General features: G+C 70.8%; 58 protein-coding genes (1 of these 58 running past the window's edge). 34 read left to right on the forward strand and 24 right to left on the reverse strand.

The genetic code is table 11. The annotated features are described in order from the left end of the window. The 3 genes from IEY78_RS26095 to IEY78_RS26105 all read right to left on the reverse strand — a co-directional run. The coding region (locus tag IEY78_RS26095) for a DUF2637 domain-containing protein (RefSeq protein WP_189102285.1) at positions 1 to 166 on the reverse strand (166 nt) is incomplete at its 3' end. A 231-nt stretch (positions 167 to 397) separates the two neighbouring features. Next, complete coding sequence (locus IEY78_RS26100; RefSeq protein WP_189102287.1) at positions 398 to 1,111, reverse strand: DUF3558 family protein; 714 nt, start codon at positions 1,109 to 1,111, stop codon at positions 398 to 400. Between the two features lie 192 nt (positions 1,112 to 1,303). After that, positions 1,304 to 2,224, reverse strand: a complete 921-nt coding sequence (locus IEY78_RS26105; protein WP_189102289.1) for a hypothetical protein — start codon at positions 2,222 to 2,224, stop codon at positions 1,304 to 1,306. A gap of 161 nt (positions 2,225 to 2,385) precedes the next feature. On the opposite strand from IEY78_RS26105, the gene IEY78_RS26110 reads away from it, so the two are divergent. Further along, entirely contained in the window at positions 2,386 to 3,579 is a 1,194-nt protein-coding gene (locus IEY78_RS26110) for an RtcB family protein (RefSeq protein WP_189102291.1), read from the forward strand. Positions 3,580 to 3,747: 168 nt separating this feature from the next. Here the strand turns inward: IEY78_RS26110 and IEY78_RS26115 are convergent, their stop codons facing one another. The 3 genes from IEY78_RS26115 to IEY78_RS26125 all read right to left on the reverse strand — a co-directional run bounded on the left by IEY78_RS26115 (position 3,748) and on the right by IEY78_RS26125 (position 6,795). Beyond that, positions 3,748 to 4,506 (reverse strand): SDR family oxidoreductase, encoded by a 759-nt coding sequence (locus IEY78_RS26115; RefSeq protein ID WP_189102293.1) that lies wholly within the window; start codon positions 4,504 to 4,506, stop codon positions 3,748 to 3,750. Positions 4,507 to 4,585: 79 nt separating this feature from the next. Then, positions 4,586 to 4,921, reverse strand: a complete 336-nt coding sequence (locus IEY78_RS26120) for a YnfA family protein (RefSeq protein WP_189102295.1) — start codon at positions 4,919 to 4,921, stop codon at positions 4,586 to 4,588. 212 nt (positions 4,922 to 5,133) lie between these two features. After that, the gene (locus IEY78_RS26125) at positions 5,134 to 6,795 is read right to left on the reverse strand and encodes an FAD-dependent monooxygenase (RefSeq protein WP_189102416.1); all 1,662 of its coding nucleotides are present in this window, start codon (positions 6,793 to 6,795) and stop codon (positions 5,134 to 5,136) included. 155 nt (positions 6,796 to 6,950) lie between these two features. Here IEY78_RS26125 and IEY78_RS26130 point away from each other — a divergent pair, with 155 nt between their 5' ends. Continuing rightward, positions 6,951 to 7,667: a TetR/AcrR family transcriptional regulator gene (locus IEY78_RS26130; protein ID WP_189102297.1), complete on the forward strand. Its 717-nt coding sequence runs from the start codon at positions 6,951 to 6,953 to the stop codon at positions 7,665 to 7,667. An 18-nt stretch (positions 7,668 to 7,685) separates the two neighbouring features. Here the strand turns inward: IEY78_RS26130 and IEY78_RS26135 are convergent, their stop codons facing one another. After that, on the reverse strand, positions 7,686 to 8,501 hold the full coding sequence (locus tag IEY78_RS26135) for a helix-turn-helix domain-containing protein (protein ID WP_189102299.1): 816 nt from the start codon (positions 8,499 to 8,501) through the stop codon (positions 7,686 to 7,688). A 117-nt stretch (positions 8,502 to 8,618) separates the two neighbouring features. Between IEY78_RS26135 and IEY78_RS26140 the strand changes: the two genes are divergently transcribed. Further along, positions 8,619 to 9,209 (forward strand): TIGR03086 family metal-binding protein, encoded by a 591-nt coding sequence (locus IEY78_RS26140; protein WP_189102301.1) that lies wholly within the window; start codon positions 8,619 to 8,621, stop codon positions 9,207 to 9,209. A gap of 5 nt (positions 9,210 to 9,214) precedes the next feature. Here the strand turns inward: IEY78_RS26140 and IEY78_RS26145 are convergent, their stop codons facing one another. Then, entirely contained in the window at positions 9,215 to 9,634 is a 420-nt protein-coding gene (locus IEY78_RS26145; RefSeq protein ID WP_189102303.1) for a MazG-like family protein, read from the reverse strand. An 88-nt stretch (positions 9,635 to 9,722) separates the two neighbouring features. On the opposite strand from IEY78_RS26145, the gene IEY78_RS26150 reads away from it, so the two are divergent. Further along, positions 9,723 to 10,229 (forward strand): cupin domain-containing protein, encoded by a 507-nt coding sequence (locus IEY78_RS26150; RefSeq protein ID WP_189102305.1) that lies wholly within the window; start codon positions 9,723 to 9,725, stop codon positions 10,227 to 10,229. Next, positions 10,226 to 11,050 carry an SDR family NAD(P)-dependent oxidoreductase gene (locus IEY78_RS26155; RefSeq protein ID WP_229700184.1) on the forward strand — a complete coding sequence of 275 codons (825 nt, stop codon included), beginning with the start codon at positions 10,226 to 10,228 and terminating at the stop codon, positions 11,048 to 11,050. The genes IEY78_RS26150 and IEY78_RS26155 overlap by 4 nt, the downstream gene beginning before the upstream one ends. 92 nt (positions 11,051 to 11,142) lie before the next feature. Here IEY78_RS26155 and IEY78_RS26160 read toward each other — a convergent pair whose 3' ends face one another. Beyond that, complete coding sequence (locus IEY78_RS26160; RefSeq protein WP_129249696.1) at positions 11,143 to 11,694, reverse strand: hypothetical protein; 552 nt, start codon at positions 11,692 to 11,694, stop codon at positions 11,143 to 11,145. Positions 11,695 to 12,017: 323 nt separating this feature from the next. Here IEY78_RS26160 and hemL point away from each other — a divergent pair, with 323 nt between their 5' ends. The 7 genes from hemL (at position 12,018) to ccsB (ending at position 19,749) form a co-directional block, all read left to right on the forward strand. After that, a complete protein-coding gene (hemL, locus tag IEY78_RS26165; protein WP_189102307.1) occupies positions 12,018 to 13,325 on the forward strand; it encodes a glutamate-1-semialdehyde 2,1-aminomutase in 1,308 nt (435 codons plus the stop codon). A gap of 50 nt (positions 13,326 to 13,375) precedes the next feature. Further along, a complete protein-coding gene (locus IEY78_RS26170) occupies positions 13,376 to 14,056 on the forward strand; it encodes a histidine phosphatase family protein (RefSeq protein WP_189102309.1) in 681 nt (226 codons plus the stop codon). A gap of 144 nt (positions 14,057 to 14,200) precedes the next feature. Further along, positions 14,201 to 15,430, forward strand: coding sequence for a polysaccharide deacetylase family protein (locus tag IEY78_RS26175; RefSeq protein WP_189102311.1), 1,230 nt, complete (start codon positions 14,201 to 14,203; stop codon positions 15,428 to 15,430). A 77-nt stretch (positions 15,431 to 15,507) separates the two neighbouring features. Beyond that, complete coding sequence (locus IEY78_RS26180; protein WP_189102313.1) at positions 15,508 to 16,122, forward strand: TlpA family protein disulfide reductase; 615 nt, start codon at positions 15,508 to 15,510, stop codon at positions 16,120 to 16,122. Positions 16,123 to 16,126: 4 nt separating this feature from the next. Next, the gene (locus IEY78_RS26185; protein WP_189102316.1) at positions 16,127 to 16,888 is read left to right on the forward strand and encodes a cytochrome c biogenesis CcdA family protein; all 762 of its coding nucleotides are present in this window, start codon (positions 16,127 to 16,129) and stop codon (positions 16,886 to 16,888) included. Between the two features lie 3 nt (positions 16,889 to 16,891). Then, entirely contained in the window at positions 16,892 to 18,664 is a 1,773-nt protein-coding gene (resB, locus tag IEY78_RS26190; protein ID WP_189102318.1) for a cytochrome c biogenesis protein ResB, read from the forward strand. Further along, positions 18,661 to 19,749: a c-type cytochrome biogenesis protein CcsB gene (gene ccsB, locus IEY78_RS26195; protein WP_189102320.1), complete on the forward strand. Its 1,089-nt coding sequence runs from the start codon at positions 18,661 to 18,663 to the stop codon at positions 19,747 to 19,749. The genes resB and ccsB overlap by 4 nt, the downstream gene beginning before the upstream one ends. A gap of 169 nt (positions 19,750 to 19,918) precedes the next feature. Here the strand turns inward: ccsB and IEY78_RS26200 are convergent, their stop codons facing one another. The 6 genes from IEY78_RS26200 to IEY78_RS26225 form a co-directional block, all read right to left on the reverse strand. Further along, positions 19,919 to 21,346 carry an alkaline phosphatase family protein gene (locus IEY78_RS26200; protein ID WP_189102322.1) on the reverse strand — a complete coding sequence of 476 codons (1,428 nt, stop codon included), beginning with the start codon at positions 21,344 to 21,346 and terminating at the stop codon, positions 19,919 to 19,921. 635 nt (positions 21,347 to 21,981) lie between these two features. Next, a complete protein-coding gene (locus tag IEY78_RS26205; RefSeq protein WP_189102324.1) occupies positions 21,982 to 22,419 on the reverse strand; it encodes a hypothetical protein in 438 nt (145 codons plus the stop codon). Positions 22,420 to 22,430: 11 nt separating this feature from the next. Then, on the reverse strand, positions 22,431 to 23,927 hold the full coding sequence (locus IEY78_RS26210) for a WXG100-like domain-containing protein (RefSeq protein ID WP_189102325.1): 1,497 nt from the start codon (positions 23,925 to 23,927) through the stop codon (positions 22,431 to 22,433). After that, a complete protein-coding gene (locus tag IEY78_RS26215) occupies positions 23,924 to 24,223 on the reverse strand; it encodes a WXG100 family type VII secretion target (protein ID WP_189102327.1) in 300 nt (99 codons plus the stop codon). The genes IEY78_RS26210 and IEY78_RS26215 overlap by 4 nt, the downstream gene beginning before the upstream one ends. A gap of 488 nt (positions 24,224 to 24,711) precedes the next feature. Then, entirely contained in the window at positions 24,712 to 25,218 is a 507-nt protein-coding gene (locus IEY78_RS26220; protein WP_189102329.1) for a nucleoside deaminase, read from the reverse strand. Positions 25,219 to 25,246: 28 nt separating this feature from the next. After that, entirely contained in the window at positions 25,247 to 25,663 is a 417-nt protein-coding gene (locus IEY78_RS26225; RefSeq protein WP_189102331.1) for a PLD nuclease N-terminal domain-containing protein, read from the reverse strand. A gap of 89 nt (positions 25,664 to 25,752) precedes the next feature. Here IEY78_RS26225 and IEY78_RS26230 point away from each other — a divergent pair, with 89 nt between their 5' ends. Both IEY78_RS26230 and mqnP read left to right on the forward strand, forming a co-directional pair. Beyond that, positions 25,753 to 27,213: a menaquinone biosynthesis decarboxylase gene (locus IEY78_RS26230; protein ID WP_189102335.1), complete on the forward strand. Its 1,461-nt coding sequence runs from the start codon at positions 25,753 to 25,755 to the stop codon at positions 27,211 to 27,213. Further along, a complete protein-coding gene (gene mqnP / locus IEY78_RS26235) occupies positions 27,210 to 28,112 on the forward strand; it encodes a menaquinone biosynthesis prenyltransferase MqnP (RefSeq protein WP_189102337.1) in 903 nt (300 codons plus the stop codon). Before IEY78_RS26230 ends, mqnP begins: the two co-directional genes overlap by 4 nt. A gap of 79 nt (positions 28,113 to 28,191) precedes the next feature. Here mqnP and IEY78_RS26240 read toward each other — a convergent pair whose 3' ends face one another. After that, the gene (locus IEY78_RS26240) at positions 28,192 to 28,782 is read right to left on the reverse strand and encodes a DUF4870 domain-containing protein (protein WP_189102339.1); all 591 of its coding nucleotides are present in this window, start codon (positions 28,780 to 28,782) and stop codon (positions 28,192 to 28,194) included. Between the two features lie 78 nt (positions 28,783 to 28,860). Further along, positions 28,861 to 29,454 carry a rhomboid family intramembrane serine protease gene (locus tag IEY78_RS26245; protein ID WP_189102341.1) on the reverse strand — a complete coding sequence of 198 codons (594 nt, stop codon included), beginning with the start codon at positions 29,452 to 29,454 and terminating at the stop codon, positions 28,861 to 28,863. 117 nt (positions 29,455 to 29,571) lie between these two features. On the opposite strand from IEY78_RS26245, the gene IEY78_RS26250 reads away from it, so the two are divergent. Next, the gene (locus IEY78_RS26250; RefSeq protein ID WP_189102343.1) at positions 29,572 to 30,297 is read left to right on the forward strand and encodes a UbiX family flavin prenyltransferase; all 726 of its coding nucleotides are present in this window, start codon (positions 29,572 to 29,574) and stop codon (positions 30,295 to 30,297) included. Here the strand turns inward: IEY78_RS26250 and IEY78_RS34900 are convergent. After that, a complete protein-coding gene (locus IEY78_RS34900) occupies positions 30,294 to 30,428 on the reverse strand; it encodes a hypothetical protein (protein WP_268240334.1) in 135 nt (44 codons plus the stop codon). The genes IEY78_RS26250 and IEY78_RS34900 overlap by 4 nt on opposite strands. Positions 30,429 to 30,543: 115 nt before the next feature. Between IEY78_RS34900 and IEY78_RS26255 the strand changes: the two genes are divergently transcribed. The 5 genes from IEY78_RS26255 (at position 30,544) to IEY78_RS26275 (ending at position 35,073) form a co-directional block, all read left to right on the forward strand. Continuing rightward, entirely contained in the window at positions 30,544 to 31,002 is a 459-nt protein-coding gene (locus IEY78_RS26255; protein WP_189102345.1) for an Lrp/AsnC family transcriptional regulator, read from the forward strand. A 156-nt stretch (positions 31,003 to 31,158) separates the two neighbouring features. Beyond that, complete coding sequence (mqnE, locus tag IEY78_RS26260; protein WP_189102420.1) at positions 31,159 to 32,322, forward strand: aminofutalosine synthase MqnE; 1,164 nt, start codon at positions 31,159 to 31,161, stop codon at positions 32,320 to 32,322. A gap of 45 nt (positions 32,323 to 32,367) precedes the next feature. After that, entirely contained in the window at positions 32,368 to 32,892 is a 525-nt protein-coding gene (locus IEY78_RS26265; RefSeq protein WP_189102347.1) for a GNAT family N-acetyltransferase, read from the forward strand. A 95-nt stretch (positions 32,893 to 32,987) separates the two neighbouring features. After that, positions 32,988 to 33,275, forward strand: a complete 288-nt coding sequence (locus IEY78_RS26270) for a DUF4229 domain-containing protein (RefSeq protein ID WP_189102349.1) — start codon at positions 32,988 to 32,990, stop codon at positions 33,273 to 33,275. Positions 33,276 to 33,708: 433 nt separating this feature from the next. Then, positions 33,709 to 35,073 carry a dicarboxylate/amino acid:cation symporter gene (locus IEY78_RS26275; protein ID WP_229700185.1) on the forward strand — a complete coding sequence of 455 codons (1,365 nt, stop codon included), beginning with the start codon at positions 33,709 to 33,711 and terminating at the stop codon, positions 35,071 to 35,073. A gap of 111 nt (positions 35,074 to 35,184) precedes the next feature. On the opposite strand, the gene IEY78_RS26280 is transcribed toward IEY78_RS26275, so the two are convergent. Then, on the reverse strand, positions 35,185 to 36,063 hold the full coding sequence (locus IEY78_RS26280) for an alpha/beta fold hydrolase (protein WP_189102351.1): 879 nt from the start codon (positions 36,061 to 36,063) through the stop codon (positions 35,185 to 35,187). A 157-nt stretch (positions 36,064 to 36,220) separates the two neighbouring features. Here IEY78_RS26280 and IEY78_RS26285 point away from each other — a divergent pair, with 157 nt between their 5' ends. Then, positions 36,221 to 36,916, forward strand: coding sequence for a TetR/AcrR family transcriptional regulator (locus IEY78_RS26285; RefSeq protein WP_229700186.1), 696 nt, complete (start codon positions 36,221 to 36,223; stop codon positions 36,914 to 36,916). Between the two features lie 698 nt (positions 36,917 to 37,614). Continuing rightward, positions 37,615 to 39,564: an AMP-dependent synthetase/ligase gene (locus IEY78_RS26290; protein ID WP_189102353.1), complete on the forward strand. Its 1,950-nt coding sequence runs from the start codon at positions 37,615 to 37,617 to the stop codon at positions 39,562 to 39,564. A gap of 128 nt (positions 39,565 to 39,692) precedes the next feature. Here the strand turns inward: IEY78_RS26290 and IEY78_RS26295 are convergent, their stop codons facing one another. From IEY78_RS26295 to IEY78_RS26305, 3 genes are all read right to left on the reverse strand, one after another. Further along, the gene (locus IEY78_RS26295; RefSeq protein ID WP_189102355.1) at positions 39,693 to 40,004 is read right to left on the reverse strand and encodes a hypothetical protein; all 312 of its coding nucleotides are present in this window, start codon (positions 40,002 to 40,004) and stop codon (positions 39,693 to 39,695) included. Positions 40,005 to 40,014: 10 nt separating this feature from the next. Next, on the reverse strand, positions 40,015 to 40,152 hold the full coding sequence (locus tag IEY78_RS26300; RefSeq protein ID WP_189102357.1) for a hypothetical protein: 138 nt from the start codon (positions 40,150 to 40,152) through the stop codon (positions 40,015 to 40,017). Between the two features lie 1,226 nt (positions 40,153 to 41,378). Beyond that, positions 41,379 to 41,582, reverse strand: a complete 204-nt coding sequence (locus IEY78_RS26305) for a cold-shock protein (RefSeq protein ID WP_003984261.1) — start codon at positions 41,580 to 41,582, stop codon at positions 41,379 to 41,381. Positions 41,583 to 41,831: 249 nt separating this feature from the next. On the opposite strand from IEY78_RS26305, the gene IEY78_RS26310 reads away from it, so the two are divergent. The 6 genes from IEY78_RS26310 (at position 41,832) to IEY78_RS26335 (ending at position 47,719) form a co-directional block, all read left to right on the forward strand. After that, the gene (locus IEY78_RS26310; protein ID WP_189102359.1) at positions 41,832 to 42,731 is read left to right on the forward strand and encodes a menaquinone biosynthetic enzyme MqnA/MqnD family protein; all 900 of its coding nucleotides are present in this window, start codon (positions 41,832 to 41,834) and stop codon (positions 42,729 to 42,731) included. A gap of 260 nt (positions 42,732 to 42,991) precedes the next feature. Then, the gene (gene mqnC / locus IEY78_RS26315) at positions 42,992 to 44,191 is read left to right on the forward strand and encodes a cyclic dehypoxanthinyl futalosine synthase (protein ID WP_189102361.1); all 1,200 of its coding nucleotides are present in this window, start codon (positions 42,992 to 42,994) and stop codon (positions 44,189 to 44,191) included. A gap of 7 nt (positions 44,192 to 44,198) precedes the next feature. Continuing rightward, on the forward strand, positions 44,199 to 44,750 hold the full coding sequence (locus IEY78_RS26320) for an imidazolonepropionase-like domain-containing protein (RefSeq protein WP_189102363.1): 552 nt from the start codon (positions 44,199 to 44,201) through the stop codon (positions 44,748 to 44,750). 80 nt (positions 44,751 to 44,830) lie between these two features. Next, positions 44,831 to 45,532: a demethylmenaquinone methyltransferase gene (locus IEY78_RS26325; RefSeq protein ID WP_189102365.1), complete on the forward strand. Its 702-nt coding sequence runs from the start codon at positions 44,831 to 44,833 to the stop codon at positions 45,530 to 45,532. Between the two features lie 150 nt (positions 45,533 to 45,682). Further along, complete coding sequence (locus tag IEY78_RS26330; RefSeq protein ID WP_189102367.1) at positions 45,683 to 47,047, forward strand: geranylgeranyl reductase family protein; 1,365 nt, start codon at positions 45,683 to 45,685, stop codon at positions 47,045 to 47,047. Between the two features lie 216 nt (positions 47,048 to 47,263). Next, entirely contained in the window at positions 47,264 to 47,719 is a 456-nt protein-coding gene (locus IEY78_RS26335; RefSeq protein ID WP_189102368.1) for a carboxymuconolactone decarboxylase family protein, read from the forward strand. Positions 47,720 to 47,819: 100 nt separating this feature from the next. Here IEY78_RS26335 and IEY78_RS26340 read toward each other — a convergent pair whose 3' ends face one another. Continuing rightward, positions 47,820 to 48,677: an ATP nucleotide 3'-pyrophosphokinase gene (locus IEY78_RS26340; RefSeq protein WP_189102370.1), complete on the reverse strand. Its 858-nt coding sequence runs from the start codon at positions 48,675 to 48,677 to the stop codon at positions 47,820 to 47,822. Between the two features lie 322 nt (positions 48,678 to 48,999). Next, entirely contained in the window at positions 49,000 to 49,794 is a 795-nt protein-coding gene (locus IEY78_RS26345; RefSeq protein ID WP_189102372.1) for a C40 family peptidase, read from the reverse strand. A 724-nt stretch (positions 49,795 to 50,518) separates the two neighbouring features. On the opposite strand from IEY78_RS26345, the gene IEY78_RS26350 reads away from it, so the two are divergent. The 6 genes in view from IEY78_RS26350 to nuoF are tightly spaced (at most 35 nt apart) and all read left to right on the forward strand, a layout consistent with a single transcriptional unit that may run on beyond the window. Next, positions 50,519 to 50,878: an NADH-quinone oxidoreductase subunit A gene (locus tag IEY78_RS26350; protein WP_018538824.1), complete on the forward strand. Its 360-nt coding sequence runs from the start codon at positions 50,519 to 50,521 to the stop codon at positions 50,876 to 50,878. Between the two features lie 9 nt (positions 50,879 to 50,887). Continuing rightward, complete coding sequence (locus IEY78_RS26355; protein ID WP_189102374.1) at positions 50,888 to 51,442, forward strand: NuoB/complex I 20 kDa subunit family protein; 555 nt, start codon at positions 50,888 to 50,890, stop codon at positions 51,440 to 51,442. Beyond that, positions 51,439 to 52,209, forward strand: a complete 771-nt coding sequence (locus tag IEY78_RS26360) for an NADH-quinone oxidoreductase subunit C (RefSeq protein ID WP_189102376.1) — start codon at positions 51,439 to 51,441, stop codon at positions 52,207 to 52,209. The genes IEY78_RS26355 and IEY78_RS26360 overlap by 4 nt, the downstream gene beginning before the upstream one ends. Continuing rightward, complete coding sequence (locus IEY78_RS26365) at positions 52,209 to 53,585, forward strand: NADH-quinone oxidoreductase subunit D (protein ID WP_189102378.1); 1,377 nt, start codon at positions 52,209 to 52,211, stop codon at positions 53,583 to 53,585. Before IEY78_RS26360 ends, IEY78_RS26365 begins: the two co-directional genes overlap by 1 nt. Before the next feature lie 35 nt (positions 53,586 to 53,620). Continuing rightward, positions 53,621 to 54,472 carry an NADH-quinone oxidoreductase subunit NuoE gene (nuoE, locus tag IEY78_RS26370; RefSeq protein WP_189102424.1) on the forward strand — a complete coding sequence of 284 codons (852 nt, stop codon included), beginning with the start codon at positions 53,621 to 53,623 and terminating at the stop codon, positions 54,470 to 54,472. Beyond that, positions 54,472 to 54,611 carry the start of an NADH-quinone oxidoreductase subunit NuoF gene (gene nuoF / locus IEY78_RS26375; RefSeq protein WP_189102380.1) on the forward strand. The gene runs 1,243 nt beyond the window's last position, so 140 of the gene's 1,383 nt are visible here — the first part of the coding sequence; it begins with the start codon at positions 54,472 to 54,474; the stop codon falls past the right edge of the window. The genes nuoE and nuoF overlap by 1 nt, the downstream gene beginning before the upstream one ends.

Genomic DNA, 54,611 nt, shown 5'->3' on the forward strand with positions numbered 1-54,611 from the left:
CGAGCGGGAAGAAGTACGCGAAGGTGCCGAAGCCCTTCTTGAGGGCGAGCTCCCGCACGGCCGTGTAGGAACCGGCGAAGCCGATGCCGGCGATCACGACCGCGCCCGCGACGACTACTCCGATGAGTATCCGGTGCGTGCGTGTCAGCTTCAGCGGCGCGGCCACCCGAGGACCCCTCCCAGTCGATCTATTGCGAGCGACAGCCTGGCACATGCGTACGGACGCGCGTGTGCCGGTAGGGACGGGGCTCTGTGAAAGGGGTGCTCAGATGGGGTGGGGGTGCGGGGGTGCGCACACGGGGGCGCGGACTTCACGGGTGGGGTGGACGCGGGAGGGCCCGTACCCGTGGACGGGAGGGCCCGCACCGGGGGGGCGGTGCGGGGCCCTTCCGGTGGGTCAGCTGCCGTTGGCCTTGGTGGCGGAGGCGACGGCTTCCTTGGCGGCGGCCTGGGCCTGCTTGAGCAGGTCGGCGCCCTTGGGGGCGTCCGCGCCGGCCAGACCGGCACCGTTGTAGTTGATCGTGACGACGATGTTGGAGGCGCGGGCGACGAGGGTGGTGTTCTTGAAGTCGTTGCCCTCCTTCTTCACGTCGTAGGTGATCGCGGTCGCCTCGTCGCCGGTGCCGCCGGTCTTGACGGCCGACAGCTTCTTGGCGCCCTTGGACTCCTTGGCGTCGCTGACCTGCTTGCTGTAGTAGTCCGTGGCGCGCTGCTCGCCGGAGCCGACGCCGGCGTCGGAGTCGTAGCGCTGCAGGCCGATGTCCAGCCAGCGGAACTGGGTGCCGTCGACACCGTTCTCGTCGGAGCTGGTCCACGAGCAGGTGCCGTGGGCGGTGTTGTCCGTGGAGTTGCCGCGGTTCCCGGAGGCGTCCTTCACCTTGGGCAGCATCTTCTTGATGGTGTCCTTGGAGAACGCCTCGCACGGGTTCGGCAGCTTCTTGTACTTCGCGGGCGCGACGGTGGGCGCGGACGACTTGGCGCTGCCGGAGGGGGCGGAGGCGGAGGCGTCACCGGAGCTGTCGCTGTCCGAGCCGGAGCAGCCGGCGACGAGCAGCACCGGAACTGCTGCGCAGGTGAGAAGGCTGGCGAGTCGCTTGGCTGAACGGTGCATGGTTCCTTCGCTGTTCGTCGTCGGGTCGGCATGGCCGGCCATGAGGCCCGCCCCGTCCCGTCTACGGGCAGGGCTAGAGGCACGGTACGTGGCGCGACGGAGTGGGTGACCGATTCCTGTCGATGAGTGCGCAGCCCAAAACGGGCGCTTCTTCGCCTTGTGTGGCGAGTCGGTCAAGGTGCGCGATACGGACTATTCGCTGAGGCTGTCGGAGAGCTCGCCGGCCAGCGAACGGGCCTTGTCCTGCAGTTCCTGGCTGTCCGGCAACATCGACTTGTCCGTCGACCACTGGTCGTACGTGAGCGTCACGATCACATTCGACGTGCGAAAGACCACAGTGACGTCGCGGTGCACTCCGGAGTCCGCTGTGACCAATTTGTCATTGAGGAAGGCGTCGTCCGCGAGGTCGTCCAGGACGCGGGGAGTGGTCGAGCCGCTCGGCTGCGCGCTCGGGTCGGAGGACTGCGAGGGGGCGGCGGAGGCGTCCTTGCCCTTGTCCTTGCCCTGTGTGTCCGGGGCGCTGTTCGGGACGGTGCCGGTGCCGTCGTCCTTGCCCTTGGTCTTGTCCGCGCCCTTGTCCGTGGCCTTGGTCTTGTCCGTGGCCTTCGGGGTGGACGGGGAGGGGGAGGCGGGCGACGGGGAGCCGGCGCCGGACGGTATCTGTGCGGCCTGCGCCTTGGAGCCGTAGATCTCCTTGGCCTTGTCGTCGTCGCTGACGGCGCCGTCGTAGGACACCACGCGCTGGATGTCGAGGCCGAGGTGGCGGGTGCCGGCGGTGGTCTCGCGGGTCCAGCGGCAGCCGACGCGGCGGTCGGTGTCGTAGGTGATGTCGGCCTGGCCGCGGTAGAGCTTGTCGGCCTCCGCGGGCGACAGTGACTTGTCGTCGCCGGGCAGCATGCCGCGGATGGCGCTGCGCGAGGGCAGCCCGCAGGCCTCGGGGAGGGTCTGGTAGCGGCCCGGTTCGGCGGCCGGGTTCGAGCTGGCGGCGCCGCCGTCCTTGGCGTCGGCGCCGCTGCCGTCCTGGCTGGAGCCGCCGCTGCAGCCGGCGAGGCCGACGGCCAGTGCCGCGGCCGCCACCACCGCGGCACCGGGTACGAACGACTTGCGTGGCATCGCTCGCGGCTCCTTCCCTGCGAAATCTGGTTGCCGCCGGTCGGCGGCCGATGGACACAATGTCTATCGCACGTCTTGCCGCCTACGCCGGTTTGCCGTCCAAGATCGGATAACTTGTCCGGCTTTTGCGTTTTTCATAAATTCGGGGGAATGAGGAAGTTATGTCCTACGTCGAGGTGCCTGGTGCCCAGGTTCCGATCCGGATGTGGACGGACCCGGCCGGGGTCGAGGACGTAGCCATGCGGCAGCTGCACAACGTCGCCACCCTGCCGTGGATCAAGGGCCTGGCCGTGATGCCGGACGTGCACTACGGCAAGGGCGCCACGGTCGGATCGGTGATCGCCATGCGCGGCGCGGTCTGCCCGGCGGCGGTCGGCGTCGACATCGGCTGCGGGATGAGCGCGGTCAAGACCTCGCTCACCGCCAACGACCTGCCCGGCGACCTCTCCCGGCTCCGCTCGAAGATCGAGCAGGCGATTCCGGTGGGCCGGGGGATGCATGGCGACCCGGTCGACCCCGGGCGGCTGCACGGCTTCCCGACCGCGGGGTGGGACGACTTCTGGGCGCGGTTCGGCGGCGTGGCCGAGGCGGTCAGGTTCCGGCAGGAGCGGGCCACCAAGCAGATGGGGTCGCTCGGCAGCGGCAACCACTTCATCGAGTTCTGCCTCGACGAGACCGGCGCGGTGTGGCTGATGCTGCACTCCGGCTCCCGGAACATCGGCAAGGAGCTGGCCGAGTTCCACATGGGCCAGGCGCAGCAGCTGCCGCACAACCAGGGCCTGGTCGACCGCGACCTCGCCGTCTTCATCGCGGACACCCCGCAGATGGCGGCGTACCGCAACGACCTGTTCTGGGCGCAGGAGTACGCCAAGCACAACCGGGCCGTGATGATGGCGCTCTTCCAGGACGTGGTCCGCAAGGAGTTCAAGAAGGCCAAGCCCGTCTTCGAGCCGGTGATCTCCTGCCACCACAACTATGTCGCCGAGGAGCGCTACGACGGCATGGACCTGCTGGTGACCCGCAAGGGCGCGATCCGGGCGGGCAGTGGTGAGTACGGCATCATCCCGGGCTCGATGGGCACCGGCTCGTACATCGTCAAGGGCCTGGGGAACGACGCGAGCTTCCAGTCCGCCTCGCACGGCGCCGGCCGCAGGATGAGCCGGAACGCGGCGAAGAAGCGGTTCTCCACCCAGGACCTGATGGAGCAGACGCGGGGCGTGGAGTGCCGTAAGGACTCCGGGGTGATCGATGAGATCCCCGGCGCCTACAAGCCGATCGAGAAGGTCATGGAGCAGCAGCGCGACCTGGTCGAGGTCGTGGCCCAGCTCAAGCAGGTGGTGTGCGTGAAGGGGTGAGGCCCGGCGCTGCATGTGGCCCCGCCCCCTCAAGCCCCGGATCCGATGTGGTCCGGGGCTTTTGCGGTGTGGAGCTTTCGCGGTGCGGGGCTTTTGCGGTGCGGAGCCGTCGGCCTTCGGCGTGCTGTGCACGCTGTCGGGTCGGCGGCGCGGGTCATGTGGTGCGGGTCATGTGGTGCGGTGGACCTTGGAGTTGGAGGCCTGGGCGCGGGGGCGGACCACCAGCAGGTCGATGTTGACGTGGGCGGGGCGGGTGATCGCCCAGGCGACGGTGTCGGCGACGTCCTCCGCGGTGAGGGGCTGGTCGACGCCCTCGTAGACCTTGGCGGCCTTGGCGGTGTCACCGCGGAAGCGGGTGGTGGCGAACTCGTCGGTGCGGACCATGCCCGGGGCGACCTCGATCACGCGGACCGGCTCCCCGCACAGCTCCAGGCGGAGGGTCTCGGCGATGACGTGCGCGCCGTGCTTGGCCGCGACATAACCGCCGCCGCCCTCGTAGGTGCCCAGGCCGGCGGTGGAGGACAGCACGACGACGGTGCCGTCGCCGGAGGCGGTCAGCGCGGGCAGCAGCGCCTGGGTCATGTGGAGCACGCCCAGCACGTTGACCTCGTACATGGCGCGCCAGTCGGCGGGGTCGCCGCTGGCGACCGGCTCCGCGCCGTAGGCACCGCCGGCGTTGTTGACCAGGACGTCGAGGGAGGGGAAGCGGTCGAGCCAGGACGCGAAGGCGTCGACGGCGGCGCGGTCGGTGACGTCGAGCGGGTAGGCCTCGGCGTCCGGCAACTCGGCGGCGAGCGCCTCGATGCGCTCCTTGCGGCGGGCGGTGAGCACCACGTGATAGCCGGCCGCGGCCAGCGCTCGCGCGGTGGCCGCGCCGATGCCGCTGCTCGCTCCGGTGACGACGGCGGTACGGGCCTCGGCGGTCATGCAACTCTCCTCGGGCGATGGGGGTGGGGTCCCGCTCCTCATGGGCGCGGGGGGCTCCGGCCAGGATAGGTGGGGCTGTTCAGCGGCCTCGGGGGGCGTACATCAGCACCGCCATTCCGGCCAGGCAGATCGCTGCTCCCAGGATGTCCCAGCGGTCGGGGCGGTAGCCGTCGGCGACCGCGCCCCAGGCCAGTGAGCCGGCGACGAAGATGCCGCCGTACGCGGCGAGGATCCGGCCGAAATCGGCGTTCGGCTGGAGGGTGGCGACGAAGCCGTAGAGCCCCAGCGCGACGACCCCGGCGCCGATCCAGACCCAGCCCTTGTGCTCGCGGACGCCCTGCCACACCAGCCACGCGCCGCCGATCTCGAAGAGAGCGGCGACGACGAAGAGGGCGACGGAACGGGCGATCACCATGCGGAAAGCGTACGGACACCGTGCCCGTTCCGACGCGAGGAGCACGCGATGAGCACGGGGTGCGGGGTGTGCGGTGGTGCGTGTGGTGGTGCGTGTGGTGGTCGGGGCGGGCCCCGTGGTCGGGACGGCTCCGTGGGCGGAGCTGGGGGTGGGGTCGTGGTCGGGCTGGGGCCGTGGGCGTGACGGGGGCGTCGCCCGTCGGCGGCGCTGTCTCAGCGACCCGCGGGTGTGTCCGCAGCCTCTTCTGCCGGGGTGAGGGTGCCGGATATGGGGCCGTCGTCGCCGGGCTCGGTGCCGGTCCAGTGCCAAAGGGCGGTGCGGAGGGCGCGGGTGCGCTCGGCGGGGGCGGTGGCGTCGGTGGCCCAGGCGATATAGCCGTCGGGGCGGACCAGGACGGCCGTGCGGCGGGCGCTGCGCCAGTGGGCGGTCACGGGGCGGTTGTCGGTGGGGTCGGTGCCCTCGCCGGTGGGGCGGTCGCCGCTGGGCAGGCCGTCGGTGGGGTGGTCGGTGCCGGGCTCGTCGGCGGGGGTGATCAGGACGAACCTGCCCTGGCGGAGCACCTCGTAGAGGCGGCTGCCGTCGGCCAGCCGGATGTCGGGGGCGCGCTCGCCGGCCAGTCGATGGGCGCCGGGGCCGGCGGGGTAGGCGATGCCGAGGCCCGAGATGGCGAGGATGGCGCGGTTGGCCAGCGGCCCCAGCTGGCGAAGCAGCCGGGTGGCGAGGGCGCGGGCGACGCGGCCGGGGACGGACTGCATCAGGGCGAGCCGGACCAGGGCGCCGCTGCTGCGGAGGACCGCCTTGCCCACCGGGTGGCGCTCGGCCTGATAGCTGTCGAGCAGGCTCTCGGGGGAGTGGCCCCGGAGCACCGCGGCCAGCTTCCAGCTGAGGTTGGCGGCGTCCTGAAGGCCGGTGTTCATGCCCTGGCCGCCGGCGGGGGAGTGCACATGGGCGGCGTCGCCGGCGAGGAAGACCCGGCCGACGCGGTACTGCGGAGCCTGGCGCTCGTCGCTGTGGAAGCGGGAGATCCAGCGGGCGTCGTGCATGCCGTAGTCGGTGCCCAGGGCGCGCCGGGTGATGTCGCGGATCTCGTCGAAGCCGACGGGTACGTCGTCGTCGGCCTGGTGGTCGGGGCTCCAGCCGATGACGCGGTACCAGCCGTCACCGAACGAGCTGAGCAGCGCGAACGCCTCCGCTCCGGCGCCGACGTTGAAGGGCGCCTCGGGCTCCCGGGCCAGCCGGACATCGGCGAGCAGCAGGGAGCGGATCACGGACTTCCCGGGGAAGGGCTGACCGATGGCCTCGCGGACGGTGCTGCGGAAGCCGTCGGTGCCGACGGTGTAGGCGGCGCGGAGGCTCCCGATGCCCTCTGGGGTGCGGAAGCGCACCGTCACACCCCCGGCGTCCTGGTCGAGACCGAGCACCTCGGAATCGGGGCGGAAGGCCACACCGGCCCGGCGGGCCCGCCGCTCCAGCACCTTCTCGACCTCGAACTGCGGGGTGACCAGGACGAAGGGGAAGCGGGAGTGGAGCCGGGACGCGTCGATGGTGGCGCCGCCGAAGAGGAGGAGCGAGGCGAGCGGATGGCCGCCGGCGACCAGCTCGTCGGCGAGGCCGCGGGCGTCCAGCTGCTCCAGGGTGCGGGCGTGGACCACCAGGGCGCGGGTGAGGTTGCTGATCTTTCCGGGCCGGCGTTCCAGCAGCGTGACCCGCAGTCCCGCCTCGGCGAGGTCCCCGGCGAGCAGCAGGCCGGTCGGGCCCGCGCCCACCACGATGACGTCCGTGTCGTGGGAGGCGTCGCCGGCCGTGCCGCGGGCCGCCTCCGCCGGCGCGCTCCGGGGGCCGCTGTCGCTGGTCTCGGGGTTCCTGGCATCCATGGCGTCCATGGCTTCCGCCCTCCTGTGCCCTGTGGCAACTCTGCCGACCGTGCAACCGTGACCAACTGTGCCAACGCATGTTGGTCAACGCTTGTTGGCAAGCGTAGGGCGGCTCGGCCTGGCATGTCAACAGTCGTTGGCCTACAGTTGTGGACATGGCCGAACACGCACCCTCCGCCGCCGGATCCGCGCCCGAAGACGCGCTGGCAGCCGCCCTGCCGGGCCCGTCCGGCGCATCCGGCCGCCCCGGCCACCCCGACCAGCCCGACCAGCCCGGCGGCCCCGCCGCTCCGGCGGCCGACGCGGCGCGGACCGCCCGCCCCCGCCGCTCCGACGCCACCCGCGCCGCGATCCTGGCCGCCGCCCGGGACCGCTTCGCCGCGGACGGCTACGAGCGCGCCACCATCCGCGCCATCGCCGGGGACGCGGGCATCGACCCGTCGATGGTCATGCGCTACTACGGCAACAAGGCGGGCCTCTTCGCCGCCGCCTCCACCATCGAGGTGCACGCGCCCGACCTCACCCATGTCCCGCGCGAGGAGGCCGGCGCCCGGCTCGTCCGCCACTTCCTGGAGCGCTGGGAGCACGACGAGACGCTGACGGGGATGATGCGCGTCGGCGTCACCAACGAGGCGGGCGCGGAGCGGATGCGCGGCGTGTTCGCCGAGCAGATCAACCCGGTCCTCGCCGCGGTCTGCCCGGTCCCCGAGGAGGCGCAGGCCCGCGCCGGGCTGATCGCCTCACAGATCCTCGGCATGGCGCTGTGCCGCTATGTCCTGCACCTCCAGCCGACCGTGGACCTCAGCCACGACGAGCTCGTGGCCTGGATGGCGCCCACCGTCCAGCGGTATCTGACCGCCGAACACCCCTGACGGGGGCGGCCGGCGGGCTCAGCGCGGGTAGGCCGTCGGCGGGACCCCGACGGTGGCGGTGACCTCGCGGACCAGATGTGCCTGATCGCTGTAGCCCAGCTCGGCGGCGAGCGCGGCCCAGTCGATCTCCGCGTCGGACGCGGCGCGCTCCAGCGCCTCCTGCACCCGGTAGCGCAGCACCACCCACTTGGGGCTGACCCCGACGTACCCGGCGAACAGCCGCTGCAGCGCCCGCAGCGACATGCCCTCGGAGCGAGCGAAGTCCGCGACCCGGCGGATCGTCCGGTCGGTACGGATCCGGTCGGCCAGCCGCATGGCGAGCGCGGCCTGCGCGAGGACCGGCGGGTCGGCCCGCAGCAGCGGGGTCAGCGCGGCGTCGAGCGCGGCCACCCGGGCGTCCTCGTCGTCCGGGTCCAGTACGGCGGCCGCGGGGTCGTCGGCCCCGGTGCACCCGAAGACCGTCGCCAGCGGCAGCCGGCGGTCCGTCCAGTCGGTCGCCGGCCGCTCCGGGGTGAACGGGCGGAATCCGCCGGGCCGGAACTGCACCCCGCACACCCGCCCGCGCCCCACCAGCCGCTGGGCGAACAGCGCCCGCCCCACCCCCGCGACCTCCCCGAAGCCCGGGCGGTCGGCGTACCGCTGGAAGACGATGTTCACGCACGGATGCGGAACGACATGCGTGGCATACGGCTCGGAGAGGTCCCAGTCGATCAGCCAGTAGTGCTCGACATAGGGGCGCAGCGCGGCGGCGGGGGTGCGGCGGCGGAACTGCACCCGCGTGAAGAGTCCGGGGGCGTCGACGATGCCCCGGGTGTCGCGCCGTGGAGCGGCCATGTCCGGATCCTAGGACGGGACGCGGCGGGGCGAGCGGACCTGTCGCGTTTTTTCAAGCCACCGCCGCCCCGGGCCCGTAGCGTCCTCGGCATGAACGGCATGAAAGATACAAACGGTATGAATGGCGTGAACGGCCTCCCGATCAGCGCGTTGCTCGCTGCGGCGGGCGAGGCGGCGCTCCCCGTCCTGCGCGGCGTCGGCGAGGACCAGCTGGGGCGGCCGACGCCCTGTGCCGAGTACGACGTACGGGCGCTGCTCAACCACCTCTTCCAGGTGGTCGTCACCTTCCAGGCGCTGGCCGCCAAGGAGGACGTCGAGTTCGGCAGCCCGCCGGACCGGCTCGGCGAGTACGGGGCGCGCTGGCCCGACCGGTTCGCGGACGAGACGGCGCGGCTGGTCGAGGCCTGGGCGGCGCCCGGCGCGGAGGACGGGTCGACCGGCGCGATGAACCTGCCGGCGCGCACCGTCGGCGCGATGGCGCTGCTGGACCTGACGGTGCACGCCTGGGACCTGGCACGGGCGACCGGGCAGCCGTACGCCCCGCCCGCCGGCGGTGTGGCCGAACTGCGGATCCTGGTCGACCGGATGGGCCCTACGGCACGGACGATGAACGTCTTCGCCGCACCGCTCCCCACCCCGCCCGGCGCCGGTGACCTGGAGGTACTCCTGGCCGAGACCGGCCGCGATCCGTTGTGGACGGCGGGGTGAGGGGCTCAGGGGGCCGGTGTGCCGCGGTTCCCGTCCGCGGGTGACGGCACCCGGGCCGCGATCCGCCGCAGATGCCCGTCGAACACTCCGCGGGCGCCGGGCGTCAGGGTCCGCAGTGCCACCATCGCCGTGACGATCACGTCGCACAGCTCGCCGTGCACCTCGTCCCAGGTGTGGCTGCGGCCCTTGCGCGGGTTCTGGCCGGTGGCCCCGATGACGGCCTGGGCGACCTCGCCGGCCTCCTCCGAGAGCTTCAGCAGCCGCAGCAGCCGCTCCTGTTCGGGCGGCAGACCGCTCTCCCGGTCGAGCCAGTGGACGATCTCGTCGACCGCGTCCCAGACGGCCGCGGTGTCCAGGGGGGCCGCCCCACCGGACGCCGTACCGGGGGCGGCTGCTGACGGGCTGTCGGGCGAGGTGGCGGACATGGCCCGATTGTGCCCCGCAACGGGCCGCCGCCGTGCCTAGGGTGGAGGATCAGCCCGGAACCGGTGACGCACGGGAGGCGGCCCGCAGATGGACGACCGGCACACGTCCCGCGACCCGCTGCCCGAGGCGCTGATCGCGTTCTACGGGCTGGCGCCGCTGCCCCGCGAGGGCGGGCGCTACCGGCGCACCTGGGCGGGGCCCGAGCGCCCCGACGGGCGGCCCGAGGGCACGGCCATCGTGATGCTGCTGACCGCCGAACCGGGCGACTTCTCCGCGCTGCACCGCCTGCCCGCCGACGAGATCTGGCACTTCTACCGGGGCGATCCGCTCACCCTCCTCCTGCTGGCGGAGGACGGCGGGGCCCGCACGGTCGTGCTCGGGCCGGACGTCCTGGGCGGCCAGCACGTCCAGTTCACGGTGCCGGCCGGCACCTGGATGGCCGCCGAGGTCGCCGACGGCGGCGCCTGGACGCTCTTCGGCTGCACGATGGCGCCCGGATTCACCTTCGCGGACTACGAGCACGGGGACGCCGCCGCACTGGCCGCGCGCTTTCCCCGGGAGGCGGCGCGGATCACCGCGCTGAGCCGGCCGTGACCCGGGAGATCCCGCAGCGGGACGACGCCGGCCGCGATCCCGGGCTGCCCGATCTGCGCGGTCAGGTCGCCCTGGTCACCGGCGCCTCCGGGGGCCTGGGCCGCGGGATCGCGCTGCGGTTCGCCGCCGCGGGCGCCGCCGTCGTGGCGCACTACCGCACGGGCGCCGAGGCGGCGCGGGCACTGGTCGAGCGGATCGAGGCGGACGGCGGGAGCGCGCTGGCACTGCGCGCCGATCTGTCCGTCGAGGAGGAGTGCCACCGCCTGGTCACCGAGGCGGCGGGCTGGCGCGGGCGGCTCACGGCGCTGGTGAACAACGCGGGCGTGCAGCCGACGCAGGAGCTGGCCGAGATGTCACTGGCCGACTGGCGGGCGGTGGCGGATCCCACGGTGCACAGCGTCTTCGCCTGCACCCAGGCCGCGGTGGACGTGATGCGGGCGGACCCGGAGACGTCCGGGCCGGCGGGAGGCTCGATCACCCACATCGCCTCGATCGAGGCGGACCGCCCGGCGCCGCGGCACGCCCACTACTGCGCCGCGAAGGCGGCGGTGGTGATGCACGCACGGTCGGCGGCGCTCGAATACGGGCCCCACGGGATCCGCGTCAACAGCGTCTCGCCCGGCCTGATCGACCGCCCCGGGCTGGCGGAGGACTGGCCCGAGGGGGTGCGCCGCTGGCAAGAGGCGGCGCCCGCCGGGCGGTTGGGGCGGCCCCGGGACGTGGGCGACGCCTGTGTCTTCCTGGCCTCACCGATGGCGTCCTGGATCACCGGACACGACCTCGTCGTCGACGGGGGTGTCTCGGCCCGGCCCACCTGGTGAGCGCGGGACCGGGCCGGGTGAACGGGGCGAGCCCCGGACGGCGGACGGCCCGTGCACCGCGGTGCACGGGCCGCCGCGCAGGCGCTGAACCGTTACGGCCAGACCAGGCAGTACGCCTGATGCCCCGCCTCGTGCAGCCGGTGGCTGAAGTCCTGCCACTCGTGCAGGAGCTGGTAGACGGCGAAGGCGTCGCGGGGGCCGCCGCGGTCGGGGACCGTGGACCAGATGAAGGCGGCCGCGCCGACCGACTCCTCGCCCACCCCGCGCAGCGGGTCCACCACGGTCATGGGGAGCTTGACCACGGCGTAGTCGGGGTGCAGGACGACGAGCTCCAGCGGCGGAACCTTGTGCAGCGGTATGCCCTCTATACCTGTGAGGACCATGGCGGCCATGGTCTCCGGCTTGATCTTGGAGAACATGCCGCCCATGCCGAGTTCGTCACCGCCGAGCTCCTCGGGGCGCATGGAGATCGGGACGCGGGCCGCCGTCGCGCCGTTGGGCGCGCCGAAGTACTTGTACGTCACCCCCATGCGGCCGCCCCTGATGTCCCCGCCCGTGGTTTCCTCGCGCCGGTGACGGCCGCGCTGGGCGCGCTCGGGACCCCGGTCATTGGTTCCCTCGCCCAGTTCGCCACCGCGATGCATATCTCCACCCGACCACTCGCAGCCCCAGCCGCGCAACCCGATCATCGTCTCAGAGACCTCCCCCGTCGCCGGCGCGTGAAACGCCCGGCCGCACGCCCCCGTGCGCCTCTGAGACCATTGCTTGCGTGACTTACTCGTACGTCGGCCCCAGTTTCGCAGACGAGTGGGGGCTGACGCCCGGTCGAAAGCGAGAGGAATCAAAAAAGGACCGGGACTGAACCGAGCGGCTCGTGCACACGTACCGCGCGGGGAATCCCGTACCGATGCCAGCCGGGCCGCGTCCGCGCGCCGCCCTCCCCCCGTTTATGCAGGTCAGGATCATCGTGTCGTTTCCGTATGAAGCCCCAGTTTCGCAGTCGCTGTTCGACCGGGCGTCCGCCGTGACGCCGGGCGGCGTCAATTCACCGGTCCGTGCGTTCCGCGCCGTGGGGGGAACGCCCCGGTTCATGGTGTCCGGCAGCGGTCCGTACCTCACCGACGCCGACGGCCGGGAGTACGTCGACCTCGTGTGCTCGTGGGGCCCGATGATCCTCGGGCACTCGCGCCCCGAGGTGATCGCCGCGGTCCAGGACGCGGTCGCCCGCGGGACGTCCTTCGGCACGCCCGGCGCCGGCGAGGTCGAGCTGGCGGAGGAGATCGTGGCCCGGGTCGAGCCGGTCGAGCAGGTGCGGCTGGTCTCCAGCGGCACCGAGGCGACGATGTCGGCGATCCGGCTGGCGCGCGGCTTCACCGGCCGGCCGAAGGTGATCAAGTTCGCGGGCTGCTACCACGGGCATGTGGACGCGCTGCTGGCCGCCGCGGGTTCGGGCGTGGCGACCTTCGGTCTGCCCGACACGCCGGGTGTGACGGGTGCCCAGGCCGGCGACACGATCGTGCTGCCGTACAACGACCTGGAGGCGGTGCGGGCCGCGTTCGCCGCGCACCCGGGTGAGGTCGCCTGTGTGATCACCGAGGCGTCGCCGGGCAACATGGGCGTGGTGCCGCCGCTGCCCGGGTTCAACCAGGGCCTGAAGGACCTGTGCGCCGGCAACGGTGCCCTCTACATCTCCGACGAGGTGATGACCGGCTTCCGCGTCAGCAAGGCCGGTTGGTATGGAATTGATGGGGTACGTCCGGATCTGATGACCTTCGGCAAGGTCATGGGCGGCGGCTTCCCGGCCGCGGCCTTCGGCGGCCGGGCCGACGTCATGGCGCACCTCGCCCCGGCCGGCCCCGTCTACCAGGCGGGCACCCTGTCCGGGAACCCGATCGCCACCGCCGCGGGTGTCGCGCAGCTGCGGCTGCTGGACGACGCCGCGTACGCGAAGGTCGACGCGGTCTCGGCGGAGCTGCGCGGGCTGGTCACCGCGGCGCTGGCGAAGGAGGGCGTGGCGCACCGGCTCCAGGCCGCGGGCAACATGTTCTCGGTGTTCTTCACGGACGCCGAGGTCACCGACTACGACACGGCCAAGGCGCAGGACGCGTTCCGCTTCACCGCTTTCTTCCACTCGATGCTGTCGCAGGGCGTCTACCTCCCGCCGTCCGCCTTCGAGTCGTGGTTCGTCTCGACCGCGCACGACGCGGCGGCCGTCGAGCGGATCGCCGCCGCCCTCCCGGCCGCCGCGCGGGCCGCCGCCGAAGCGACCGCCTGACCGAGGAACGGTTCCGGCGCCGCCGGCCGACGACTGAATGAATGGGTGACATGAGCAGCGAAGACATCACCGTCGTGCATCTGATGCGGCACGGCGAGGTGCACAACCCCGACGGCGTCCTCTACGGGCGCCGGCCCGGCTACCACCTCTCCGACCTGGGGCGGAAGATGGCCGATCGGGTCGCCGAGCACCTCGCGGGGCGCGACATCACGCATGTCGTCGCCTCGCCGCTGGAGCGCGCGCAGGAGACCGCCGAGCCGATCGCCGGTGCGCACGGTCTGGAGCTGGCCACCGACGAGCGGCTCATCGAGGCCGGCAACGTCTTCGAGGGCAAGACCTTCGGGGTCGGCGACGGCGCGCTGAAGAAGCCGGGGAACTGGAAGTACCTGACGAATCCGTTCCGCCCGTCCTGGGGCGAGCCGTACATCGAGCAGGTCGTGCGGATGATGGCGGCGCTGGGCGCGGCGCGGGACGCGGCGCGCGGGCACGAGGCGGTGGCGGTCAGCCATCAGCTGCCGATCTGGATCGTGCGCAGCTTCGCCGAGCGGCGCCGGCTGTGGCACGACCCGCGGAAGCGGCAGTGCACGCTGGCCTCGCTGACGTCGTTCACGTTCCACGGCGACAAGATCATCTCGGTGGGGTACGGCGAGCCGGCGCGCGACCTGGTTCCGTCCCACCTCCTGGCGGGCGCCAAACCCGTCAAGGGAAAGGCCAAGGCTTTCGGGGCCTGACGGTGCGTCACCTGGCGGAATGTCAAAGCCTGGCAAAGTGAAAATCTGAGCGATTAGCCGGAACCCCAACGCTCAACATGCCCTCTTCTCGGTTGTCCGTTTATATGGATATCGAGTTCGGCGAGCACGGATGGGGTCGAGGGTATGCGCGCGATCAGTCGGCGAAACCTGTTGGGGATGGGAGTGGGAGCAGCCGCGGCGCTGGGCGTCGCCGGCTGCTCGACGTCGGGCTCGGATAACGCGGGGGCGGACAAGCAGCGCGTCAAGGATTCGGTCCAGGCCCGGTCCAAGCCCATCGGTGACGGTTCGACCGCGAATTCCGGCGCGCAGCCCCATCAGCCCAAGGCCCCCGAACGGCTGGCACCCGGTCAGACCCCGCCGCAGTTCGTGATCTTTTCCTGGGACGGGGCCGGAGAGGTCGGCAACGGCCTCTTCCCCCGATTCCTCAAGCTCGCCAAGGACCACGGCGCGGCGATGACGTTCTTCCTCTCCGGACTGTATCTCCTGCCCGAATCCAAGAAGCACCTCTACGACCCGCCGAACAACCGGCGCGGCGCCTCCGCCATCGGCTACCTCAGCGACGACCACATCAAGGAGACGCTGAAGTACGTACGGGAGGCCTGGCTGGACGGCCACGAGATCGGCACCCACTTCAACGGGCACTTCTGCGGCGACTCCTCGACCTCGGTCAAGCACTGGACGCCCCAGCAGTGGGAGTCCGAGATCGACCAGGCGATGGACTTCGTCACGAAGTGGCGCACGAACACCGGCTTCACCGACGCCGAGGCACTGCCGTTCGACTACCGCAAGGAACTGGTCGGCAGCCGCACCCCCTGCCTGCTGGGCCAGGACAATCTGCTGCCCACCGCCAAGAAGCTCGGCTGGCGCTATGACGCCAGCTCACCCGGCGGTATCCAGATGTGGCCGAAGAAGAAGATGGGCATCTGGGACTTCCCGCTCCAGCAGGTTCCGTTCCCGGGGCACTCTTTCGAGGTGCTCTCGATGGACTACAACATCCTCGCCAATCAGTCGAAGAATACGACCAAGGCCCCGCCGGTGAACTACCCCGGCTGGCGGCAGCAGGCCACGGACGCCTACATTTCCGGCTTCCGCCGGGCCTACGAGACCAATCGCGCGCCGTTCTTCATCGGAAATCACTTCGAGCAGTGGAATGGCGGCATCTATATGGATGCCGTCGAGGAAGCGCTCAAGCAGATTTCCAATGAGCAGAACAAGGATGTCCGGCTGGTGTCGTTCCGGCAGTTCACCGACTGGATCGACGCCCAGGACCCCGAGGTGCTGCGCAAGCTCCAGCAGCTGCCCGTCGGACAGCAGCCGACCGGCGGCTGGAAGTCGTATTTGTCAGCCGCCTGACAGACGGCGGCGGGTCACGACCGGCCGTCGGAGGGGGGCGCGGAAGATCCGGAATGGGCCCATGCGAAACTTTTCACATGAGTGCCTGCCGCGTCCCACGCCGCCTCACGAGCCGACGCCGCCTGACCCTGCTCGCCGCAGGGGCCGCGGCCGCCTCGCTCACGCTGAGCGCCTGCGGGGACGGCGCCTCCGGCGGCTCGGCCCAGACCCGCTTCGTCCAGGGCAAGGACGGCATCGACACCGTCAAGAAGGACGAGCGGCAGGCGGCGCCCGACCTCTCCGGTGAGACCACCACCGGCAAGAAGCTGGACGTGGCCGCCTACAAGGGCAAGGTCGTCATCGTCAATGTCTGGGGATCGTGGTGCGGCCCCTGCATCGCCGAGGCGCCGAACTTCGCCAAGGTCGCGAACGAGACCAAGGGCAAGGGCGTCCAGTTCGTCGGGATCAACACCCGCGACTCCGAGAAGTCGCAGGCCACCAGCTTCGAGGAAGAGCACAAGGTGCCCTACCCGAGCCTGTTCGACCCGACCGGCCGGCTGATGCTGCGCTTCCCCAAGGGCAGCCTCAACCCGCAGTCGATCCCCTCCACGATCGCCATCGACCGGCACGGCAGGATCGCCGCCCGGTCGATCGGCCCGCTCGCCGAGAACGAGCTGCGCAAGATGATCGCCCCGCTGGTCGCCGAGAAGTGATCACGTGATCGCGCTCGCCGCCGCCGCGGAAAACCAGACCGTCCTCAACGGCACGCTCCTCGCGGCCGTTCCCATCGCGCTGCTCGCCGGGCTCGTCTCGTTCTTCTCGCCCTGCGTCCTGCCGCTGGTGCCGGGCTACATGTCGTATGTGACCGGCGTCACCGGCACCGACCTCGGCGAGGCCCGGCGCGGCCGGATGCTGGCCGGCGCCGCGCTCTTCGTGCTCGGCTTCACCGCCGTCTTCGTCTCCGGCGGCGCGCTCTTCGGCTTCGCCGGCAAGAGCCTGCTGGAGTACCGCGACATCATCTCGCGCGTCCTGGGCGTGCTGATGATCCTGCTCGGGCTGGCGTTCGCCGGCGTGCTGCAGCGCTTCGGGCAGCGCGAGCTGCGCTTCCACATGAAGCCCGCCATGGGGCTGGCCGGCGCGCCGGTGCTCGGGGTGCTCTTCGGCGTCGGCTGGACGCCCTGCCTGGGACCGACCTTCGCCGCGGTCAGCACCCTGACGTTCTACGATGCCAGCGCCGCGCGCGGTGCCCTGCTCACTGTGGCGTACTGCCTGGGCCTGGGCCTGCCGTTCATCGCCGTCGCACTGGCCTTCCGCCGGGTGCTCGGGGCGTTCGGCTGGGTCAAGCGGCACTACCAGTGGGTGATGCGGATCGGCGGCGGCATGATGATCGCGCTCGGCATCCTCCTCGTCACCGGCATCTGGGACAGCCTGATGTCCGACCTGCAGAGCTGGGCACAAAGCTCCACCGTTGGGATCTGATTGATGTCCACCAAGACCGACACCCCCCGCGAGCCGGACGCCGGAGGGGGCAATGATCTCGGCACCGCCGGGTCCCAGCTCTCCACCGCGCCCCAGGAGGACGTCACCTTCCCCTCGCTCGGCCCGATCGGCTGGGCGCGGTGGTTCTGGCGGCAGCTGACCTCGATGCGGGTGGCGCTGCTGCTGCTCTTCCTGCTGTCGATCGGCGCGATCCCCGGTTCGCTGATCCCGCAGACCAGCATCGACCCGGTCAAGGTCGACCAGTTCAAGGCGGACCACTCCACGCTCGGCGGCATCTACGACAAGCTCGGGATGTTCCACGTCTACAGCTCGGTGTGGTTCTCGGCGATCTACCTGCTGCTGTTCATCTCGCTGATCGGCTGCATCGTGCCGCGCAGCTGGCAGTTCGTCGGCCAGCTCCGCGGCCGCCCGCCGGCCGCCCCGCGCCGGCTGACCCGGCTGCCCGCGTACACCACCTGGCGCACCGACGCGGCGCCCGAGGAGGTCCTCGGCGCGGCCCGGCGGCTGATGAAGAAGCGGCGGTTCCGCGCCCACCGGACCGGCACCGCCGTCGCCGCCGAGAAGGGCTATCTGCGCGAGGCCGGCAACCTCGTCTTCCACGTCGCGCTGATCGTGATGCTGGTGGCGTTCGCCGTCGGCAGCCTGTGGAAGTCCGAGGGCGGCAAGCTCGTCACCGAGGGCGACGGCTTCGCCAACAGCCTCACCCAGTTCGACGACTTCAAGTCCGGCGCCTTCTTCGACACCGACACCATGGAGCCCTTCGGCTTCACGCTGAACAAGTTCGAGGCGACCTACGAGCGCAGTGGCCCCCAGAAGGGCACCCCGCGCACCTTCCGCGCCCATCTGACGTACTACACCGGCGCGGACGGCAAGGAGCACCGCAAGGCGGTCGAGGTGAACACCCCGCTCGACATCGCCGGCTCGAAGGTCTTCCTGCTCTCGCACGGCTACGCGCCGGAGGTGACGGTCAAGGACGGCCGCGGCAAGGTCGTCTACAAGGGCGCGGTCCCCTTCCTCCCGCAGGACCCCAAGAACCTCACCTCGACCGGTGTGGTGAAGGTCCCGGGCGCGCAGACCAAGGACGGCAAGCGCAACCAGCTGGGCTTCCAGGGCTTCTTCGTGCCGACGTTCGGCGGCAAGGGCTCCGGCTCGATGTTCTCCCAGTTCCCCGCGCTGGACTACCCGGTGCTGACGCTGACCGCCTACCACGGTGACCTGGGCGTCGACTCGGGGCTGCCGCAGAACGTCTACCAGCTGCAGAAGAAGTACCTGAAGCAGTACAAGGTCAAGGGCGCCCCGCTCGCCAAGATGATGCTGCCCGGGGAGACCATGAAGCTGCCGAACGGCGACGGCAGCATCCAGTTCACCGGCATCAAGAACTGGGCCAGCTTCAAGATCACCCACCAGCCCGGCAACGGCCTCGCGCTCACCGGCGCGGTCGCCGCCCTGCTGGGCCTGGCCGGCTCGCTGTTCATCCAGCGGCGCCGGGTGTGGATCCGGGCCGAAGCGGGTCCGGACGGGGTGACCGTCGTCGAGATGGCCGGCCTCGGCCGCAGCGAGTCCCCCCGGCTGCCGGAGGAACTCGGCGATCTCGCGGGGGCGCTGGAGCCCGACGCCCCGCTCGTTCCGGACGCCGTGGCCGGCCCGGAATCCGACCCGCAGCCCGAGCCGGCCCCCGGCTCCGGCTCCGAAGACCCCGCGGAGCCCACTGACTCTGACGGTCCTGCTGAACCCTCCGAAGGAGCGCGCGCGTGAACATCGCTGCCGCCGCCAACGAGACGCTGGCGCACAACAGCAACCTGCTGGTCTATTCGGCAATGGCGGTCTATACGCTCGCCTTCATCGCCCACCTGAGCGAGTGGGTGTTCGGCAGCCGCAGCAAGGTCGCCCGCACCGCCGCCGCGCTGACCACCCGGGCACAGGCGCCCGCGGCGGTCCCCGCCAAGGCGGCGCAGCAAAGCGGCGGCACCGCCGTGCTGGAGCGCCCCAAGGTCATCACCAAGTCCGCCGCCGGCAGCCGCGACGTCCCCGACGGCCCGGGCGCCGCGGGCGGCACGGAGAAGGGCGACCTCTACGGGCGGATCGCCGTCTCGCTGACCGTGCTGGCCTGGGGCCTGCACGTGGGCGGCGTGATCACCCGCGCCCTGTCCGTGCAGCGTGCCCCCTGGGGCAACATGTACGAGTTCTCCACCACCTTCGCCGCGGTCGCGGTGGGCATCTACCTGCTGCTGCTCACCCTCCGCAAGAACGTCCGCTGGATCGGGCTGCCGCTGGTCACCACCGTGCTGCTCGACCTCGGGCTGGCCGTCTCGGTGCTCTACACCGCCAGCGACCAGCTGGTGCCCGCGCTGCACTCGTACTGGCTGTGGATCCACGTCAGCTGCGCGATCCTCTCGGGCGCGGTGCTCTACCTCGGCGCCGTCGCCACGCTGCTGTTCCTCTTCCGCGACCGCTACGAGGCCAAGCTCTCCGACCCGGCCGGCAAGCAGCCCGGCGCCTTCGCCACCTCGGTGCTGGAGCGGCTGCCCTCGGCCGCCTCGCTCGACAAGTTCGCCTACCGCGTCAACGCCACGGTCTTCCCGCTGTGGACGTTCACCATCATCGCGGGCGCCATCTGGGCCGAGGCCGCCTGGGGCCGCTACTGGGGCTGGGACCCCAAGGAGGTCTGGGCCTTCATCACCTGGGTCGGCTACGCCTGCTATCTGCACGCCCGCTCCACGGCCGGCTGGAAGGGCCGCAAGGCCGCCTGGCTGGGCCTGATCGCGTTCGCCTGCTACCTGTTCAACTACTACGGCGTGAACATCTTCGTGACGGGTCTGCACTCGTACGCCGGCGTCTGATCCGCGGGGCTCCGGCCCGCCCGCACCCCCGTGCCGTACGGAGGCGGGGCTCAGCACGAGCCCGCTCCGTACGGCACCGCCGTTTCACGGGGCGGGGCGCACGGCCGAGGGCGGGGCGCACGGCCCGGGGCGGGGGCACCGCGGGCCGTGCGGGATCCGGCGGACCGGCCTAGCGGCGCCTGCGCCGGCCGCGTTCCTGGCGCGGCGGGCGCTGCCCGGTGCCCGGCAGCGTCGGCTTCGGCAGATGCGCCACGTCCCACTGCGCCTCGGCCAGCTGCTCGGCGGTGTCGTCCGGCAGCCGCGGCGGCCTGCGGGCCGCCTGGCGGAAGCCGAACGCCGAGGTCAGATCGCCGAACGCGGACCGCCGCCAGTCGCTGATGTTGGGCTCGCCCACGCCCGTCCAGCGCTCCAGGAACTGCAGCACCGAGGTGTGGTCGAAGGCCTCGCCGGCCGCCCAGCCGCCCACCGTCCACGGCGAGATGATCATGCACGGCACCCGGAAGCCCCCGCCGATCGGCAGGCCCTGGACGAACTCGTCCTTCGTCCCCGCGGGCGGCACCGGCGGCGGCACATGGTCGAAGAGCCCGTCGTTCTCGTCGTAATTGAGGATGAAGACGGTCTTGGCCCACACCTTCGGGTTGGACGCGATCGCCTCGATCTTCTGGGCGACGTAGTCGGCGCCGGCGGCCGGCAGGTAGTCCGGGTGCTCGGACTGGTGGCTGGTGGGGATCAGCCAGGAGACGGCCGGGAGCCGGTCGGCCCGGGCGTCGTCCTCGAAGGTGCCGGCCGGCTGCGGGCGCATCCCGCGCTCGTAGAGCGGCTGGCCCGGCTGGGAGTCCCGGAACGTCTGGAACTGCTCCAGGAGGTTGCAGCCGTAGTCGTCCTCCTCCTGGTAGACCTTCCAGCTGATGCCGACCGCCTCCAGCCGCTCGGCGTAGGTCGTCCAGCGGTACGGCTTGGGCGCGGTGTTGTTGAGCACCGGGCCGCCGCGGGTGCCGCCCGGGTCGAGGGTGCCGGTCATCCAGTACAGCCGGTTGGGCCAGGTCGGGCCGAAGACCGAGCAGAAGTAGTTGTCGCAGAGGGTGAAGGCCTCGGCGAGGGCGAACTGGAAGGGGATGTCCTCGCGGGTGTGATAGCCCATCACATACGGACCGTTGACCCCGTCGGCCTTGCGGTGCGCGGGCAGCCAGCGGTCCATCTTGCCGCCGTTCCACGCCTCGTGCTGCACGGACCAGGCGTGGCTGGTGGAGGGGATGGCCTGCGCGCTGGTGGTGTGCGTGTCGAGGCGGAACGGCAGCAGGTAGCCGTCCGGGTTCACCGCGTCCGGCTGGTGGAAGACGGACCGGCCGTCGGGCAGCGTCAGCGCGTCCGGGTCGGCGAAGCCGCGCACGCCGCGCAGGGTGCCGAAGTAGTGGTCGAACGAGCGGTTCTCCTGCATGAGCATGACGACGTGCTCGACGTCGTGCAGTGAGCCGTGACGAGCGGGTCCGGCGGCGACGGCCTTCTGGACGCTGGGCGGAAGCAGCGCCAGCGCGGCGGCGCCGCCGACCGCGCCGGCCGCGGAGCCGAGGAGTCTGCGTCGGGTCATGTCGGGCATATGTGCCACTCTCCCTGAGTCGCGTGAGCCCTCAGTGGGCCGACTCGACTGTGGCGGCGGCTGAGTTTCCCGGGCAGGGGGAGGTTGCTGAACGATGCAGCAATTGGCCGTGAACGGTTGCCAGTTGGCCGACCCCCGCTACGTCCCGTACGCCACACGAAGCAGCGCACAACGGACCCCGCGCGCCCCGCTCTACGTGTTTGCCACGCCACATCAGGACACGCGGCGAAGCCCCGGAGTTCCCCCGGGTGCCGGGTAGGCACGCTCGCCAGGCAGCAGCGCGAGGGCGCCGGGGGCGTCACCGGAGCGGAGCCGGTAGCTGCCTTTTCCGGCTCACGTACCGGCGGTGGTAGGCCGTTCGGTGGGGTCTGTCCGAGGCGAGCCGGTGCAGGACCAGATCAGGAGCCTTCGACGCGTCGCCGACTTGCATGTGCCGATGCACGGAGGTGGGTGCCGCCGGGCTGACCCGCTCTCGAAGTGATGGCGGCGGATACCAATCCGTTGCGGATATCCGCCACCTCGCTACCGCGCAGCCGACCTTCGCCGGCGGAAGCCGCGCGAAACGATCCGCCCCACCGCCACTCCCTGGAGCGGATGCCACGAGCGAGTGCCATGTGGGGCGTGGTGGCTGTCTTCTAGTCCAGAAGATCCCTGGCCTCGTAGCCGGAAAGCCCGATGTGAACCAGCGGAAAAACCAGCTGGTTCAGGTACCAGGCGATGTCGGTCATCCTGGGAATATCCTCATGGAGCGACTTGCGGTCGATCGACGGAGTGAAGGAAACCTGTGTTCTCCCTGAAAAGATGAGAAGAGTTCCGCCGCGGCCCGTGGATTCATTGTAGAGAGACACTCCTGTGGCCTTGTCAGTGTTGTCCGGAGCATCCAGGGAGGCGATGATGAAGTTTGCATCCTCCGCATCGCCCGTCTCCCAGTCGATGTCCCCGTCGTCCTCAATGAAAAAAGAAACACCGAGAGGCTCCACGGGACTCCATCCCGTAGGGCTCAGGGCGCGCATTATTGCGGAAACAGTGATGGGATTCTCGAACGTGAAATCGATATCTGCACGCCTGGACATATTTCAATCTCCTATCCCTGTGGGATGATTTTGTAGGGGACGCCCTTCTTGGCGAGCCACTGGATAATATTCTCGGGGATCGGCCTCTCTGATATGACATAGAAGCTCTTCCCGTTCTCTGCCGCTATCTTACGGGATTCCATTAGTTTGGATTTGAATCTCAACATCTCCCTGTCGTCACTGTTGACCTTCTCCCAATATTGGCCGGACTTCGCCTCGTACCAGGCTTCTTGCCCGCTCTCTTCCGTGAACTTTCCGTCGAATTCCCGTTTTCCGGACTTGAAGCTTCCCTCCCCGCCGAGCTTCTCCTCCAGGTGGTCTTCGTAGTCCTGTCCCCTTTTCTGCGCTCCGTGGCCGCCAGACTCCTCCGCCGGCTCCTCGGATTCTCCCCCGCGTCCACCGGTGCCGGGCTTTTCCCCGCTTCCCCCTCGCCCTCCGCCGCGTCCGCCCACTCCGGCGGGCTCGCGCGCTTCTGTCTCGGCGAGTTCGCGTTCGAGCACCTGGCCGACTTCAGTGGTCTCCGCGTCCACTGCCTCGAATTCGGGCACTCCGTCGGCAGCCGCCTGGAGGTAGGTCTCCAGATCGGCGATCATGTCGGTGCCAATGGCGGCGATGGAGTCGTCGAGCGCAACTTCGACCCCGCCGAGGATCGCCGCGGCTTCCGCGCTGTCGAGAGCGGCAGCCCCGGCGTCCGAGCCGCCGCCGGTGAACGGGGTGAGCAGGACGCCCACGATGGTCGTTACCGTAATGGCGATACCGGCTTCGGCGAGATTGGACTCCGTCTCGCTGTGGGCCTCGTCGATGGCGTGAGCGAAAGACTCGCAGGCTTTGGCCAGTTCGTCGCAGGCGTGCTTGGCCGCGGACAGCGGCGCCTTGCCCGCGCGGTGTCCGCCCTGCCAGATCTGTTCCCAGAAATGGGCCATGGCGTCGACGGAGTCGTCGGCGCTGTTGTCCGTGATCGAGCGCACCTGCTGGTGCAGGTCGTTGCCGAGGTCGTCGATCGCGGTGGCCGCAGTCCGGTAGGCCGCAGCTGCTGCACGCAGCTTGTCTTGGTGGCCGTTGGGCCAGTACTTCGCTATGACGTCGGGAACGTCGCTGTGTCCCGGCCCGATGGCCGAAGCCGCGTCGGGGTACATGATGTCGGTGAACACGGGAGGCGCCGGGTACTGCTCCGGCCCTCCCTTCCCGCCCTTGGCATTGGAATGGTGGTCGGCCTTCAGGTAATTGTTGGCCGTGGTCACCAGACCGGTGGAATGCTGGCCGATCGCACGCACAGCACCGGACAGCGTGCGGAAGAGGGCATTGGCAGCGGGGTCGTACTTCTTGCCGAACTTGTGGCCGTAGTCATCGTTCCCTGCCATGCCGGCGGCATTCTGCAGCGCGGTATTGAGAGTCGAGGAAACGGAGTCGAGGCGATCCTGGCCTTTTGCGAACTTCAGGGCCACGCGGTGCAGGTCCTCGGGATGCAGATCGATCGGCTTCCCGCTGTGGCCGGATGAGCGGTTCATCGGCCCCCTCCCCACATGCGCACGTTGGCGGAGCGTGCCGCTGAGTAGTTGCCGTGGGCGGTGTGTACCGTCTTGTGCAGCGCACGAACGGCTCGATGCAGACTGCGCGAGGCTGAACGCCACTGCTGGTAATAGCTGCCGAACGCCCCCTGGGCGTCCCCCTCCCAGGTCTCGGATACCCGCCTCACGGCCTGGTCCAGTTCCGTCAGGTGCTCCTGGAGTGACTTGGCTATGGAGTCGAGCTCGTCGCTGGCTTCAGCCAAGGTCCCGAAATGGACCTTCAACTTTCCTGACATGCACTTCCCCCTGGTGATCAATGGAAGGAAGTCTGCCAAGCCGCATGGGCCCGGTTTGGTTGATATACGCCACCGCGAGGGCTTTGACTAGCCGTAGGTTGGCGTGATCGTGGGCCGCAATTGGGCAAGATTTGATGAAGTCATATCTTCCCGGCCGCGGCCTCTTCGGGGACGACCTCCATCCCGTCTGCGCTGCTTAGTCCACGTCATCCGCTTCCGTTTCCACGGTGGGGCAGGGGACGGGGCCGTCCCGCACAGTCGGAAACTCCAGGGCGGACGCGTGCGCCTGAAAGGCCGTCACCGTCTCATCGATGTACGGGCCCGCACGCGACGGAGAGGTTCGGCGGGGCGTGCGGGAATCGGCGCTTCGGAGGCTCGATGCGCCTTGGGGCTGGTGCCGTCTGGGGACGTCTTGGGGGATGAGGGGCAGCGAAAGTGTGTGGGGGAGGGCTGGTGGGGCTGGGGCCGAAGTATTCCCCCGAGGCCCCTCACCCGCCCCCAATATCCTCCCGCCACAGCTCCGGTCGGGCTTCGATGAACTCGCGCATCATCTCCCTGCACTCCGGGTCGTTCAGCAGGACGATGTGGGTGCCGTGTTGGGTGAGCCAGGGGTGGGCGCCGGGGAAGGTGTGGGAGTCGCCGATGAGGACGCGGGGGATGCGGAATTGGCGGATCAGGCCGCTGCAGTACCAGCAGGGGGAGAGGGTGGTGACCATCGTGGTGCCGCGGTAGTCGGGTTGGCGGCCGGCGGCGCGGAAGGCGGCGGTCTCGGCGTGCAGGGAGGGGTCGTTGTCCTGGACGCGGCGGTTGTGGCCGCGGCCGAGGAGGGTGCCGTCGGGGCCGTAGAGCGCCGCGCCGATCGGGATGCCGCCCTCGGCGAGGCCGGCGCGGGCCTCGGCGAGGGCCGTGGCCAGCATGGCGCGGGCGGGTGGGGCGGGGTGGCCGTGCGGCCGGAGTGCGTCGCGGTCCGGGTCCCAGTCCTGCGTACGGTCCATGGCGTCACCGTACGCCGGGGCGGTGGGCTCAGGGGGTCTCTTCGGGGCCGTCCGCCGTATCGCGCTTCTTGCGGCGGAGTTCCTCCTCGCGGCGGCGCAGGTCGGCCTCCGGGTCCTCGATCGGGGTCCCGTCCTGGCGGCTGTCCTCCCGCGTCTGCTCGTCCTTGAGGGAGCGGAGGAACTCGGGGTTGTCGTCCGGGGCGACCCAGGCGGTGCCGCGGTCGCGCCGCCAGGGCGTGGCGCCGCCGGACGGGGCCGGCCGGCGCTGCTTGCCCGCCACCAGCCAGGCGACCGGCCCGACCAGCACCTCACCGAAGAGCAGGATGATCAGTACCCAGGCGACCTTGGGCAGGCCGCGCACCTGGGATTCGGGGGTGTTCAGGCAGTCGATGAACGCGTAGATCCACAGGGCCAGCACCAGGAGGAGGGGCAGATACCTGAGCATTGCGGAACGGAGCCCCCTGCGCGCGGCGGCGGGCCCTCGGCGGGGCCCGGTGACCCGTCCAGGGTAGTGCGTACCCGATACTGGACGGCATGGCTTACGACGATCTTCGCTCGTTCCTGCGCGCACTGGAGCGGGAGGGCGACCTCAAGCGCATCAAGGCCGAGGTCGATCCGTATCTGGAAGTCGGCGAGATCGTGGACCGGGTGCAGAAGTCCGGTGGCCCGGCGCTGCTCTTCGAGAACGTCAAGGGCTCGGCGATGCCGCTCGCCATGAACGTCTACGGCACCGACCGCCGGCTGCTGAAGGCGCTGGGCCTGAAGGCGTACGAGGACATCAGCGGCAAGATCGGCGGGCTGCTGAAGCCCGAACTGCCGCAGGGCTTCGTCGGGGTGCGCGAGGCGTTCGGCAAGCTCGCCGGCATGACGCATGTGCCGCCGAAGAAGGTGAAGGGCGAGAGCGCGCCCGTCCAGGAGGTCGTGCTCCAGGGCGACGAGGTCGATCTGGACCGGCTGCCGGCGCTGTTCACCTGGCCCGAGGACGGCGGCTCCTTCTTCAACCTGGGGCTGACGCACACCAAGCACCCGGAGAGCGGGGTGCGCAACCTCGGCCTCTACCGCCTCCAGCGCCACGACAAGCGCACCATCGGGATGCACTGGCAGATCCACAAGGACAGCCGCAACCACTACCAGGTCGCCGCCAAGCGCGGGGAGAAGCTGCCGGTCGCCATCGCCTTCGGCTGCCCGCCGGCCGTGACGTACGCCTCGACCGCGCCGCTGCCCGGGGACATCGACGAGTACCTCTTCGCCGGCTTCCTCCAGGGCAAGCGGATCGAGATGGTCGACTGCAAGACCGTGCCGCTCCAGGTGCCGGCGCACGCCGAGGTCGTCATCGAGGGCTGGCTGGAGCCCGGGGAGATGCTGCCCGAGGGCCCGTTCGGCGACCACACCGGCTTCTACACCCCGCAGGAGCCCTTCCCGGCGCTGACCATCGACTGCGTGACGATGCGGAAGCGCCCGCTGCTCCAGTCGATCGTGGTGGGGCGGCCGCCGACGGAGGACGGGCCGCTGGGGCGGGCGACGGAGCGGTTCTTCCTGCCGCTCCTCAAGATCATCGTCCCGGACATCGTGGACTACCACCTGCCGGAGTCCGGCGGCTTCCACAACTGCGCGATCGTCTCGATCGACAAGAAGTACCCCAAGCACGCGCAGAAGGTGATGCACGCCATCTGGGGCGCGCACATGATGTCGCTGACCAAGCTGATCGTGGTCGTGGACGCGGACTGCGATGTGCACAACCTCCACGAGGTGTCCTGGCGGGCGCTGGGCAACACCGACTACGCCCGGGACCTCACCGTCGTCGAAGGTCCCGTCGACCACCTCGACCACGCCTCCTACCAGCAGTTCTGGGGCGGCAAGGCGGGGATCGACGCGACGAGGAAGTGGCCCGAGGAGGGCTACACGCGCGACGGGGGCTGGCCGGAGATGGTCGAGTCGGACCCGCGGACGGCGGCGCTGGTCGACCGCCGCTGGAAGGAGTACGGACTCTCGTGAGCAGCGCATCAGCGGCGGTCCCGCAGCCGGGCCGGACCAAGGCGTTCCTGCGCCTGGTGATGATCGAGCACTCGGTCTTCGCGCTGCCCTTCGCCTATATCGCCGCGCTGACCGCGATGTACGAGACGGACCGGCACCTCCAGTGGGGCCGGCTGCTGCTCGTCACCGTCGCCATGGTCGGTCTGCGGACGTTCGCGATGGCCGCGAACCGGATCATCGACCGCGAGATCGACGCCCGCAATCCGCGCACCGCGCAGCGGGAACTGGTCACCGGCGCGGTGTCGGTGAAGTCGGCGTGGACGGGCGCGCTGATCGCGCTCGTCGTCTTCCTGGGCGCGGCGGCCCTGCTCAACACCCTGTGCCTGGTGCTCGCGCCGATCGCGGTGGTGCCGATGGTGGTGTATCCGTACGGCAAGCGGTTCACGAACTTCCCGCAGGCGATCCTCGGCCTCGCCCAGGCGATGGGGCCGATCGGCGCCTGGCTGGCGATCACCGGCAGCTGGTCCTGGGACGCGGTGATCCTCGGCCTCGCGGTCGGCATCTGGATCGGCGGCTTCGACCTGATCTACGCCTGCCAGGACGTGGAGACGGACCGCGAGGTCGGGGTGCGCTCGGTCCCGGCCCGCTTCGGCATCCCGGCCGCGATCCGCGGGGCGCGCGGCTGCCATCTCGTCACGACCGGGCTGTTCGTCTGGTACGGGCTGGCGACCGGCGCCGGCGTGTTCTTCTGGCTGGGGCTGGTGATCGTGGCGGCGGCCTTCCTCTACGAGCACACGATCGTGAAGCCGCACGACCTCAGCCGGCTGAACCGGGCGTTCTTCCAGGTCAACGGCTTCATCGGGATCGCGCTCTTCGTCTGTGCGCTGCTGGATCTGCTGGTGCGCGGGCTGACGGTCTGAGCACGGAGGGCGGTCCGGGGACGGCGGGCCGCCCGGGGGCGACGGGCCGTCCGGGGGCGACGGGCCGTCCGGGGGCCGTTCAGCCCTTGCTGAGCGGCCAGGCGATCAGCCGCGGGTAGGTCCACAGCTCGCCGCGGGTCGCCTTGACCGTGGCCATGATTGCGCAGACCAGGCCGGCTATGCCGTAGGCGCCCATGATGGTGGCCACGGTCAGCAGCGGGACGGCCAGGCCGGAGCTCTGCCGCTGGGATTCCGTGGCGGCCGCGGCGAAGACGACGGCGCTGCCGAAGTACAGCACCACGCCGATGGCCGCCATGACGGCCTGGGTGATGCCGAAGTTCAGCGCCTGGGTGGCGTGGTGGCGGACGTACGGATCCTGCCTGTGGCGTGCGTTGTTGCGGACCGACAGCGGGAAGATCCAGCCGAGCAGCGCCCCCAGACCGCAGCACATCACCGAGCCGCCGGCGACGACCAGCAGGGTGCCGAGGTGGGCCCACATCGCGGAGTTCGCCGAGGCCTGCGGCGGGCGGCCGCCGTAGCCGGGCTGCTGCGGGCCGGGGTAGCCGTAGGCGCCGGGCGCGCCGCCGGGCCAGCCCTGCTGCGGGGCGCCGTACGGCTGCTGCGGTCCGCCGCCGTACGGTCCGTACCCCGGCTGCTGGTAGTCGGACATGGTTGCTCCCCCGTGTGCAGTGCCTGCCGCACGGTGCGGGGTGTCCTCCCCGCCCGCGGCTCCCGTTCGATTCCGAGGCTACGTGACGGGTCCGACAACGGGCCCGGCAGCACCGGCGCGGGCGCGCTCGCGGAAGACGAAGGCCGCCAGCACCCCGCCGATCAGCCCGAACAGATGCCCCTGCCAGCTGATCTGGCTGTCCGTCGGCAGCGCGCCCCACAGGATCGAGCCGTACAGCGCGCCGATGACCAGGCCGATGCCGATGTCCAGGAGGGAGCGCTCGATGAAGCCGCGCACCAGGAGATAGCCGAAGAGCCCGAAGATGACGCCGGAGACGCCCGCGGTGTTGCTGCCCGGCGCGGCCGTGAACCAGACGCCCAGCCCGCTGGTGAGGGCGATCAGCAGGACGACGGCGAGGAAGCGCCGCACCCCGCTGCGCAGCGCGGCGACGAAGCCGAGCAGCAGCAGCGGCACGGTGTTCGCCACGAGATGGGCGAAGCCGAAGTGCACGAAGGCGGCGGGCACCACGTCGACCAGCTCGGCGCGCTCGCGCGGCTGGATCCCGAAGGAGTCCAGGGCGCCCCCGCTGACGGTGTCGACCCCTTCCAGCACCCACAGCAGAGCGACCCAGCCCAGCATCAGGCAGAGCGCGGGCCTCGCGCGTGATCTCATCTCCGGCCGTCCCTTCCCGTCCCCCGGTGCGGCGGCCCTCGGCGGGGCCGCGCGAGGGGCGCACAGGTAAGAACGGCCGTGACGGGGTCCACGGTTCCGCCGGATAGGCTCGATGGCGTGGAGCCGCCGCGCAACGACACCAGCAAGCAGGACCCCGGCCGACGCCGCCCGTGGGTCGTGGGGATCTCCGGCGCGTCCGGGACGCCGTACGCGGCGTCCGTCCTGCGCGGGCTGCTCGCCGCCGGGGAGGCGGTGGATCTGATCGTCAGCCGGGCGTCGCGGCTGACCCTGCTGGACGAGACCGGGATCGCCTTCCGGGACGCCCACTGGCGCGCCGACCTGCGGGAATGGCTGGCGCGCGGGGCGGACGGCAAGCCGTCGACGTTTCCGGTGACCGAGGCGGACCTGGCGCGGGTGCGGTTCTGGCCGGCCGGGGACCTGGCCGCCGGGCCCTCGTCGGGGTCGTATCCGGTCAAGGGGATGCTGATCGTCCCGGCCAGCACCGCGTGTGTGGCCGGGGTCGCGCTCGGGCTGTCGAAGGATCTGCTCCAGCGGGTGGCGAGCGTGACGCTCAAGGAGCGCCGGCGGCTGGTGGTCGCGGTGCGCGAGACGCCGCTGAACGGTCCGACGCTGAAGCATCTGGTGACGCTGGACGAGGCGGGCGCCGTGGTGCTGCCCGCCTCACCGGCGTTCTACGCGGGAGCGACGCACATCCAGGATCTGGTGGACTTCGTCGCGGGCCGGGTGCTCGACGCGGCGGAGGTGCCGCACCGGCTGTACCGGCGGTGGGAAGGGGAGCTGCGGGGCGGCTCCGTGGAAGGGGAGGCCCCGGACGCTCCCTAGCGCTGCTCGGCTGCGGCGGCGCGGCCGAAGCGGCGCTTGGCCCGAGGTGCGGCGGACCGGTGGGCACGTGAACGATTGGCCTGGTCCTGCAGCTCGCGCATGCGGGCGTAGGCCATCTCGATCGAGTACACGGTGACAACTCCTGAGAACGTCAGAGGACGAAAGATTCACAGGGTCTAGGCCCTGTATGCCTTAGATTCTACATGCAGAACCCGAAAATGCGTAAAGATTGGAAGGCTTGAGGGCATGGACGCGGTGGACAGGCAGCTCATCCAGGCACTTCGCGAGAACGGCCGGGCCTCGTACGCGGAGCTGGGCCGGCTCGTAGGCCTCTCCGGGCCCAGCGTCACGGACCGGATCAACCGCCTGGAGGCGGCCGGCGTGATCACCGGCTACCGCGCGACGGTCGACGCCGCCTCGCTGGGCCTGGGGGTCACCGCGCTGGTGGGCATCTCGCTGTCGGACGCGACCGACCACGAGGACGTTGCGCACCGGCTGCGCGACCTCGCCGAGATCGAGGACTGCTGGTTCATCGCCGGCGACGACTCGTACATGCTCAAGGTGCGGGTGGGCGATGTGGACGGCCTGGAGCGCACCATCCGCCGGCTGTCCGGCACCAAGGGCGTCTCCCGTACCCGCACCACGATCGTGCTCTCCACCAAGTGGGAGAACCGCGTCGGCGAGCTGCCCGAAGAGGGCGAGTAGGCCACCGGCCGCCGGACGGCACACCGGAGGCGGACGGGCGCGCCAAGGGGGCCCCGTCCGCCTCTGTTACGGGGGAGTACGCTCGACGAAGCCCGTTTCCGGCACCGAAACGGCACCGATACGGCAGAGACTGGAGGCGACCGGATGGCGGCGTCGATGGATGTGGGCCTCAAGCGTGAGCTGGAGGCGAAGGTCCACGCCGGGGAGCGGCTGACCCGCGAGGACGGTATCGCCCTTTACGAGTGCGACGACCTGGCCTGGCTGGGCGGGCTGGCCCACGAGGTGCGCACGCGCAAGAACGGCGACGTCGTGCACTTCAACGTCAACCGCCACCTCAACATGACGAATGTGTGCACCGCGTCGTGCGCCTACTGCTCCTTCCAGCGCAAGCCGGGGGAGAAGGACGCGTACACGATGCGGATCGAGGAGGCCGTCCGCCTCGCCAAGGCGATGGAGCACGAGAACCTCACCGAGCTGCACATCGTCAACGGTCTGCACCCGACCCTGCCGTGGCGCTACTACCCGCGCTCCCTCAAGGCCCTCAAGGAAGCCCTCCCGGACGTCTCGCTGAAGGCCTTCACCGCCACCGAGATCCACCACTTCGAGACCATCTCGGGGCTGAGCGCCTCGGAGATCCTCGACGAGCTGATCGAGGCCGGTCTGGAGTCGCTGACCGGCGGCGGCGCGGAGATCTTCGACTGGGAGGTGCGCCAGCACATCGTCGACCACCGCACCCACTGGGAGGACTGGTCGCGCATCCACCGCCTGGCGCACGAGAAGGGTCTGAAGACCCCGTCGACGATGCTCTACGGGCACATCGAGGAGCCCCGCCACCGCGTCGACCACGTGCTGCGGCTGCGTGAGCTGCAGGACGAGACCGGCGGCTTCCAGGTCTTCATCCCGCTGCGCTACCAGCACGACTTCGTGGACATGCAGGACGGCAAGGTCCGCAACAAGCTCCAGGCCCGCACGACGATGGCGACCGGCGCCGAGGCGCTGAAGACCTTCGCGGTCTCCCGCCTGCTGTTCGACAACGTCCCGCACGTCAAGTGCTTCTGGGTCATGCACGGCCTGCAGACCACCCAGCTCGCCCTGCAGCACGGCGCCGACGACATGGACGGCTCGGTCGTCGAGTACAAGATCACGCACGACGCGGACAACTACGGCACGCCCAACAAGCTGACCCGCGAGGACCTGCTGGAGCTGATCCGGGACGCCGGCTTCCGCCCCATCGAGCGCAACACCCGCTACGAGGCCATCCGCGAGTACCCGGGCCCGGACCCCGAGCGGCGGGAGTCGCCGCAGCCGATGCGCCTCTGAACGGGCGGCGGTCCGCTGTCAGTGGCGGGAGTTAGGGTCCGGGGCATGAACGTCCGCTTCGACCTGGACCCTTCCGTCACCCCCGCCCTCCGTGACGGGATATGCGCGCTGTGGACCGATGTCTCCAACGCCGACGGCGCCGTCGGCTTCGTCCCGCCGGTGACCCCGGAGGATGTCCGCCCCGAGCTGCTGAGGCATCTGGCGGCGATGGCCGAGGGCCGCACCCGGCTGCTGGTCGGCCGTGATCCGGACGGCCGGGTCGTGGCCGCGGCGTTCCTCACGCTCAACACCCACCGGCTGATGCGCCACTGGCTGTGGGTCTACACCGTCATGGTGCACCCGTCCCTCCAGGGCCGCGGGGTCGGCCGGGAGCTGATGGCCGCGGTCGCCGACGCCGCCCGCTCGCTCGAAGGGATCCGCGGCATCCGCCTCACCTGCCGCGGCGGCACCGGCCTCAGCCGCTTCTACGCCTCCTGCGGCTACAAGGAGGTCGGCCGGGTCCCCGGCGCGATCAAGGTCGCCGACGGGGACGTCCGGGACGACATCACCATGTGGCAGGAGCTGGCCTGACCGCGGGTCCGGCGGGGGGCGCGAAGATCGCCCGAAGCGCTGTGCTTGACTGGATGCAGACCCTTTAGGTTGCCGTTGAGGAGAAGGTCCCATCCGTGAGTAGCCCCAAGTTCGCCACGCTCCGCTACACCGCTCTTCGCATCGGCCTCTTCGTCGTCTCGTTCGCCGTGGTGTGGGGGCTGGCCTACGTCCACGTCATCCCGCTGGCCGTCGGCGCGTCCAACACCGTCTGGCTGCTGCTGCTCGCCATCGTGATCTCCGCGCCGCTCAGCTTCGTGCTGCTGCGCAAGCAGCGCGACGCGATGTCCGAGCAGATCGTCGCCAAGGTCGACCGCCAGCGCGAGCGGCTCGCGGCCCACGCCGGCCAGGAGGACGGGGCGTAAGAGCCCGGTCCCTGTGTAAGACACCTCACAGCCGTACCACCACGACAGGCGCCCGCTGCCATGGGCTTTGCTCCATGGCCGGGCGCCTGTCGCGTTTCTGACGGGTTGTCCGATGCCGCGGGCCCACCGGAAGTAAAAGATTCTCTTTGAGTTCCTCAAAGTTCAAGTGTTAATGTACGTGTCATGAAGACCGCAGCCGCGCCCCCGTCCCCCAGGAGCATTCCGCTCGTGGCGCGCCTGCATGTCGATCTCTGCCGCTGTCTGTCCGCGGCCTGTTGCCGCCGCTGACCGTTTCCTCCGGCGGCCGGAGATCCCCCTCGCCCTCCGGGCGGGAGGCCCCCTGCTTCGAGCTCTCTCGAACCGCTCCGCGGCCGCTCACCCCTGGCGCCCCGCGCCGCCTTCCCGTGCCTGACCTGTCCCCGGAGTGTGTCCGTTGTCCACGTCTGCCGAGAACGCCGAGTCCTCACCGGCGCCTCAGACCCCCAAGTCCTCCCGCATACCCAAGGTCCCGTTCTGGGCCCAGATCCTGGGCGGCCTCGTCCTGGGCGTCGTGCTCGGCGGGATCGCCAAGAACGGTGACATCGGCTGGCTCACCGCCACGCTCCAGCACGTCGGCGACCTCTTCGTCCAGCTGCTGAAGCTGGCCGTGGCGCCGCTGGTCTTCTTCGCGATCCTGGTGTCGATCACCAATCTGCGCCAGGTCAACAACGCCGCCCGGCTGGCCACCCGCACCCTGCTGTGGTTCATGGTCACCTCGCTGATCGCGGTCGCGATAGGCCTGGCCATCGGCCTGCTCACCCACCCCGGCGCGGGCACCGGCCTGACCCCCAAGGACGGCAAGCTGCCCGATCACGCGGGCTCCTGGATCGACTTCCTGACCGGCATCGTCCCCACCGACATCATCACGCCGTTCACCGAGCTGAACGTCCTGCAGATCGTCTTCATGGCGGCCGTCGCCGGCATCGCGGCCCTCCAGCTCGGCGAAAAGGCCGAGCCGGTCCTCACGATCAGCCGCTCGGTCCTGGAACTCCTCCAGAAGGCCCTGTGGTGGGTCATCCGCCTCGCCCCGCTCGGCACCGTCGGCCTCATCGGCAACGCCATCGCGACGTACGGCTGGAACCTCATCGGCAAGTACGCGACCTTCACCGTCGACATCTACGTCGGCTGCGCGCTCGTGCTCTTCGGCGTCTACCCGCTGCTGCTGTCGACCGTCGCCAAGGTCAACCCGCTGCAGTTCTTCCGCGGCGCCTGGCCGGCCATCCAGCTGGCCTTCGTCTCCCGCTCGTCGGTCGGCACCATGCCGGTCACCCAGCAGGTCACCGAGCGCCTCGGAGTGCCGCGCGAGTACGCCTCCTTCGCCGTGCCGTTCGGCTCGACGACCAAGATGGACGGCTGCGCCTCGATCTACCCGGCGATCGCCGCGATCTTCATCGCCCAGATCTTCGACGTCCACCTGGGCCTCGGCGACTACGTCCTGATCGCCTTCGTCTCCGTCATCGGCTCCGCCGCCACCGCCGGCCTGACCGGCGCCACGGTCATGCTGACGCTGACCCTCTCCACGCTGGGCCTGCCCCTGGAGGGCGTCGGCCTGCTGATGGCCATCGACCCGATCCTGGACATGATGCGCACGGCCACCAACGTCGCCGGCCAGTCGGTCATCCCGATCCTGGTCTCCGCCAGGGAGAACATCCTGGACCGCGACGCGTACCGGGGGGCGACGAGCATCACGCCGCCCGCGGCCGACGCCGTGCGCACGGAGCAGACGGCGCCGCTCGCGGACCCGGTGGCCGCCGCCTAGGACCAGGCCTGCGGGCCCGTTGGTCGGCGCCGCTCCCGGCGGTCGGCCCGAAGAGAGAGTGCGGTGCCCCGGCCGGGTCGGCCGGGGCACCGCCGTGGTCCGCCGGGTCCTTCAGCCCGCCGCCGCTGCCGTATGGGCCAGGATCGCGGCGGTCAGGGGGTTGTGTACGGCGGGTGGGAGGGCGTGGCCCATTCCCGGGATCTCGACGAGTCGTGCGCCGCGGACGCACTGGGCGAGGTGCTGGGGGTGCGGCGGCGGGAAGACCGGTTCGGCGGGGGCGGAGATGACCAGTGTCGGTACCTCGTTCGCGGCGAGGCGGTCCGTGCGGAGCATGCCGTCCGTCGCGGCGCGGCCGTGTGCGGTGCTGGTGCGGTGGTGCCCGGTGTGGGCGATGACGCGGCGCTCCAGCGAGCGGAACCAGTCCGCGTCGAAGGGGAGTCGGTCACCGGCGAGTACCCGCCAGTGTGTGATCCGGCGGGCCACCTCGGCCGCCTCCCCGTGCTCCTCGACCGGGCGGGACCACAGCTCCAGGACCTCGGGCGCGATGCCCGGCAGCTCCCCGGCCGGGACGGTGCTGCCGTCCGGGCGGGTGTAGGGGGTGGTGCTGAGGGCGCTGGTGCCGATGAGAGTGGCGCTGAGGCATCGGTCGGGGTGGTCCGCCAGCACCATCTGGGCCAGCATGCCGCCCAATGACATGCCGACGAGATGTGCCCGACCGATGCCCAGGCCGTCGAGGACCGCGCGCACATCCGTGGCCAGATCGGCGATGCGGTAGGGCCGTTCCTCGAAGGCCCATGTGGAGCGGCCGGTGTCGCGGTGGTCGTAGCGGATGACCCGGTGGTGCTCGGCGAGCGCGTCGACCAGCGGCTCCGGCCAGCCGACGCCCGTCGCCTGGGCGCCCATGACCAGCAGCAGCGGGGGCGCGTCGGCGGGCCCGCGCTGCTCGGTCCATAAGCGGATGCCGGGGGCGGCATCGATGAATTGCTGCACTGGACTCTCCTCCGGGTGGGGGAAGCGATCAACGTAACGAGACGTATCGTCTCGCGATGGTCGGGAACGCGTCAAGCGCACGAAGGGCGGGCGGCGGAGATCGTAAACTTACTTTGCAGTAAAGGGGCGGGATGGAGGGGTATTCAGGGTGGGAGCTGTGAAGAGCAAGAGGGTGCCGCGCGCGGTCCGGGAGCAGCAGATGCTGGACGCCGCGGTGCTGACGTTCGCACGGCGTGGATATCGGGCGGCCTCGATGGACGAGATCGCCGAATTGGCCGGGGTGTCGAAACCGCTGGTCTATCTGTACCTGAATTCGAAGGACGACCTGTTCAGCACGGTGATCCGGCGGGAGTCGGAGTCGCTGGTGGCAGCGGTGCGGGCGGCCGTCGAGCCGGGGGAGAGCGCCGATCGCAAGCTGTGGAACGGCCTGCGGGGATTCTTCGCGTACGCCGCCGAGCACCGGGAGGGCTGGGCCGTGCTTCACCAGCAGGCCCGCACGCACGGCGAGCCGTTCGCCCGCGAAGTCGCCGTCGTGCGGGGGGAGATCGTCGCATTCGTCACGGAGTTGCTGGGTGCGGCCGCAAAGGAAGCCGGCTGCGTCGGTGAGCTGGCCGACCGGGAGGTGGCCGGGCTCGCCCATGCCCTGGTCGGCGCGGCCGAGTCGCTCGCCGAGTGGGTCAACTGCCTTTCGGAGGAGGGTACTTCGGGGGAGCTGACGCATCCATCGGCGAAGGACAGTGCGGCCACGATGATGAATGTCGTCTGGGCGGGGCTCGGCCGGATGATGGGCGGGGAGCGGTGGGCGCCGAGCGGACTCGCCGGCCAGGGGAGCCGGTCCGGCGTCGGGGGGTGAGGCGGCACGGTGCGGGGCGGCCGGCGGTGGGCCGCGCACCGGCCGGCGGCGGCTCGCCAGGAGCGACGGGGGGGCGGGGGTGCCCGGGTGCGGGCGGTGGCTGGTCCGCGTGCGGGGCCCGGGTGCGCGGCTCGTGACCGGACCCGTGGCCCGTGGGGTGAATTCGTGAAGGTGTCGCGCGGCCATTGGCCGGCTCCCGCTCCTCACATAAGTTGACCCCTACCTAATTTACCGCCGGGTCAGGAGCTGGGTCGCAGATGAGTGCCACGGATGCCCTCGCCGGGGGCGAGTCGTCCGACGGCGGCCGCTCCCTGCGTCGCCGTGTGCCCACAACTGGCCTGATGCGGTGTGGAGTTCGGGTTGCCGGTGGCCGGCGGCCCGATGGCGTCGGGTAGTGCGATGCCGATGACGGGCGGGGCCCGGGGGCCGGCTGCCGCTGTTGGTGCGGCTGTTGTTGTTGGTGTTGCTGTGGCGGCTGCCGCGTTTCGAGGGTTACCGGGCGTCGTCTCCGGACCCGTGCCGGGCGTCGTCTCCGGACGTGTGCCGGGCCGCGCCTAGGTGCACTGGGCCCGACCCCCAAGGCCTCGCGGCCCCCAGGGGCGCGCGATCCCCAGGGGCACGCGATCCCCTCGCGGCCCCCAACGGCATTGCCGCGCCCCACCCTTCCCGCACTCCACAGGCGTAACGAGGAGCCGCTCGTGTTCCACCAGGACAGTGCAGCCACCGGGTCACCCGCCGAAGGAACCCCCGCCGACCCGGCCGGCGCCCCCGCCCGCACCGTGACGGAGCCCCAGAAAACCCTGGTCGACGGCGCGGTCCGGGAGGTCTACGTCCCGCCGCTGGTCCCGCCCGTCCGTAGTGGCTCGCTCGGGGGCCTCCCCTTCACCAACGCCGCCGAGGCCCCCGCCGATGTCGTGCTCGCCCGCAAACAGCCCAGCGGCACCTGGCGCGACATCACCGCGGCGGAGTTCGCCGTCGAGGTCCGGGCCGTCGCCAAGGGCCTGCTCGCGCACGGCCTGCGCCCCGGTGACCGGCTCGCGATCATGGCCCGTACGACCTATGAGTGGACCCTCGTCGACTTCGCCGCCTGGGCGGCCGGCCTGGTCACCGTCCCGCTCTACCCCACCTCCTCCGCCCACCAGGCGCAGTGGATCCTGGCCGACTCCGGCGCCCGGGCCTGCGTTGTGGAGAACGTCGAGGAGGCCCGGCTGATCAGCGGCCTGCGCGGTGAACTGCCCGCGCTGGACCACCTGTGGCAGTTCAACACCGGCGCGGTCGCCCAGCTCGTCGCCGCGGGCCGTGAGGTGCCGGACGAGGCGGTCGACCAATGCCGTGCCGCCACCGGCCCGTACGCCCTCGCCACCCTCATCTACACCTCCGGCACCACCGGCCGCCCCAAGGGCTGCGCACTCACCCACGCCAACTTCTTCGCCGAGGTCGACAACGCCGTCGAGCTGCTGCACCCGGTCTTCACCCCGGTCGGCGAGGAGCCCGCCGCCACCCTCCTCTTCCTCCCGCTCTCCCATGTCTTCGGGCGCATGGTCGCCGTCGGCTGCCTGCGCGCCCGCGTCCGGCTCGGCCACGCCCCCAGCATGCGGACCGACGACCTGCTCGCCGACCTGGCCGGCTTCCGGCCGACGTTCCTGCTGGCTATCCCGTACGTCCTGGAGAAGGTCTTCCACAGTGGCCGGGCCGCCGCGGAGAAGGCGGGCAAGGCCGCCGCCTTCGACCGGGCGGCCCGCGTCGCCCGCTCCTACGGCGAGGCCGTCGAGGCCGGCGAACACGGCACGGGCCCCGGCCCCGGCGTCGCCCTCAAGGCCGCCCGCAAGCTCTACGACCCGCTCGTCTACCGCCGCATCCGCGCCGCCCTCGGCGGCAGGGTCCGCCACGTCCTGTGCGGCGGATCCCCCCTCGGCCACCGCCTCGCCGCCTTCTACACCGGCGCCGGCATCGAGATCTTCGAGGGCTACGGCCTGACGGAGACCACGGCCGCCACCACGCTCACGCCCCCGCTCCGGCCCCGCATGGGCACGGTCGGCTGGCCGCTGCCCGGCAGCGCGGTGCGGATCGCCGACGACGGCGAGATCCTGATCCACGGCGGACACGTCTTCTCCGGCTACTGGGACGCCGCCCTCGGCGCGGCCCGCCCCGTCACCGACCGCGGCTGGTTCGCCACGGGTGACCTCGGCTCCCTCGACGCCGACGGCTACCTCACCATCACCGGCCGCAAGAAGGAGATCATCGTGACCACGGGCGGCAAGAACGTCGCCCCGGCGCCGCTGGAGGACCGCCTCCGCTCCCATCCGCTCGTCGGCCAGTGCATGGTCGTCGGCGACCACCGCCCCTACGTCACGGCCCTGCTCACCCTGGATCCGGACGGCCTCGCCCACTGGCGCCAGATGCACCGGAAGCAGAGCGTGCCGCAGGAGCAACTGCTGCGTGACGAGCGCCTGCTCGACGATCTTCAGCGCGCGGTGGACGACGCCAACGCACTGGTCTCCCGCGCCGAGTCCATCCGCCGCTTCGCCGTCCTCCCGGTGGATTTCACCCCGGAGAGCGGGCATCTCACCCCGTCCCTGAAACTCCGCCGCGGCGCCGTCTCCCGTGATTTCGCCAAAGACATAGCCAGCCTTTACGAAAGCGGGTGACCCCGCTCTGGAGGCCTCGCTCCCGACGCGTCAGACTGGAACCCCGTGTCACCTCTGTGGGGGAGGTGGCACGGGGTCTGACGTGCGAGGTCGCCGCTCCTGGCGGCTCGCGCCCGCGGCGATCCGGATCATCGGGGCGGCAGTGCGACCGCCGTCTGCATGTCGCAGGAATTGCACCAGAAGGCCCAGCCGTTGGCGTCCACGGACCGCGAGCCGCAGGCCAGGCACGGGTCACCCACGAAGCTCGCCGCCACCCACGTCCCGGCCGTCGCCGCCCGGCGCCCCGCGGCGGCGCACTCGTCGGCGTAGCACGGGATGCACAGTCCGCCCTGCTGGCCGGGCAGCTTCATCGAACGTATCCCGCAGGTCGAGCACGGCAGCCGGCCGACGTACTGCGCGTCCAGGCCGACCGGCTTGCCGTTCCTTCCCGAGGTCGTCATGTCGCCTCCCCTAGGCCAGGACGGTGCCGGTGCCGCCGCAACCGGAGCACTGCGTCGTGACCTGGTCGCCGGCCGGCGTCTCCCAGTCCACGGTGCCTCTGCCGCCACAGTCGGGACAGGTCTTCTGCGGGGGCAACTGCTCGCTCATTCTGCCCACGGTATGCCGCGCCATGTTCCGATGTGACCACTTTCCGTGATCACTCCGTCATCGGCGGCAACTTCTTTGCGCCGGGGCGGACTTACGCCGAAATGTGCCGGCCGGCGGGCCCGTCCGGCGGGGGCGCGGGGAGCCCGGGAGCACAATGCGTCGACCGGTTGTGAAGGGTGACGCGGGCCGGTGCGGCAGGGGGCGCGGGCCCGTTTCCCCGCGCGGGTGGGCCGGTGCGTTCCGTGCGGCCATTGGCACGGTGCTCGCGTGGTGCCGCGAGGAATTCCGGCCGTCGTGCGGGAAGAGCGGATGCTCGAATTCCGCCGAGTGCGGAGGCCGATGGCGCGCCTTGCCCGGGGAGTTCCGACTTACCCGGCGCGGCCCGCCGTTCTGTGCGCCCGTTGTGGTCCGCCGGGCCGGACTCGCGCCGGAAGTCCGCGGGCGCAGCCCCCTTACGGCCACCGCCGGCGCGCCGAATGCAAGCGCATTCCCGCCCTTTTCCCCGCCTTCCCTCCTCTGCGGAACCGGAGCCTCCACGGATTCGCGGAGGGGGGTCATCGATTCCGGCATGCTCGACAACCAGCGCGATAGCGTCAGCGTCTTCCGGGAATGCGCGCCCGGTCGCGCGCGTTCCGGCCGTCGTCGTCACCGCGCACGCCGCCTCGGCGGCTCCCTTGCCGTTCACGGTGGTCGCGCGCGGTGCTTTCCCGGGGCTTTCTGCCGGGTGAGCGCCCGAGAGTGCGGGTGTTTGTCCGGGGGGCGCCGGTATCTGGCGGGATCCGGTTTCTTTGTGGCCAAACGAGGGTGACGGGTGGAGCGGGAGGGGCTGGAGGGGGCCGCCCGAACGGTTCTCCGTCGCTTCCGGGCGAAGGCGGAATCGTGGCGGGAATCGTCAGGTCCGCGGGCCGGGCGAGGGCAGGGATCGCGTGGCCTCGTGCGCGGAACATGCCTGCACAGGGAGGCGGCGGCCGGGACTCCGCGGGCCTCCCGGTCGTCGGACGGAGGGCGGTCGGCACGGCGGTGAAGGCCGTCCGCCTCGCCCGTGGAATTCCGCGATGCCGAGCCCCGGCGGGTATGTCATGTGCGGGACGAGAAGAATTCATGCAATGGTCATTCATCTCGTGTCGGCAGCGAAAAGGCAGGAGCCCCGCTCGCCACCGAAATGGCGGAGCGGGGCTCCTTGGGTACTGCTGGAAACGACCTGGAAAAATTCCGGGCCGGGCAACTTAGACCGGCGTGACGTTCTCCGCCTGCGGACCCTTCGGGCCCTGCGTGACGTCGAAGTTCACCTGCTGGTTCTCCTCCAGGGAGCGGAAACCAGAGGCGTTGATCGCCGAGTAGTGGACGAAGACATCCGGGCCGCCGCCGTCCTGGGCGATGAAGCCGAAGCCCTTTTCAGCGTTGAACCACTTGACGGTTCCGGTAGCCATAAGCCCTCCTTGGGCCAAAGGGTTGCCCTGCTCCAGAACCTGCAAAGAAGTCTGAAACTACAAGAGCCTGCGGGGTCACATGCTCCGCAGGCTCTGTACTGCAAGGGAAACCAAACTGCAACTTGCGCTGAGCTTAGCATGGTGCGCTCGCGAGGCGGAAGAGCCAAAGATCACGTTTAACCGACCGCACTAACGTCCATATGCCGACCCGCCGGGCCGGCCCGCGCGGCACGGGTCTAGCCTCCGCATGTGGACAATTCAACCTTCGGAGACGCACCCGCGGGAGCCGACGCCGGCCGCCGTCGCAGCCGGCCGCGAGTGGGCCACATCCAGTTCCTCAACTGCCTGCCCCTTTACTGGGGCCTCGCCCGTACGGGCACCCTGCTCGATCTGGACCTCACCAAGGACACGCCGGAGAAGCTCAGCGAGCAGCTGGTCCGCGGGGACCTCGACATCGCCCCGATCACCCTCGTGGAGTACCTGCGGGCCGCCGACGACCTCGTCGCCTTCCCCGACCTCGCCGTCGGCTGCGACGGCCCGGTGATGTCCTGCGTGATCGTTTCGCAGAAGCCGCTGGAGCAGCTGGACGGTGCCCGGGTCGCGCTCGGTTCGACCTCGCGGACGTCCGTGCGGCTGGCCCAGCTGCTGCTGGCCGAGAAGATCGGGGTGCGGCCCGACTACTACACCTGCCCGCCCGACCTCGGCGTGATGATGCAGGAGGCGGACGCGGCGGTGCTGATCGGTGACGCCGCGCTGCGCGCCAATCTGCACGACGGGCCGCGGCTGGGCCTGGAGGTCCACGACCTGGGCCAGATGTGGAAGGACTGGACGGGGCTGCCGTTCGTCTTCGCCGTCTGGGCGACCCGGCGCGATTACCTGGCGCGCGAGCCGGAGGTGGTGCACAAGGTGCACGAGGCGTTCCTGGCCTCGCGCGATGTGTCGCTGGAGGAGGTCGGCAAGGTCGCCGAGCAGGCGGCCCGCTGGGAGACCTTCGACGAGCCCGTCCTGGAGCGCTACTTCACCACGCTCGACTTCCGCTTCGGGCCTGAGCAGCTGCGGGGGGTCACGGAGTTCGCCCGGCGCGTCGGGCCGACGACCGGGTTCCCGGCCGATGTGAAGGTGGACCTGCTGTCTGCGGCGGCCGGGTAGCCGGCCGGTCGCGGACGGGCCGCGCCGCGGCAGGACGACGGCGCGGGCGGCACGGCGCGGGCGGCGCCGACCGAGCGCCGACCCGCGGCCGGAGCCGGCCGGGACAGGGCCGGAAACAGGCCGGAACAGGGCCGGACACCGGGCCGTCGCCGCGCTGACCAGGCACGGGTGGCGGGCGGGGGCTGACCGGCGGCGAGGGTGTCGGACCCCTGACGTAGGCTGGTTCAGTTCGTGATGCCCGCCTGCGAAAGGGACGCCCGGTGACCGAGAACGCCGACCTCCAGTCCGTGCTCGACCGCGCCGCGCAGGGCGGCCGGATCACGCCGCAGGAAGCGCTCGACCTGTACCGCTCCGCCCCGCTGCACGCGCTGGGCAAGGCCGCCGACGCCGCCCGCCGCCGCCGTTACGCGGGCACCGAGCACATCGCGACGTACCTCATCGAGCGCAACATCAACTACACCAATGTGTGTGTGACGGCGTGCAAGTTCTGCGCCTTCTACGCCGCGCCGAAGGACACCGACAAGGGCTGGACCCGCGATCTCGACGACATCCTGCGCCGCTGCGCGGAGACCGTCGAACTCGGCGGCACCCAGATCATGTTCCAGGGCGGCCACCACCCGGACTACGGTGTCGAGTACTACGAAGAGCACTTCTCGGCGATCAAGAAGGCGTTCCCCGGGCTGGTCATCCACTCCCTCGGCGCCTCCGAGGTCGAGCACATGGCCCGGATCTCGAAGGTCTCCGTCGAGGAGGCGATCCAGCGCATCCACGCCGCCGGGCTCGACTCCTTCGCGGGCGCCGGCGCCGAGCTGCTGCCGGAGCGTCCGCGCAAGGCCATCGCGCCGCTGAAGGAGTCCGGCGAGCGCTGGCTGGAGATCATGGAAACGGCCCACAACCTGGGCGTGGAGTCGACGTCCACGATGCTGATGGGCACCGGCGAGACCAACGCCGAGCGCATCGAGCACCTCCGCATGATCCGCGACGTCCAGGACCGTACGGGCGGCTTCCGCGCCTTCATCCCGTACACCTACCAGCCCGAGAACAACAAGCTGAAGGGCCAGACCCAGGCGACGGTCTTCGAGTACCTGCGCATGATCGCCATCGCCCGGATCTTCCTCGACAACGTCGCGCACATCCAGGGCTCGTGGCTGACCACCGGCAAGGAAGCCGGCCAGCTCTCGCTGCACTACGGCGCGGACGACCTCGGCTCGATCATGCTGGAGGAGAACGTGGTCTCCTCCGCCGGTGCCAAGCACCGCTCCAACCGCATGGAGATCATCGACCTGATCCGCAAGGCGGGCCGGGTCCCGGCCCAGCGCGCCACGACCTACGAGCACCTCCTCGTGCACGACGACCCGGCGAACGACCCGGTCGACGACAAGGTCGTCTCGCATCTGTCCTCGACGGCGATCGAAGGCGGCACGGCCCATCCGGAGCTGAAGCTCGTCGAGGCCAACTGAGCTCGCGATGCTGACACTTCACCGCGTGCGCGGTGTCCGGCTCGCCCCCGACGGGGCGCCGGCCACCGGCCACGCGGTGCTCGTCGACGGTGGCCGGATCGCCGCCATCGGGCCGTACGAGGAGCTGCTGGCGGCCCACGGCGAGCAGGCGCGGGTGCGGGAGTGGGACGGCGTGCTGACCCCCGGCCGGACCGAACCGGACGCCGCCGCGCTGCTGGAGACCGTCTACCACCCCGACCCCCGCGAGGCCGGGGAGCTGGGCGGTGAGCCGGTCGGCGGCGAGGCGCTCGCCGCGCTCGACATGACCGAGGCACGCTGGGGCGCCGGTGCCCGCCGCGGCCTCCAGCGGCTGCTGGCCCTCGGCACGACGGCGCTGACCGGGCCGTTCACCCGGCCCGCGGTCCGCACCGCCGTCCGGCGGTCCGGGCTCGCGGAGCTGCCCGACGGCCGCCCGCGGACGCTGGCCGTCGGCGGGGCGGCCGATTTCGCCGTCTTCGCCGAGGACGGCAGCTGCCTGGCCACGGTGCTGGCCGGCCGCCTCGTCCACCGCCGCCGCTGAAGCCGCCGCTCCCGGCACCGTCGCGGCGCCCGGGCGTGCCCGGTGCGGGTCGTCGCGCGGGCACGGTGGACAATGGCCGGGTGACCCGAGCATCCCTGGACAAGCAGCCGCACGAAGTCGCCGCGATGTTCGACGACGTGGCGGCACGGTACGACCTCACCAACGATGTCCTCTCCCTGGGGCAGGCGCGGCTGTGGCGCAAGGAGGTGGAGCGCGCGGTGGCCGCACGCCCCGCCGAGCGGGTGCTCGACCTCGCGGCCGGCACGGGCACCTCCTCGCTGCCGTTCGCCGGGGCCGGTGCGTACGTCGTGCCCTGCGACTTCTCCGTCGGCATGCTGGGCGAGGGCAAGAAGCGCCACCCGTGGCTGCCGTTCACGGCCGGTGACGGCACCCGGCTGCCGTTCGCGGACGGGGTGTTCGACGCCGTCACCATCTCCTTCGGGCTGCGCAACATCCAGGAGACCGATGCCGCGCTGGCCGAGCTGTACCGGGTCACCAAGCCCGGCGGACGCCTGGTGATCTGCGAGTTCAGCGAGCCGACGTGGGCGCCGTTCCGGACCGTCTACACCGAGTACCTGATGCGCGCGCTGCCGCCGGTCGCCCGCGCGGTCAGCAGCAACCCGGACGCGTACGTCTACCTCGCCGAGTCCATCCGTACCTGGCCGAACCAGCCCGAACTCGCCGCCCGGCTCCAGGGCGTGGGCTGGACCGGGGTGGCCTGGCGCAATCTGACCGGCGGTGTGGTGGCACTGCACCGGGCGAGCAAGCCCGCCGGGAACTGACCGCGGGCCGAACGGCGTCGGTCGCCCGTCGGCGGCCGGGGCGCACGGGGCGCCCGGGGCACCGGCGGCGCACGGGCGGAGCGTGCCCGGCGGCCGCGGCCCAACCCTTCAGGTTCCGCTCACCGGTGCCCCCATAGACTGCACCTGCCGGTGCCGGGCGGCACCCAGAAATCCAGATATCGACTTCCGGGAGACAGCACCGTGACCGAGTCCGCGTCCGTGACCGATTCCGTGACCCAGGCCCGCTCGGAGCACAGCGCGGACGTGATCGTCGTCGGTGCCGGGCCCGCCGGCTCGGCCACCGCCTACCACCTCGCCAAGTCCGGTCTGGACGTGCTCCTGCTGGAGAAGACCGCGTTCCCGCGCGAGAAGGTCTGCGGTGACGGGCTGACCCCGCGCGCCACCAAGCAGCTGGTCGCGATGGGCATCGACATCTCCGAGGAAGCGGGCTGGCTGCGCAACAAGGGCCTGCGGATCATCGGCGGCGGCTCCCGGCTCCAGCTCGACTGGCCGGACCTGGCCTCGTACCCGGACTACGGACTGGTCCGCAAGCGCGACGACTTCGACGAACAGCTGGCCCGCCAGGCGCAGAAGGCCGGCGCGCGGCTGTACGAGCGCTGCAACGTCGGCGCGCCGATCATCCACGAGCTGACCGGCCACATCACCGGCGTGCACGCCAAGCTGGGCGAGGAGAAGACCCCGGTCACCTTCCACGCCCCGCTGGTCGTCGCCGCCGACGGCAACTCCACCCGGCTCTCGCTGGCCATGGGGCTGCACCGGCGCGAGGACCGCCCCATGGGCGTGGCCGTGCGGACGTACTTCACCTCGCCCCGGCACGACGACGACTACCTGGAGTCCTGGCTGGAGCTGTGGGACCGCCGCGGCGCCCAGGACCGGCTGCTGCCCGGCTACGGCTGGATCTTCGGCATGGGCGACGGGACCAGCAACGTCGGCCTGGGCATCCTCAACTCCAGCTCCGCCTTCAAGGAGCTGGACTGGCGCGAGATCCTCAAGGCGTGGTGCGCCTCGATGCCCGCCGACTGGGGCTACACGCCGGAGAACATGACCGGCCCGATCCGCGGCGCCGCGCTCCCGATGGCCTTCAACCGCCAGCCGCACTACACCAAGGGCCTGCTGCTGGTCGGTGACGCCGGCGGGCTGGTCAACCCGTTCAACGGCGAGGGCATCGCCTACGCCATGGAGTCCGGCGCGATCGCCGCCGAGGTGATCACGCAGGCGCACGCCCGGGCCACCTACCAGCAGCGTGAGCTGGCCCTGCAGCGCTACCCGAAGATCCTCAAGGACACCTACGGCGGCTACTACTCGCTGGGCCGCGCCTTCGTGAAGCTCATCGGCAACCCCAAGGTCATGAAGATCGCCACCCAGCGCGGCCTGACCCACCCGCTGCTGATGCGCTTCACCCTCAAGATGCTCGCCAACCTCACCGACCCCACGGGCGGTGACGCGATGGACCGCATCATCAACGGTCTGAGCAAGGTCGCACCGAAGGCGTGACAGCGACGGCGTGACGTCGAAGGCATGACAGCGACGGTATGACAGCGACGGCATGACGCAGGGGGCGGCGCGGGGCCGGGGCCCGGTGGCGGCCCGCTGACCAGCGGCGGCGGTTCCCGAAGACTCTTCCGGACCGCCGCCGTCGCCTTCTCCCGTCACATTCTCCTGCCGGGATCCGTCAGTGCGGCAACGACGGAATCCCGAAGGAGACCAGTGATGAACGCACGGATGAAGAACCCCGCGACGGTCCTCCCCGAGGCCATGCAGCCGCTGCTCGACGTGGTCGGGGCGACGCGGCAGGGCGGCGTGCCTCAGGCGACGCTGGAGCTGGTGCATCTGCGCGCCAGCCAGATCAACGGCTGCAGCTTCTGCGTCGACGGGGGCGTGAAGAGCGCCCGCAAGAACGGGGTGAGCGACGAGCGGCTGTTCGCGGTGGCGGCCTGGCGGGAGGCGCCGTACTTCTCGGACGCCGAGCGCGCCGCCCTGGCGCTCACCGAGGCGGCCACCCGGCTCGCCGACAGCGCCGACCCGGTGCCGGACACCGTCTGGGACGCCGCCGCCGACCACTTCGACGAGCGGCAGCTGGCGGCGATCATCCTCACGATCGGGGTCACCAACCTCTTCAACCGGCTCAACGCGACCATCAGGCAGCCGGCGGGCGCGGGCTGGTGACCGGCCGGGGCCGGCCGCGGCGTCGTTGGCGCCCCGGCCGGCCCGCGTCATCGGTTTCCCGGCGTCACCGGGGACGCCGGAGCGGACCGATCCGCTCCGGTCAGCCGACGGGAATGTGCGCCGGTGCCGGGAGGCGGCGGGCCGGGTCCGGGGAGGGCCGGTGGCGGGACGGGTCGGTCACCCGGTGGGCCGGGGCGGTCAGCCGCTCCGCGCCCGCCGGCACCGGCACCGCCGCGAAGATCGCGTTCTGCTGCTCCTGGAGCTCCCGCACCCGCTCGGGCGGGGTGCCCGGCAGCCGCTCCTCCTCGTACAGCTTGTGCGTCTGGAGCTGGGCCGCCTTGCTCTCGGGCGTGTGGAACTGGACCTCGAAGAGCTGGCCGGAGCGGGGCGCGCGCCAAGCGGAGTTGATCGCCTTGTAGCCGGCGGTCCGGTGCCAGGTGTTGGCCCAGCGGGTGGAGTCGTTGCCCCAGGCGGAGAGCAGGGCCGCCGCGGTGTCCACGCCCTGGCTGTAGTGGCCGGCCGGCCACTGGAGGGTGTAGCGGACCGCGTCGTTGATCAGGGCGAGCGAGGTGTCCACCGACTGCCCCGGCGTCTCGTGCATCCAGGTGGCGACCTTGCGCTTGAGCGAGTCCGGCGACTTCAGGCGCTGGTCGAAGCCGACGAGTTCGGCGTGGCTGATTCGGGCGACGGCGCGGACCTGGGGGCTGATGGAGCGCTCGGCCCGCCGGGCGCGGGCCACGAAGGCGTCCACCTTCCGGTTGTCGGCGGCCTTCAGCCGCAGCCCGTCCTGCTGCCAGCCGCCGTGCGGTCCGGCGACCGGGGTGCGTACGGCGTGCGGGGCGGTGGCCGGGGCGGCCGCGGTCGCGGCGGGGACGGCGCCCAGGCCGAGGGCGGTGGCCAGGGCGGCCGCCGTCGCGGCCCGGGAGACGGTCCGGCGGGCGGTGCGGGGGATGTTCATCGGAGCGCGCGTGTCCTCTCGCTGGGGATCCCGCACGACGTCCCGAAGGGACATCTGCGGCATATGGCGAGAGGTGCAACGTTCCGGGCGCCCATCGGTCGCTCTTCGCACGGCCGTTGGGGGGTACCTGGCCGGTTCACGGCGCTGTGCGGCGCGAATCGTCTGTCGGACGGCCAGGGGAGGCCGGGGGACGCCGGGGAGGCCGGGAAGAGCCGTGAGGGCGCGCGGAGCGCCCCCGGGGCCCGCGGACGGCATGCCGAAGGACCGTCCCTCCCGAGCGGCAGGAGAGACGGCCCTTGTGGGCACCAGGGGCGCGGCGGTCCTACAGGACGCGCACCGCGCCGGTCGGCTGGTCGTAGCTGAGCGGGCGCTCGACGATGCCGGTGCTCGGGTTCTGGGCGCCGATGAACTTGCCGCCACCGACGTAGACGCCGACGTGGTAGGCGCTGCCCGCGCTGCCCCAGTACAGGATGTCGCCGACCTGGAGGTTGTCCAGGCCGACCTGGGTGCCGGCGGTGGACTGGTCCTGCGAGACCCGCGGCAGGTCGACGCCGATCTGGCTGAACGCGGCCTGGGTCAGGCCGGAGCAGTCGTACGAGGACGGGCCGCTGGAGCCCAGCACGTACGCCTTGCCGAGCTGCGCCTTGAGGAAGGCGACGAGCGTGGCGGACGAGCCGGTGGCGTTGGACGGGGCGGACAGGGTGGTCCGCTCCGAGGAGCGCGACGCACGGGCCTCGCTGGCCTCCTTGGCCTTGCGGGCCTCCTCGGCCTTCTTCTTGGCCGCGGCCTTGGCCTTCTTCACGGCCTCGGCCTTTGCCTTCTCCGCGGACTTGGCGGCCTTGGAGAAGGCGCTGTCCTGGAGTGCCTGACGCTCGTAGTTGAACGCGACCTGCTCAGCGGTGTCGGCGCTCTTCGCGGCGCTGCTGGCAAGCGCCGTCGTGATCGTCGGCATCTCCTGGGTTTCGGAGACGGGCTTCTCCGCGGCGTTGGCCGGCACCGTGGCGCCGGTCACCGCGAGGGTGAGGAAGCCACCGGTCACTCCGGCACGCAGCGCCCGCGAGGACGCGGAAGGGCGACGGGGCTTCCGGTGGCTGGGTATGAGTGCGTTCGGGGACATGGCAATAACGGCTATCAGGCGCCGCTGGTTGCTGCCAACAAAGGTGCAGTGCGCCACACTTGTCGTGTACGCGACGAACAAAAAGGGCGTTTTACCTGCCCGTCGAGCCCGCGACGGGATGTCCGAATTTCGCGATCATGTTCCTACGCATGGCATTTGCTGCTCGATGCGGGTCGGATGAGCGCCTACCACTTCCCCATCCGCCACGCCAAGGCTTCCCGGGCGTCAAGGACTTAGTACGTGAAATAGCGTGGGATAGGTCACTCCTGAGTGTCCGTTATGTTCCCGTGACCCGACGCCGGCCGTCGCTCGTGAACCGAAGCACGAAGAGACGATCACGGCCGGGTCACGAGCGGGTCACGTCTACGGGCCGGACTCCACTAGCAGTTGGCCGCGTCCGGCGCCAATTTGCCCTTAGCGTGCCTCACTTGATATTGGCAACCCCGCACTGACCAGCGGTAACCCAGGCGAATGTCACCTCTCGTGATCACTCGCGCGCTTCACGTATGAAGATCACCGCTCATCCGACTTCATGATCCTTCGCCGGGTGGTGGAGATCACAAAGGCGTTGGTCATCCCCGTGTCGCAGATCACAGACCGACGGGCATAAGATGCAGGCGGCTCGGGCTTGTGAACTGCCTCACATGTGCACGATCTCCACGGGGCGATCAAGGGCCCGAGCGGACCGCCATCCAGTCATCGTCGACTGAAGGGAGCGAGGACGGTGAACGCTTACGCGCCCATCCTCGTACTGGGAGCCCTCGGGGCAGGCTTTGCGATCTTCTCCGTCGTGATGGCCACCCTCGTCGGGCCCAGGCGTTACAACCGGGCCAAGCTCGAGGCGTACGAATGCGGAATCGAGCCGACGCCACATCCGTCCGGTGGTGGCCGCTTCCCGATCAAGTACTACCTGACGGCGATGCTCTTCATCGTCTTCGACATCGAGATCGTCTTCCTCTACCCCTGGGCCGTCAGCTTCGACGCCCTGGGGCTTTTCGGGCTCGTCGAGATGCTCCTCTTCGCGCTCACCGTCTTCGTCGCCTACGCCTACGTCTGGCGTCGTGGCGGCCTGGAATGGGACTAGGGGGCACACATGGGACTGGAAGAGAAGCTGCCCAGCGGCTTTTTGCTGACCACTGTCGAGCAGGCCGCGGGCTGGGTGCGCAAATCCTCGGTCTTCCCCGCGACCTTCGGGCTGGCCTGCTGCGCCATCGAGATGATGACGACCGGCGCCGGGCGCTATGACCTGGCCCGCTTCGGCATGGAGGTCTTCCGCGGCTCGCCGCGGCAGGCGGATCTGATGATCGTGGCCGGCCGGGTGAGCCAGAAGATGGCGCCCGTGCTGCGGCAGGTCTACGACCAGATGCCGGACCCGAAGTGGGTGATCTCCATGGGGGTTTGCGCCTCGTCGGGCGGCATGTTCAACAACTACGCGATCGTGCAGGGCGTCGACCACATCGTGCCCGTCGACATCTATCTGCCGGGCTGCCCGCCGCGTCCCGAGATGCTGATGGACGCCATTCTCAAGCTGCACCAGAAGATCCAGAACACCAAGCTCGGGGTCAACCAGGAGCAGGCCGCCCGGGAGGCGGAGGAAGCCGCGCTCAAGGCGCTCCCGCTGATCGAGATGAAGGGGCTGCTGCGGTGAGTGAGCAGAAGAACCCCGGGGGTTCCGGCGAGAACGGCCGGGACGGTCAAGAAGAGGCCGTGCCCGCGCAGCGCGAGGACACCGGCGAGGTGATCGGCACCCGCCGCGGGATGTTCGGCGCCGACAACGGCGGCGACACCTCCGGCTACGGCGGCCTCGTACGGACTGTGCGGCTGCCCGGCGAGAGCAGCCGGCCCTACGGCGGACCGGCCGGCACGGAAGGCCACGGCGAGTTCGACGAGATCGCCGACGAACTGGAGGGCGCCCTCGACGAACAGGGCCTGGTCCCCGGGAACGTCATCGAGAAGACCGTCGTCGACCGCGCGGAGCTGACCTTCCACATCGAGCGCGGCGCGCTGCCGGCGGTCGCCCGGATCCTGCGCGACGACCCGGCGCTGCGCTTCGAGCTGTGCACGGGCGTGAGCGGGGTGCACTTCCCGGGGGACAAGGGCCGCGAGCTGCACGCCGTCTACCACCTGCGCTCGATCACCCACAACCGGCTGATCCGGCTGGAGGTCGGCGTGCCGGACGCCGACCCGCACGTGCCCTCGCTCGTCGACGTCTATCCGACCAACGACTGGCACGAGCGCGAGACCTACGACTTCTTCGGCATCGTCTTCGACGGCCACCCCGCGCTCACCCGGATCATGATGCCGGACGACTGGCAGGGCTTTCCGCAGCGCAAGGACTACCCGCTCGGCGGCATCCCCGTCGAGTACAAGGGCGCCCGGATCCCGGCTCCCGACCAGCGGAGGTCGTACAGCTGATGACTACTGCACCCCACTCGCACTCCTCGGACGGCCCCCGCACGGCGAGCGACTTCGACACCGAGCCGTCGCCCGCCCGGGAGACCACCGAGGGGACCGTCTACAACGTCTCCGGCGGGGACTGGGACGAGATCGCGGCCGCCGCCGTGAAGTCCGACGACGAGCGGATCATCGTCAACATGGGGCCGCAGCACCCCTCCACCCACGGCGTGCTCCGGCTGATCCTGGAGATCGACGGCGAGACCGTCACCGAGGCCCGCTGCGGCATCGGCTATCTGCACACCGGCATCGAGAAGAACCTCGAATTCCGGACCTGGACGCAGGGCACCACCTTCGTCACGAGGATGGATTACCTCACCCCCTTCTTCAACGAGACGGCCTACTGCCTGGCCGTGGAGAAGCTGCTCGGCATCACCGCCGACATCCCCGACCGGGCCTCGGTCATCCGCGTGATGCTGATGGAGCTCAACCGGATGTCCTCCCATCTCGTGGCCATCGCCACCGGCGGGATGGAGCTGGGCGCCACCACGATCATGATCTACGGCTTCCGCGACCGCGAGCTCATCCTCGACATCTACGAGCTGATCACCGGCCTGCGGATGAACCACGCGTACATCCGGCCCGGCGGCCTCGCCCAGGACCTGCCGCCCGGGGCGGTCGACCAGGTGCGCGAGTTCGTCAAGAAGATGCGGAAGAACATCGGCGAGTACGACAAGCTCGCCACCGGCAACCCCGTCTTCAAGGGCCGGATGGAAGGCATCGGCTATCTCGACCTGGCCGGCTGCATGGCCACCGGCGCCACCGGTCCCATCGTCCGCTCGGCCGGACTGCCGCACGACCTGCGCAAGACGCAGCCGTACTGCGGCTACGAGGACTACGACTTCGAGGTGCCGACCGCCGACACCTGCGACTCCTACGGCCGGTTCCTCATCCGGCTGGAGGAGATGCGCCAGTCGCTGCGGATCGTCGAGCAGTGCCTGGACCGGCTGGCGCCCGGCCCGGTGATGGTCGCGGACAAGAAGATCGCCTGGCCCGCCCAGCTGGCCCTCGGCCCGGACGGCCTCGGCAACTCCCTCGACCACATCAAGAAGATCATGGGCACCTCGATGGAGGCCCTGATCCACCACTTCAAGCTGGTGACCGAGGGCTTCCGGGTCCCGCCGGGGCAGACGTACGCGGCCGTCGAGTCGCCCAAGGGCGAGCTGGGCGTGCACGCGGTCAGCGACGGCGGCACCCGCCCCTACCGGGTGCACTTCCGCGACCCGTCCTTCACCAATCTCCAGGCCATGGCGGCGATGTGCGAGGGCGGCCAGGTCGCCGACGTCATCGTCGCCGTCGCGTCCATCGACCCCGTGATGGGAGGCGTCGACCGGTGAACCCCACCGAGGCGAACCACGACGTGCAGCTGGGAATGCCCGCGCTTCCCGCTCCCGACTACCCGGCGGACGTCCGGGCCCGGCTGGAGGCGGACGCCAAGGAGGTGATCGCCCGCTACCCCGGCGCGCGCTCGGCGCTGCTGCCGCTGCTGCACCTCGTCCAGGCCGAGGAGGGGCACGTCACCCGCACCGGCATCCGCTTCTGCGCCGAGCTGCTGGACCTGACCACCGCCGAGGTCACCGCGGTCTCGACCTTCTACTCCATGTACCGCCGCAAGGCGAGCGGTGAGTATCAGGTCGGGGTCTGCACCAACACCCTGTGCGCGGTGATGGGCGGCGACGCCATCTTCGAGGACCTCAAGGAGCATCTCGGCGTCGGCAACGGCGAGACCACCGAGGACGGCGCGGTCACCCTCGAACACATCGAGTGCAACGCGGCCTGCGACTTCGCGCCGGTCGTGATGGTCAACTGGGAGTTCTTCGACAACCAGACGCCGCAGTCCGCCCGGCGGCTCGTCGACGACCTGCGGGCCGGCCGGAGCGTCGAGCCCACCCGCGGCGCCCCGCTGTGCACCTTCCGGCAGACCTCCCGGATGCTCGCGGGCTTCCCCGACGAGCGGCCCGGAGCCGTCCGGGCCACCGGCGGCGCCGGGCCCGCCTCCCTGATCGGGCTGCGCCTGGCCAAGGGCGAGGTCGCCCCGGGCCGCGGCGGCGACACCGTCATCGCGCCCCGCACCGCGCGGACCGGCGCCGACGAGGCGCCCGCCACCGGCCACGACGACGGCCAGGCGCCCCCTGGCCACCCCAGTTCGCACGACGCACCGCACGAGACCTCGGCCTCCGACGAGCACCATCCGGCGGGGCCCGCAGCAGAGGAGGGGGAGTGATGACAGTGGCAGCCGAGCACGAGGGCGCCTCCCGGCCCGGGGCCGGCGGCGAGGCAAGCCCCGAAAAGCTCCTGGCACCGGTCCTGTCCGCCTTCTGGGACCAGCCCGAATCCTGGACGCTGGAGACCTACCGCCGGCA

The sequence above is a fragment of the Streptomyces kronopolitis genome (genome assembly GCF_014646275.1).
GTDB lineage: Bacteria > Actinomycetota > Actinomycetes > Streptomycetales > Streptomycetaceae > Streptomyces > Streptomyces kronopolitis.

Excerpts from the sequence above, each read along its gene's own strand:
- IEY78_RS26100 (WP_189102287.1), bottom strand. The coding sequence starts at position 1,111 with ATGCACCGTTCAGCCAAGCGACTCGCCAGCCTTCTCACCTGCGCAGCA.
- IEY78_RS26105 (WP_189102289.1), bottom strand. The coding sequence starts at position 2,224 with ATGCCACGCAAGTCGTTCGTACCCGGTGCCGCGGTGGTGGCGGCCGCG.
- IEY78_RS26110 (WP_189102291.1), top strand. The coding sequence starts at position 2,386 with ATGTCCTACGTCGAGGTGCCTGGTGCCCAGGTTCCGATCCGGATGTGG.
- IEY78_RS26115 (WP_189102293.1), bottom strand. The coding sequence starts at position 4,506 with ATGACCGCCGAGGCCCGTACCGCCGTCGTCACCGGAGCGAGCAGCGGC.
- IEY78_RS26120 (WP_189102295.1), bottom strand. The coding sequence starts at position 4,921 with ATGGTGATCGCCCGTTCCGTCGCCCTCTTCGTCGTCGCCGCTCTCTTC.
- IEY78_RS26125 (WP_189102416.1), bottom strand. The coding sequence starts at position 6,795 with ATGGATGCCAGGAACCCCGAGACCAGCGACAGCGGCCCCCGGAGCGCG.
- IEY78_RS26130 (WP_189102297.1), top strand. The coding sequence starts at position 6,951 with ATGGCCGAACACGCACCCTCCGCCGCCGGATCCGCGCCCGAAGACGCG.
- IEY78_RS26135 (WP_189102299.1), bottom strand. The coding sequence starts at position 8,501 with ATGGCCGCTCCACGGCGCGACACCCGGGGCATCGTCGACGCCCCCGGA.
- IEY78_RS26140 (WP_189102301.1), top strand. The coding sequence starts at position 8,619 with ATGAATGGCGTGAACGGCCTCCCGATCAGCGCGTTGCTCGCTGCGGCG.
- IEY78_RS26145 (WP_189102303.1), bottom strand. The coding sequence starts at position 9,634 with ATGTCCGCCACCTCGCCCGACAGCCCGTCAGCAGCCGCCCCCGGTACG.
- IEY78_RS26150 (WP_189102305.1), top strand. The coding sequence starts at position 9,723 with ATGGACGACCGGCACACGTCCCGCGACCCGCTGCCCGAGGCGCTGATC.
- IEY78_RS26160 (WP_129249696.1), bottom strand. The coding sequence starts at position 11,694 with ATGCATCGCGGTGGCGAACTGGGCGAGGGAACCAATGACCGGGGTCCC.
- IEY78_RS26170 (WP_189102309.1), top strand. The coding sequence starts at position 13,376 with ATGAGCAGCGAAGACATCACCGTCGTGCATCTGATGCGGCACGGCGAG.
- IEY78_RS26175 (WP_189102311.1), top strand. The coding sequence starts at position 14,201 with ATGCGCGCGATCAGTCGGCGAAACCTGTTGGGGATGGGAGTGGGAGCA.
- IEY78_RS26180 (WP_189102313.1), top strand. The coding sequence starts at position 15,508 with ATGAGTGCCTGCCGCGTCCCACGCCGCCTCACGAGCCGACGCCGCCTG.
- resB (WP_189102318.1), top strand. The coding sequence starts at position 16,892 with ATGTCCACCAAGACCGACACCCCCCGCGAGCCGGACGCCGGAGGGGGC.
- IEY78_RS26200 (WP_189102322.1), bottom strand. The coding sequence starts at position 21,346 with ATGCCCGACATGACCCGACGCAGACTCCTCGGCTCCGCGGCCGGCGCG.
- IEY78_RS26205 (WP_189102324.1), bottom strand. The coding sequence starts at position 22,419 with ATGTCCAGGCGTGCAGATATCGATTTCACGTTCGAGAATCCCATCACT.
- IEY78_RS26210 (WP_189102325.1), bottom strand. The coding sequence starts at position 23,927 with ATGAACCGCTCATCCGGCCACAGCGGGAAGCCGATCGATCTGCATCCC.
- IEY78_RS26215 (WP_189102327.1), bottom strand. The coding sequence starts at position 24,223 with ATGTCAGGAAAGTTGAAGGTCCATTTCGGGACCTTGGCTGAAGCCAGC.
- IEY78_RS26220 (WP_189102329.1), bottom strand. The coding sequence starts at position 25,218 with ATGGACCGTACGCAGGACTGGGACCCGGACCGCGACGCACTCCGGCCG.
- IEY78_RS26225 (WP_189102331.1), bottom strand. The coding sequence starts at position 25,663 with ATGCTCAGGTATCTGCCCCTCCTCCTGGTGCTGGCCCTGTGGATCTAC.
- IEY78_RS26230 (WP_189102335.1), top strand. The coding sequence starts at position 25,753 with ATGGCTTACGACGATCTTCGCTCGTTCCTGCGCGCACTGGAGCGGGAG.
- IEY78_RS26240 (WP_189102339.1), bottom strand. The coding sequence starts at position 28,782 with ATGTCCGACTACCAGCAGCCGGGGTACGGACCGTACGGCGGCGGACCG.
- IEY78_RS26245 (WP_189102341.1), bottom strand. The coding sequence starts at position 29,454 with ATGAGATCACGCGCGAGGCCCGCGCTCTGCCTGATGCTGGGCTGGGTC.
- IEY78_RS26255 (WP_189102345.1), top strand. The coding sequence starts at position 30,544 with ATGGACGCGGTGGACAGGCAGCTCATCCAGGCACTTCGCGAGAACGGC.
- mqnE (WP_189102420.1), top strand. The coding sequence starts at position 31,159 with ATGGATGTGGGCCTCAAGCGTGAGCTGGAGGCGAAGGTCCACGCCGGG.
- IEY78_RS26265 (WP_189102347.1), top strand. The coding sequence starts at position 32,368 with ATGAACGTCCGCTTCGACCTGGACCCTTCCGTCACCCCCGCCCTCCGT.
- IEY78_RS26295 (WP_189102355.1), bottom strand. The coding sequence starts at position 40,004 with ATGACGACCTCGGGAAGGAACGGCAAGCCGGTCGGCCTGGACGCGCAG.
- IEY78_RS26300 (WP_189102357.1), bottom strand. The coding sequence starts at position 40,152 with ATGAGCGAGCAGTTGCCCCCGCAGAAGACCTGTCCCGACTGTGGCGGC.
- IEY78_RS26305 (WP_003984261.1), bottom strand. The coding sequence starts at position 41,582 with ATGGCTACCGGAACCGTCAAGTGGTTCAACGCTGAAAAGGGCTTCGGC.
- IEY78_RS26320 (WP_189102363.1), top strand. The coding sequence starts at position 44,199 with ATGCTGACACTTCACCGCGTGCGCGGTGTCCGGCTCGCCCCCGACGGG.
- IEY78_RS26335 (WP_189102368.1), top strand. The coding sequence starts at position 47,264 with ATGAACGCACGGATGAAGAACCCCGCGACGGTCCTCCCCGAGGCCATG.
- IEY78_RS26340 (WP_189102370.1), bottom strand. The coding sequence starts at position 48,677 with ATGAACATCCCCCGCACCGCCCGCCGGACCGTCTCCCGGGCCGCGACG.
- IEY78_RS26345 (WP_189102372.1), bottom strand. The coding sequence starts at position 49,794 with ATGTCCCCGAACGCACTCATACCCAGCCACCGGAAGCCCCGTCGCCCT.
- IEY78_RS26355 (WP_189102374.1), top strand. The coding sequence starts at position 50,888 with ATGGGACTGGAAGAGAAGCTGCCCAGCGGCTTTTTGCTGACCACTGTC.
- IEY78_RS26365 (WP_189102378.1), top strand. The coding sequence starts at position 52,209 with ATGACTACTGCACCCCACTCGCACTCCTCGGACGGCCCCCGCACGGCG.
- nuoE (WP_189102424.1), top strand. The coding sequence starts at position 53,621 with ATGCCCGCGCTTCCCGCTCCCGACTACCCGGCGGACGTCCGGGCCCGG.